Source organism: Paenibacillus melissococcoides, assembly GCA_944800085.1.
GTDB lineage: Bacteria > Bacillota > Bacilli > Paenibacillales > Paenibacillaceae > Paenibacillus_B > Paenibacillus_B melissococcoides.
Genome location: CALYLO010000008.1, coordinates 230,687 through 288,357 on the forward strand (window position 1 = coordinate 230,687; position 57,671 = coordinate 288,357).

Annotated in this window: 53 protein-coding genes and 1 pseudogene (2 of these 54 running past the window's edge); 31 read left to right on the top strand and 23 right to left on the bottom strand. The window is 56.6% G+C overall.

Annotation, left to right across the window (positions count from 1 at the left end):
* The 4 genes in view from OCY70_RS25955 to OCY70_RS25965 are tightly spaced (each overlapping or abutting the next) and all read right to left on the bottom strand, a layout consistent with a single transcriptional unit that may run on beyond the window.
* On the bottom strand, positions 1–224 hold the 5' end (the start) of the coding sequence (locus OCY70_RS25955) for a Ger(x)C family spore germination C-terminal domain-containing protein (RefSeq protein ID WP_373871494.1). The gene continues 226 nt to the left of window position 1, outside the view; 224 of the gene's 450 nt are visible here — the first part of the coding sequence; it begins with the start codon at positions 222–224; its stop codon lies off the left edge, out of view.
* Complete coding sequence (locus OCY70_RS36615) at positions 161–379, bottom strand: hypothetical protein (protein WP_449290013.1); 219 nt, start codon at positions 377–379, stop codon at positions 161–163. The genes OCY70_RS25955 and OCY70_RS36615 overlap by 64 nt, the downstream gene beginning before the upstream one ends.
* The gene (locus tag OCY70_RS25960; RefSeq protein ID WP_261945293.1) at positions 294–824 is read right to left on the bottom strand and encodes a spore germination protein; all 531 of its coding nucleotides are present in this window, start codon (positions 822–824) and stop codon (positions 294–296) included. The genes OCY70_RS36615 and OCY70_RS25960 overlap by 86 nt, the downstream gene beginning before the upstream one ends.
* Positions 772–1,008 (bottom strand): hypothetical protein, encoded by a 237-nt coding sequence (locus OCY70_RS25965; RefSeq protein ID WP_213429544.1) that lies wholly within the window; start codon positions 1,006–1,008, stop codon positions 772–774. Before OCY70_RS25965 ends, OCY70_RS25960 begins: the two co-directional genes overlap by 53 nt.
* A 208-nt stretch (positions 1,009–1,216) precedes the next feature.
* Here OCY70_RS25965 and OCY70_RS25970 point away from each other — a divergent pair, with 208 nt between their 5' ends.
* The gene (locus OCY70_RS25970; protein ID WP_213429545.1) at positions 1,217–1,603 is read left to right on the top strand and encodes a DUF3221 domain-containing protein; all 387 of its coding nucleotides are present in this window, start codon (positions 1,217–1,219) and stop codon (positions 1,601–1,603) included.
* Between the two features lie 109 nt (positions 1,604–1,712).
* Here OCY70_RS25970 and OCY70_RS25975 read toward each other — a convergent pair whose 3' ends face one another.
* Both OCY70_RS25975 and OCY70_RS35860 read right to left on the bottom strand, forming a co-directional pair.
* Positions 1,713–2,285: a thymidine kinase gene (locus OCY70_RS25975; protein WP_213429546.1), complete on the bottom strand. Its 573-nt coding sequence runs from the start codon at positions 2,283–2,285 to the stop codon at positions 1,713–1,715.
* A 91-nt stretch (positions 2,286–2,376) separates the two neighbouring features.
* Entirely contained in the window at positions 2,377–3,651 is a 1,275-nt protein-coding gene (locus tag OCY70_RS35860; protein WP_213429547.1) for an NUDIX hydrolase N-terminal domain-containing protein, read from the bottom strand.
* 125 nt (positions 3,652–3,776) lie between these two features.
* Between OCY70_RS35860 and OCY70_RS25990 the strand changes: the two genes are divergently transcribed.
* Entirely contained in the window at positions 3,777–5,018 is a 1,242-nt protein-coding gene (locus OCY70_RS25990; protein ID WP_249725393.1) for an acyl-CoA dehydrogenase, read from the top strand.
* 439 nt (positions 5,019–5,457) lie between these two features.
* On the opposite strand, the gene OCY70_RS25995 is transcribed toward OCY70_RS25990, so the two are convergent.
* Together OCY70_RS25995 and OCY70_RS26000 are read right to left on the bottom strand one after the other, a co-directional pair.
* On the bottom strand, positions 5,458–5,646 hold the full coding sequence (locus OCY70_RS25995; RefSeq protein ID WP_213429548.1) for a hypothetical protein: 189 nt from the start codon (positions 5,644–5,646) through the stop codon (positions 5,458–5,460).
* A 178-nt stretch (positions 5,647–5,824) separates the two neighbouring features.
* Positions 5,825–6,748 carry an aldo/keto reductase gene (locus tag OCY70_RS26000; protein ID WP_213429549.1) on the bottom strand — a complete coding sequence of 308 codons (924 nt, stop codon included), beginning with the start codon at positions 6,746–6,748 and terminating at the stop codon, positions 5,825–5,827.
* 211 nt (positions 6,749–6,959) lie between these two features.
* Here OCY70_RS26000 and OCY70_RS26005 point away from each other — a divergent pair, with 211 nt between their 5' ends.
* A complete protein-coding gene (locus tag OCY70_RS26005; protein WP_213429550.1) occupies positions 6,960–7,289 on the top strand; it encodes a thioredoxin family protein in 330 nt (109 codons plus the stop codon).
* A 141-nt stretch (positions 7,290–7,430) separates the two neighbouring features.
* Positions 7,431–8,003, top strand: a complete 573-nt coding sequence (locus OCY70_RS26010; RefSeq protein WP_213429551.1) for a class I SAM-dependent methyltransferase — start codon at positions 7,431–7,433, stop codon at positions 8,001–8,003.
* A 116-nt stretch (positions 8,004–8,119) separates the two neighbouring features.
* Here the strand turns inward: OCY70_RS26010 and maa are convergent, their stop codons facing one another.
* On the bottom strand, positions 8,120–8,683 hold the full coding sequence (maa, locus tag OCY70_RS26015; RefSeq protein WP_213429552.1) for a maltose O-acetyltransferase: 564 nt from the start codon (positions 8,681–8,683) through the stop codon (positions 8,120–8,122).
* 437 nt (positions 8,684–9,120) lie between these two features.
* On the opposite strand from maa, the gene OCY70_RS26020 reads away from it, so the two are divergent.
* The 3 genes from OCY70_RS26020 to OCY70_RS26030 all read left to right on the top strand — a co-directional run bounded on the left by OCY70_RS26020 (position 9,121) and on the right by OCY70_RS26030 (position 14,530).
* Positions 9,121–9,786 carry a tetratricopeptide repeat protein gene (locus tag OCY70_RS26020; protein WP_213429553.1) on the top strand — a complete coding sequence of 222 codons (666 nt, stop codon included), beginning with the start codon at positions 9,121–9,123 and terminating at the stop codon, positions 9,784–9,786.
* Between the two features lie 324 nt (positions 9,787–10,110).
* Positions 10,111–12,888, top strand: a complete 2,778-nt coding sequence (locus tag OCY70_RS26025) for an endo-beta-N-acetylglucosaminidase (RefSeq protein WP_213429554.1) — start codon at positions 10,111–10,113, stop codon at positions 12,886–12,888.
* 580 nt (positions 12,889–13,468) lie between these two features.
* Complete coding sequence (locus OCY70_RS26030) at positions 13,469–14,530, top strand: copper amine oxidase N-terminal domain-containing protein (protein ID WP_213429555.1); 1,062 nt, start codon at positions 13,469–13,471, stop codon at positions 14,528–14,530.
* 74 nt (positions 14,531–14,604) lie between these two features.
* On the opposite strand, the gene serS is transcribed toward OCY70_RS26030, so the two are convergent.
* The 3 genes from serS to OCY70_RS26045 all read right to left on the bottom strand — a co-directional run bounded on the left by serS (position 14,605) and on the right by OCY70_RS26045 (position 17,160).
* Entirely contained in the window at positions 14,605–15,879 is a 1,275-nt protein-coding gene (gene serS, locus OCY70_RS26035) for a serine--tRNA ligase (protein ID WP_213429556.1), read from the bottom strand.
* A gap of 301 nt (positions 15,880–16,180) precedes the next feature.
* Positions 16,181–16,654 (bottom strand): MarR family winged helix-turn-helix transcriptional regulator, encoded by a 474-nt coding sequence (locus tag OCY70_RS26040; RefSeq protein ID WP_213429557.1) that lies wholly within the window; start codon positions 16,652–16,654, stop codon positions 16,181–16,183.
* A 26-nt stretch (positions 16,655–16,680) separates the two neighbouring features.
* The gene (locus tag OCY70_RS26045) at positions 16,681–17,160 is read right to left on the bottom strand and encodes a glutathione peroxidase (protein ID WP_213429558.1); all 480 of its coding nucleotides are present in this window, start codon (positions 17,158–17,160) and stop codon (positions 16,681–16,683) included.
* A 185-nt stretch (positions 17,161–17,345) separates the two neighbouring features.
* Between OCY70_RS26045 and OCY70_RS26050 the strand changes: the two genes are divergently transcribed.
* From OCY70_RS26050 to OCY70_RS26070, 5 genes are all read left to right on the top strand, one after another.
* The gene (locus tag OCY70_RS26050; protein ID WP_213429559.1) at positions 17,346–17,726 is read left to right on the top strand and encodes a c-type cytochrome; all 381 of its coding nucleotides are present in this window, start codon (positions 17,346–17,348) and stop codon (positions 17,724–17,726) included.
* A 198-nt stretch (positions 17,727–17,924) separates the two neighbouring features.
* The gene (locus OCY70_RS26055) at positions 17,925–18,728 is read left to right on the top strand and encodes a gluconate 2-dehydrogenase subunit 3 family protein (RefSeq protein WP_249725395.1); all 804 of its coding nucleotides are present in this window, start codon (positions 17,925–17,927) and stop codon (positions 18,726–18,728) included.
* Between the two features lie 21 nt (positions 18,729–18,749).
* Positions 18,750–20,471 (top strand): GMC family oxidoreductase, encoded by a 1,722-nt coding sequence (locus tag OCY70_RS26060; RefSeq protein ID WP_213429561.1) that lies wholly within the window; start codon positions 18,750–18,752, stop codon positions 20,469–20,471.
* Between the two features lie 49 nt (positions 20,472–20,520).
* Complete coding sequence (gene tatC / locus OCY70_RS26065; protein ID WP_213429562.1) at positions 20,521–21,252, top strand: twin-arginine translocase subunit TatC; 732 nt, start codon at positions 20,521–20,523, stop codon at positions 21,250–21,252.
* 33 nt (positions 21,253–21,285) lie between these two features.
* On the top strand, positions 21,286–21,486 hold the full coding sequence (locus OCY70_RS26070; protein ID WP_133379962.1) for a twin-arginine translocase TatA/TatE family subunit: 201 nt from the start codon (positions 21,286–21,288) through the stop codon (positions 21,484–21,486).
* Between the two features lie 56 nt (positions 21,487–21,542).
* Here OCY70_RS26070 and OCY70_RS26075 read toward each other — a convergent pair whose 3' ends face one another.
* Complete coding sequence (locus OCY70_RS26075; protein ID WP_213429563.1) at positions 21,543–22,283, bottom strand: stalk domain-containing protein; 741 nt, start codon at positions 22,281–22,283, stop codon at positions 21,543–21,545.
* A 386-nt stretch (positions 22,284–22,669) separates the two neighbouring features.
* Entirely contained in the window at positions 22,670–23,422 is a 753-nt protein-coding gene (locus OCY70_RS26080) for a TraX family protein (protein WP_249725397.1), read from the bottom strand.
* A 174-nt stretch (positions 23,423–23,596) separates the two neighbouring features.
* On the opposite strand from OCY70_RS26080, the gene OCY70_RS26085 reads away from it, so the two are divergent.
* The 6 genes from OCY70_RS26085 to OCY70_RS26110 all read left to right on the top strand — a co-directional run bounded on the left by OCY70_RS26085 (position 23,597) and on the right by OCY70_RS26110 (position 31,328).
* Positions 23,597–24,385, top strand: a complete 789-nt coding sequence (locus OCY70_RS26085; protein ID WP_213429564.1) for an SDR family oxidoreductase — start codon at positions 23,597–23,599, stop codon at positions 24,383–24,385.
* Between the two features lie 142 nt (positions 24,386–24,527).
* A complete protein-coding gene (locus OCY70_RS26090) occupies positions 24,528–26,660 on the top strand; it encodes a DNA topoisomerase III (protein WP_213429565.1) in 2,133 nt (710 codons plus the stop codon).
* Between the two features lie 37 nt (positions 26,661–26,697).
* Positions 26,698–27,687 carry a D-2-hydroxyacid dehydrogenase gene (locus tag OCY70_RS26095; RefSeq protein WP_213429566.1) on the top strand — a complete coding sequence of 330 codons (990 nt, stop codon included), beginning with the start codon at positions 26,698–26,700 and terminating at the stop codon, positions 27,685–27,687.
* 375 nt (positions 27,688–28,062) lie between these two features.
* Entirely contained in the window at positions 28,063–28,920 is an 858-nt protein-coding gene (locus tag OCY70_RS26100) for a polysaccharide deacetylase family protein (protein ID WP_249725400.1), read from the top strand.
* A 23-nt stretch (positions 28,921–28,943) separates the two neighbouring features.
* Positions 28,944–29,678, top strand: a complete 735-nt coding sequence (locus OCY70_RS26105; protein ID WP_213429567.1) for a YkyA family protein — start codon at positions 28,944–28,946, stop codon at positions 29,676–29,678.
* 459 nt (positions 29,679–30,137) lie between these two features.
* Positions 30,138–31,328 (top strand): IS4 family transposase, encoded by a 1,191-nt coding sequence (locus OCY70_RS26110; RefSeq protein ID WP_261945266.1) that lies wholly within the window; start codon positions 30,138–30,140, stop codon positions 31,326–31,328.
* Positions 31,329–31,719: 391 nt separating this feature from the next.
* Here OCY70_RS26110 and OCY70_RS26115 read toward each other — a convergent pair whose 3' ends face one another.
* Complete coding sequence (locus OCY70_RS26115) at positions 31,720–31,929, bottom strand: hypothetical protein (RefSeq protein WP_168182654.1); 210 nt, start codon at positions 31,927–31,929, stop codon at positions 31,720–31,722.
* A 381-nt stretch (positions 31,930–32,310) separates the two neighbouring features.
* On the opposite strand from OCY70_RS26115, the gene OCY70_RS26120 reads away from it, so the two are divergent.
* Together OCY70_RS26120 and OCY70_RS26125 are read left to right on the top strand one after the other, a co-directional pair.
* On the top strand, positions 32,311–33,294 hold the full coding sequence (locus tag OCY70_RS26120) for an ROK family protein (protein ID WP_213429539.1): 984 nt from the start codon (positions 32,311–32,313) through the stop codon (positions 33,292–33,294).
* Between the two features lie 96 nt (positions 33,295–33,390).
* Positions 33,391–34,044: a bifunctional 4-hydroxy-2-oxoglutarate aldolase/2-dehydro-3-deoxy-phosphogluconate aldolase gene (locus OCY70_RS26125; protein ID WP_213429538.1), complete on the top strand. Its 654-nt coding sequence runs from the start codon at positions 33,391–33,393 to the stop codon at positions 34,042–34,044.
* Positions 34,045–34,263: 219 nt separating this feature from the next.
* Here the strand turns inward: OCY70_RS26125 and OCY70_RS26130 are convergent, their stop codons facing one another.
* Entirely contained in the window at positions 34,264–34,629 is a 366-nt protein-coding gene (locus tag OCY70_RS26130; protein ID WP_213429537.1) for a FlxA-like family protein, read from the bottom strand.
* Between the two features lie 435 nt (positions 34,630–35,064).
* Here OCY70_RS26130 and OCY70_RS26135 point away from each other — a divergent pair, with 435 nt between their 5' ends.
* Together OCY70_RS26135 and OCY70_RS26140 are read left to right on the top strand one after the other, a co-directional pair.
* Positions 35,065–36,036, top strand: a complete 972-nt coding sequence (locus tag OCY70_RS26135) for an alpha/beta hydrolase (RefSeq protein WP_213429536.1) — start codon at positions 35,065–35,067, stop codon at positions 36,034–36,036.
* Positions 36,037–36,329: 293 nt separating this feature from the next.
* A complete protein-coding gene (locus tag OCY70_RS26140; protein ID WP_213429535.1) occupies positions 36,330–37,532 on the top strand; it encodes a transglutaminase domain-containing protein in 1,203 nt (400 codons plus the stop codon).
* Between the two features lie 381 nt (positions 37,533–37,913).
* Here the strand turns inward: OCY70_RS26140 and pgtP are convergent, their stop codons facing one another.
* The gene (gene pgtP / locus OCY70_RS26145) at positions 37,914–39,278 is read right to left on the bottom strand and encodes a phosphoglycerate transporter PgtP (RefSeq protein ID WP_213429534.1); all 1,365 of its coding nucleotides are present in this window, start codon (positions 39,276–39,278) and stop codon (positions 37,914–37,916) included.
* Positions 39,279–39,690: 412 nt separating this feature from the next.
* Here pgtP and OCY70_RS26150 point away from each other — a divergent pair, with 412 nt between their 5' ends.
* From OCY70_RS26150 to OCY70_RS26165, 4 genes are all read left to right on the top strand, one after another.
* On the top strand, positions 39,691–40,638 hold the full coding sequence (locus OCY70_RS26150) for a substrate-binding domain-containing protein (RefSeq protein ID WP_249725391.1): 948 nt from the start codon (positions 39,691–39,693) through the stop codon (positions 40,636–40,638).
* Positions 40,635–42,107, top strand: a complete 1,473-nt coding sequence (locus OCY70_RS26155) for an ATP-binding protein (RefSeq protein ID WP_213429533.1) — start codon at positions 40,635–40,637, stop codon at positions 42,105–42,107. Before OCY70_RS26150 ends, OCY70_RS26155 begins: the two co-directional genes overlap by 4 nt.
* A complete protein-coding gene (locus tag OCY70_RS26160; RefSeq protein ID WP_213429532.1) occupies positions 42,064–42,744 on the top strand; it encodes a response regulator transcription factor in 681 nt (226 codons plus the stop codon). Before OCY70_RS26155 ends, OCY70_RS26160 begins: the two co-directional genes overlap by 44 nt.
* 216 nt (positions 42,745–42,960) lie before the next feature.
* Positions 42,961–43,689 (top strand): amino acid ABC transporter ATP-binding protein, encoded by a 729-nt coding sequence (locus tag OCY70_RS26165; RefSeq protein ID WP_213429531.1) that lies wholly within the window; start codon positions 42,961–42,963, stop codon positions 43,687–43,689.
* A gap of 226 nt (positions 43,690–43,915) precedes the next feature.
* Here the strand turns inward: OCY70_RS26165 and OCY70_RS26170 are convergent, their stop codons facing one another.
* Positions 43,916–45,160, bottom strand: a complete 1,245-nt coding sequence (locus OCY70_RS26170; protein ID WP_261944499.1) for an IS110 family transposase — start codon at positions 45,158–45,160, stop codon at positions 43,916–43,918.
* Between the two features lie 407 nt (positions 45,161–45,567).
* On the opposite strand from OCY70_RS26170, the gene OCY70_RS26175 reads away from it, so the two are divergent.
* The 5 genes from OCY70_RS26175 (at position 45,568) to OCY70_RS26195 (ending at position 50,083) form a co-directional block, all read left to right on the top strand.
* The gene (locus tag OCY70_RS26175) at positions 45,568–46,374 is read left to right on the top strand and encodes a transporter substrate-binding domain-containing protein (RefSeq protein WP_261945265.1); all 807 of its coding nucleotides are present in this window, start codon (positions 45,568–45,570) and stop codon (positions 46,372–46,374) included.
* A gap of 85 nt (positions 46,375–46,459) precedes the next feature.
* A complete protein-coding gene (locus OCY70_RS26180) occupies positions 46,460–47,131 on the top strand; it encodes an amino acid ABC transporter permease (protein ID WP_213429529.1) in 672 nt (223 codons plus the stop codon).
* Positions 47,131–47,781 (top strand): amino acid ABC transporter permease, encoded by a 651-nt coding sequence (locus OCY70_RS26185; RefSeq protein WP_213429528.1) that lies wholly within the window; start codon positions 47,131–47,133, stop codon positions 47,779–47,781. Before OCY70_RS26180 ends, OCY70_RS26185 begins: the two co-directional genes overlap by 1 nt.
* 95 nt (positions 47,782–47,876) lie before the next feature.
* The gene (locus OCY70_RS26190; RefSeq protein WP_213429527.1) at positions 47,877–49,130 is read left to right on the top strand and encodes an ATP-binding protein; all 1,254 of its coding nucleotides are present in this window, start codon (positions 47,877–47,879) and stop codon (positions 49,128–49,130) included.
* A 29-nt stretch (positions 49,131–49,159) separates the two neighbouring features.
* Positions 49,160–50,083: a response regulator gene (locus OCY70_RS26195; protein ID WP_213429526.1), complete on the top strand. Its 924-nt coding sequence runs from the start codon at positions 49,160–49,162 to the stop codon at positions 50,081–50,083.
* Between the two features lie 67 nt (positions 50,084–50,150).
* Here OCY70_RS26195 and OCY70_RS26200 read toward each other — a convergent pair whose 3' ends face one another.
* From OCY70_RS26200 to OCY70_RS26220, 5 genes and pseudogenes are all read right to left on the bottom strand, one after another.
* Positions 50,151–52,460, bottom strand: a complete 2,310-nt coding sequence (locus OCY70_RS26200; protein ID WP_261945264.1) for a beta-glucosidase — start codon at positions 52,458–52,460, stop codon at positions 50,151–50,153.
* Between the two features lie 34 nt (positions 52,461–52,494).
* A complete protein-coding gene (locus tag OCY70_RS26205; RefSeq protein WP_213429524.1) occupies positions 52,495–53,730 on the bottom strand; it encodes a PTS sugar transporter subunit IIC in 1,236 nt (411 codons plus the stop codon).
* A gap of 196 nt (positions 53,731–53,926) precedes the next feature.
* Entirely contained in the window at positions 53,927–56,506 is a 2,580-nt protein-coding gene (locus OCY70_RS26210; protein ID WP_306433958.1) for a GH39 family glycosyl hydrolase, read from the bottom strand.
* Between the two features lie 23 nt (positions 56,507–56,529).
* The gene (locus tag OCY70_RS26215) at positions 56,530–57,567 is read right to left on the bottom strand and encodes a cytochrome d ubiquinol oxidase subunit II (RefSeq protein ID WP_213429523.1); all 1,038 of its coding nucleotides are present in this window, start codon (positions 57,565–57,567) and stop codon (positions 56,530–56,532) included.
* Positions 57,564–57,671 (bottom strand): annotated as a pseudogene (locus tag OCY70_RS26220) (cytochrome ubiquinol oxidase subunit I); it runs 1,266 nt beyond the window's last position. Before OCY70_RS26220 ends, OCY70_RS26215 begins: the two are co-directional and overlap by 4 nt.

The window sequence follows — 57,671 nt, forward strand, 5'->3', positions numbered from 1 at the left end:
CCGCCGATTTCGAGATCGACGCGGATTTCGAGATCGCGCCCGTTCCGGTGATAGACGCTGACCGTCCTCTTGTTGGACATGGAACCGAGCATCACATGCTCTTTATTGCCGCCTTCCCCCTCGAGTTGGAACATCATCTCTCCATTCGGGGAGCAGCTTCTCAGCATGGACAGCAGGAGACCCTTCGGGGCGGGAATCTGCCCCACATATTGTTCCCCCGGAATAACGCGATGCCTGCCACTTCGATCGTCTCGGGGTGCGCCTTCATTACCGGTGCAACCGGATCGATCCCGTCATCGAACAGGTCCCGGATGAAGCTGTATATATTCGCTTCGGGAATCATAGCGCTTTCGATGACCGAATGCAGCAGCTTGTAGATATATTCCCCTGTCGTAGGGTAGTGGGGGTAACTGGTCTCCAGAAGTTCTTTTCTTTGCCGTCTCAAATACGGCGTCAATCTCCATGTCGTTAATCCGCTTCTTCAATTTCTCGACAAGCTCGGGATTGACAATATCTTCGATATACATAAGGACGACATCCGTTTTCGAGATTTCGCCGACGGACAGGCGGATCGCTTTGAGGTTGGAGCTGCGCACCCGTTGGCGGACGACAGCGACATTCTCTCTTAGATTCTCCACGAATCCGTCATGCCGCCCGGAGATTACCGTCTCGGTCTCCGATTGCTCTACGCTTCTGCCGACAGGGGGGGCGATATCAATCAAGTAGGTAAGGGTGTGATGGAACAAGGCCGCTTTTCCTTGCAAAATGCCATCAACGCACTCCTTGGACGTACGGGCTAGCGAATATTGAGGCCGGGAGAGTATATCCGACGCTTCTTGATCGGTAGCGCGGAGCGATCACCTCGCGAAGCAGTTCATCGTGACCGGCCAATCCCGCTAAATAGAAGACATGGAATTGACAATTCGGGAAGGAGCGTTCCTGGAAATCCATGCAATCCTGAAATTGCTTGCGCACATGCTCCATTTTCGGGCTGCTGGAATCGTTCATTATCATCTCTCCTCCTAACGGATCGTACAAGGAGAATTGTGTCCAATCGGGGAGTGAATTACTCTTCATAGCGGATCAGCGCCGCTGAAAGCACTCCAAATCATAATGGTTTGTGACAATATTGTTAATTAACGGAAAAATAAAAGGATATTAAACTTGTATATAGAAATATATTCCTGTACCAAAATATAGAAGGAGGATCACAAATATGATTACCAAGAAAAAGTTAGTGGTTGGAGTGCTCGCTCTCTCGTTAGGTTTAGGGTTTACGGCAGGAGTAACGCCGACTTTTGCGCATGCGGATGAATCTGCATCGATGAGGATTGCCGGCTCAGCCATTGAGGAACAGGAACTAGTGCCTTTCACCGGATATGTTATTTCCATTGGTGGCACGTATATGACGATTGCGAATGCGCCGACAAAAGAAGAAGCCCTGCAAGGGGAGTGGTGGGAGCTTGTCAATCAAGGCAAGATATTATTAGTTCCTTCTCCGGAAAATGAAGCCTATGCGGTAGGAGACAAAGTCAATGAAGCGATGACAATGTCGCTCCCGCCAATTGCGATTTCGCCTATCCTTGAAAAAATCACGGAGTAATCTTGTAAAGAAATTAAAAAGCTATCTCAAACCGCTAACCCAGCGCCGTACGGCGCTGGGTTTTTGGGAATGCAGATAGTTGGTTTCGCTTCCCGTCCTTAAGTATCCGTTACAAAGGGGGATGGAAATAACAGCGGCGGCATACCGGGTAGTACCGTTCATTGCCGCCAATCTGGATCTGCTCGCCGGAATAGACGGGCTTGCCGTCGTCGCCGATGCGAAGATTCATCGTCGCCTTCCGTTCGCAGAACCAGCAGATGGTTTTCATTTCCTCGATTTTATCCGCATACAGCAGCATATAACGGCTGCCCTCGAACAGCTCATTGCGGAAGTCATTCTTGAGACCGAAGCCCATGACCGGAATATCCAGCTCGTCGACGATGCGGGCCAACTGAAGGACCTGCTCCTTGGTCAGGAACTGGACTTCGTCGACGAGCACGCAGGAGACAGGGCCGCCGTGCAGGGAGACCTCCCGGAAAAGATTCGTATCGGCATGGACAAGCCGCGCGGGGCGCTTCAAGCCGATGCGGGACGACACATACCCGACGCCGTCCCGATCGTCCACTGCCGAGGTAAAGATAAGCACCGGCTTGTTCTGCTCCTCATGGTTATGGGCCACCTTGAGCACTTCGATCGATTTGCCGCTGTTCATCGCTCCGTAGCGGTAATATAGTTGAGCCATTGCTGCCACTCCATTCTGTACTTGTAGAGGATCTCGTGATGATACCCGGTCTGCCCGGGCACGTTCTATTCGCATCGTCATATAGGAGGAATCAATCGAATAAGGCGTGCTGCTCCGGCCGGCGATTGAATTGGAACAGCATGTGAAGCTGGGCTGCCGTGTTGCGCTGCACCGATAGAGCGGGCAGATCGTCTTCGGGGAAGAAGCGGACATCTTCCGTCTCGATCCCGCCGCTCGCCTTGCCGCCCGACAGCCGGCATTGAATGAAAATCTTGTAGACATGATAGGGCCCGGGAGGATGGCGGTGCAGCCGCTTATCGAGCACGGCCAGCAGACGGACCGCTTCCGCGTCATAGCCCGACTCTTCCTTAATCTCCTTCACGGCGACTTCGGCCGGCGAGAGGCCGACATCGGCCCAACCGCCCGGCAGCGCCCAGCATCCGTCCGATTTCTCCTTGACCAGCAGGATGCGGTTGCCCTGGAATACGACGCCGCGAATGTCGACCTTCGGGGTGGCATAGCCGCTGTCCCGGGCGAAGGCCAGCTCCACCGCCCGCTTCTCCGCCCCGGATTGCTCCGCCATCATGGCGACGCTGATGTCGCGCAGCTCTTCGTACCGCTCGCGGTCATAGATATCCTTGCCGTAAGCGAGGCCGGTCTGGGCGATCGCCTGAATGCGCAGCGTCCAGTCGAGCCAGCGGCGATCGGCGGATGAATCGCTTCCCTGGCTGCCGATAACGTCCAGCAGCTCCTGGGGCTGCCGCAATATTCCGTGCGGCTGGGTCTCGAATTGCCGCGTCTGCACCGTCCCGAACCATTGGGCCGCGAACGTGAGGACGCCGGCTCTGCGGCCGGCGGCGATATCGGCCTCGCTGTCGCCGACCCATACGATCTCGTTCGGAGCCAGGCCGATTGTCTGCAGAAGCTGATGGATGCCTTCCGGATGGGGCTTCGGCTGCTGCACGTCATCGCCGGTCACCGCCTCGTCGATATACGCGTCCAGTCCGAGCTGCCGGACCGATATCTCGTAGGATCGCCGGCTCTTGCCCGTCAGGACGCCAATGGATAAGCCCCGCGCCTTCAGCTCCCGCAGCAGGTTCATGACCGCCTCCGAGGAGAGGGCCCGGCTCGGATGCCAGCGGCGGTAGTGTTCATAATACGCTTCGATCGCTTGCGGAAGGAAGCCCTTATGACGGAGGTTGGCCGCCAAAATGCCCTCTTCCGTCGGACCGAACATGGAGATGATGTCATGGTCTGTCAGCGTTCGCTTGTCATAGGTCTGGAAGACCAGCCGAAATGCATGCAAAGACAATGGCAACGTATCCGCCAATGTGCCGTCGAAATCAAACAACACCGTACGAATCATAGTCTTGCCCTCCGTTTCCGCTCGGGAATGGTCAGATCCGGCTCCGCGCTTGCCGGTGCGAAGCCCGTCAAGGAGCTGTCTCGGTTCACTTGCTTCTATGATAAAGAATGGAGGCGGGCAAAGCAATGGCTCGAACCGAAGGCGGAAGCGCTCTGCCCGTCCCGCATCGCTGCGCCTGTCCTCTGCCGGGGTCCTATGATATATTGGAAAGAGCAGGGCGGGAGCGGACGAGTTCCCGTCCCGGATTGCATACCATCAAGACCGGAGAAGCAGGAGTGATGCCGATGTTTTTCAACTCAGATGAAATTGCGTATATCCGCGAGCGGTCGGCGGACATGGAGCGGTCAAGAAGCCTGGCGCCGGGCGTCCTCGATCTGCTGTTCAATAAGGGCTGGTTCAAGCTGTTCGTGCCGAAGCGTCTTGGAGGGAGCATGACGCCGCTGCCGGAGGCGGTTCGTCTCTTCGAAGAGGCTTCCTGGGTCGACGGGAATGTCGGCTGGACGATAACGATCGGTTCCGGGGGCGGCTTCTTCGTTCCGTTCTTGCCGCCTGCGTCCGCGGAGCGGTTGTTCTCGCCGCCGGGGGCGGTCGTGGCCGGCTCGGGCATGCCGACGGGAACAGCCCGCCGCGTCGAGGGAGGATATATCGTCACCGGTCAATGGAAATATTGCAGCGGCTCGAAGCATGCGAGCCTGTTCACGGCGAATGCGCTGATCGAGAATGATGGCCTCGCGGCGGAGCAAGAGATGCGATCGTTCGCTTTCCTGCCGGAGCAGGTGACGATTGAGGAGGATTGGGATGCCTTCGGCCTGCAGGCGACGGACAGCCATACGATGTCCGTGCAAGATCAATTCGTGCCGGAGGACATGACCTTCCTGCTGACGGAGCGCCAGACTGAGGACCGGGATCCGATCTACGATTATCCGTTCCTTCCGTTCGCGCAGGCATCGTTCGCCGGCGTCGCTATCGGGCTGGGGCGCCGCTTCCTCGACGAAGCGGAGCGAATGCTGGAAGCCCGGCGCGCCGCCTGGTCAACCTCCGAACGGGCCGCCTTCGTCGAGCGGCTGCTCGCGGCACAGCGCTCGACGCTGGCTGCCGCTGTCGAGCCGTTCTACGGGGAGCTGGAGTCCTCATGGGAGCGGGTCGCCCGAGGCGATGCGCTGGACGAAGATGAGCAGTCGCGCGTGACCGCGTCCTGCCGGCACGCGGCCCGGGCCACGCTCGAATGCGCCCAAGCGGTCTTCCCGTACATGGGGATGACGTCGGTCATGAAGAGCGCCCCATTGAACCGGGTCTGGCGCGATCTGCAGACGGCCTGCCACCATTCGCTGCTCGTCTCGTTCGAGGACAGGGCGGAGCGGGCGTAGCAGGCACGGCAAGCGTCAAGCCGTCTGGCCTGCCTGGAGGCTGGGTCGATCGCTGAACGCGAACAAGGGGCTGTCCTTTAAGTAGTTTTCGCTACCGTGGGACAGCCCCCTGATCTCAAAGCTCGACTTGCCGAAAAACTGCATAAATGCAGTTTTCCCTTATGCCGTTGGCTTCGTTACAGGAATTCCTGCAAAACCGCATGAATTCAACATATGAAAGAGATAGAAAGCAAAAAAACGGGGGGAATAATGTATTTTTCAGGAATTTAATGGAATATCGACTCGAAGGGCGTAAATTCCTGCGTTAACGCAGCATTTCACTGCATCATCCATCTTCCACCGCTATCTTCCGGCCTCTATATTCTCTGTTGTCCCGTCTTGCCCCGCCTCCGCGTGAACTGCCTTTGGGACAGCCTCTTGATCCATTTGCGGCACGCTGCTAGGATCCACCCGTGCGGCGCCGCTGGTTATTCGGCTTCTTCGTATTTTGGCTTTTTAACACTTTGGCTGCCGATGAGCCGGAAAAGCCGCCTTTTTGGTTCGCCTGCTGCTGCTTCTTCTTGGCCAGCATTTCTCTCATCGCATCCGCCAGATTAATTTTCTTCGGCTCATTTTGCTGTTCCGCCATTCCTTACACCTTCCTTCGCTTCTGCCGGCGTATCTTCTCCCGCGGAGCCGGTTCAACAGGCTCCTTACCGATAAGACTATCACGGGTTCCGGAGTATGGACAACTCCGTATATCAAGACATATTGTTTGTCATGCAGGAATGCCAATCCCGGCGCAGACGCAGATGCCGGCTTGTCCGTTAATGATCCGCCCAGATCTGCGGATGATCGTCCGCGGCATGCCGCGCTGCAAGGGCGTTGCGCTCCACCTGCTCCTCGTTCTTGCAGCCGGGGATGACGCAGGTGACCGCCGGATGGCGGAGACACCAGGACAGGGCCCACTCGGCCATGTCCATGCCGTCGGGCACTTCGTTCCGCCGAATCTCCTCCACCTGCTTCAGCCGCTCGTCGAGCTCTTCGCGGCCATGGCGATGGCGCACATCATTGCCGGCGAACTCGGTTCCCGGCTTGTACTTGCCGCTCAGGAAGCCGCTCGCGAGCGGAACCCGCGCCAGCACGCCGAGATCCTGCTCGAGGCAAGCAGGGAACACCTCTTCCTCGGGCCCGCGTTCCAGCCTGTTGTAGACGAGCTGAATCGCTCCCGCTCCGACTTGCGTCGCCGAAGCCGTCTGATGCATGCTGTTGCTCTTGTTCAGCGACAGGCCGATATGCCGGATCGTTCCTGCCTGCACCTGCTTGTCGAGCATCGTCCACAGGTCATCGTTGTCGAACGCCCGATCATTGCCCGAATGGAATTGGTACAGATCGATATAATCCGTCTTCAGCGCCCGCAGCGACGCTTCCAGCTGCCCGCGCACCTCATCCGTCCCATACCGGTCCGTGCGGTTCAGATGGGAATGGAATTGATGCCCGAACTTGGTGGCGACGACCCAATCTTCCCGCTTGTCCCTCCGCAGGTAATCGCCGATGAAGGCTTCCGACAGGTGGTCTCCGTAGCATTCGGCGGTATCGATCAGGTTGATGCCGAGCTGCTTCGCCTTATGTAAAATCCGATCCACTTCCTGCTGCGTATAGTCGTGGCCCCACTCCCCGCCGAACTGCCATGTCCCGATGCCGATAACCGATACTTTCAAACCGGTCCGTCCCAATCTGCGGTATTGCATGCCTCTTCACACCTTCCTTTTTCGCAATGGTCTTGTACCCATCATATCACAGCGGCGAGGACAATTCGAAGCGGCAGCGTTCGGGTTGCAGCGGGGCGCTTAATCAGTTCTGCCCTGCGGGGCGTGCTCGGCACCGCCGCAGCCTAACCCAAGAAATTTGGCATGAATTGATACGGGGCGGGGTATATAATAGTGGGGAGGAGGTGTTCTCGTGCCGGTTGTGGAACTAACCGATGCCACATTTGAAGAGCATATACGGAAGCATCCGATCGTGCTGGTTGAATTTTGGGCCCCGTGGTGCAAGCCCTGTCAAGCCATGGCCCCCGTACTGGAGCAGTTGGCCGCCGAAGCCGAAGGGCGGGCAAGCATTGCCGCGTGCAATGCGGATGTGAACTTCGTCGCCGCCGTCCGTTATCAGCTTCAAGGCATCCCATGGCTCGTCGTGTTCAAGGAGGGCAGGGAGGTCGCGCGGAAGGCAGGCACCCAGCCGGTATCCGTACTGCTGGGCATGATAGAGAGCGCTCATGAAGCCGATTATTAATGCGGAAGGTCCGGTCATAATCGGGACTTCTCTCTGTTGTTGGTTTTGCGTTTCTTGGTTAAGATGAATGCAGATGTGAATTGCAGCGGGCTTCCTCGGGGAGACGCCGCGCATGAGGTTGATTGTCAAGGAGGAGAAGAAATGTCAGAACGTCGCTTCAACCCGGAGAACATGGCGAGGCTGGACAGTCCGGAACGCCGTCAATCGCTCCCCCCTGAGCGCCTAGTCGCATTATTGAACATCGAGGACGGAGACACGGTCATCGATATCGGCGCAGGCACAGGATACTTCACCCTGCCTGCAGCGAAGCTGACCCGGGGCAAGGTGATTGCGCTGGATGCCGAGCCGCAAATGCTGGAGGAACTCCAAAAGCGGGCCCGCGAAGCAGGGATCGGCCATATTCAGAGCCAGCTCGGGGAGATTGAACGCATGCCGCTGCCGGATGGGGCGGCCGATCATGTCATCGCCTCGCTCGTGCTCCATGAGGTGGAGCCGCCAGAGCAGGGCTTGAAGGAGATCCGCCGCATTCTGAAGCCGGGCGGCCGGGTGCTGATCGCCGAGTGGGACGTGAAGAAGCCGAAGGAAGGCCCGCCGCCCGCTCACCGGATAGTGTCCGATGATCTGCTGCATGCGATGCTGCAGCTCGGCTTCAAGGAGATCAGCGTCTCTTTTCCTTCTGAACAATATTACGTCATGACCGGGATGAAGGCTTAGCTTCGGAACCAGGGGCCATCATCGCGTGCCAGAACGCTCGAAATCAGCCGGATGCGAAGCCGCGAGGCCCGCATCCGGCTGTTCTGCTTGCTGAACCGCTGTCTGGTCCGGCGGTGCTATTGGACGTCGATCGTCTTGATGATGCGCGCCGGGTTACCGCCGACGACGACATTGTCAGGGACATCCTTTGTGACGACGGCTCCCGAAGCGACCACGACATTGTTGCCGATCGTCACGCCCGGATTGATGACGGCCCGGCCGCCAATCCAGACCCGATCGCCGATCGTCACCGGCTTGCCGAACTCTGCCCCGGAGCTGCGCTCGATAGGATCCAGCGGGTGGGTTGCGGTATAGATGTGAACGCCCGGAGCCAGGAAGCAGTCGTCGCCGATGCGAATCTCGCAGACATCGAGCATGACACAGTCGAAGTTGGCGTAGAATCGGCTTCCGACATGAATGTTGTAGCCGTAGTCGCAATTGAACGACGGCTCGATATAGACCCCTTCCCCCAAGCTCCCGAAGAGCGATTGCAGCAGACTTGTCCGCTCCTTATGGTCCGTCTCCACGGTCTGATTGTACAGCCGGGTCAATCGTCTGGCCCGCTCGCGGTCGCGCACCAGCTCTTCATCTCCGGCACGGTACAGCTCGCCCCGGATCATCTTTTCCTTTTCCGAACTCATAGGTGTCTCCTCTTTGTAGTCGTAGTATAAGTCACAAGCTCCCCTTATTATGAATCCATCGCCGCACCGGTTGCAAGCGGTTAGTCAGCGTCTCACCGTTCCGTTCCGAAAAAACTAGCCCGGCAAGTCCGCCAATCGTTCCGGGCATTGCTCCATTAAAACATGGCCGCCCCTTCGATCGCTTCTGCCTTCGCATGGGACAGCTTCCGCCGGTATTGCTTGAACACCCGCTTCGGAATAGTCTATCCCCGGTACCGTAAATCAGCAGGGAAGGAGCCGTAATCTTCCCGCCACGGGAGAATCAATCGCGATCTCCTTCCACCGCAAGCCGCAGCCGAATTCACGGCATCGGACAAGCCGGGAAGCAGGGATGGACAGGTATGTGCGGCCCAGTCTATGGTATACTCGGATCATTATTAGTAGAGGTGGATGTGAACGTGAGCAAATTTTTGGCCTTTGGCATGTTATTTTGGCTATTGGGCAATCCGATTGCAGCCATCATCGTGCTGCTGCTGATTCTATATGTGCTCGATCGGCGCTTTGTCGGGCTCTCGCCGAGCTTGTTCAAGCCGCTGAAGCGAAGGAACCGGATCGGGAAGCTGAAGCAGCAGATCGGCGCCAACCCGCATGATGTGTCCGCGAAGATGGAGCTGGCCCGGCTGCTGATCGAGCGCAGAGCCTGCCGGGAAGCGAGACAATGGCTGGAGCCGCTGCAGGAGACGATGGAGCACTCGGCCGAATTCTGGGATGATCTCGGAACCTGCTGGCTGCATACCGGCGATCCGGAACGGGGAGAAGCCGCGATCAGGAAGGCATTGGAGCTGAACCCCCGGGTCAAATACGGCCAGCCGCATCTGCGGCTCGCTTCCTTGTATGCGGAGACGGACAAGAACCGGGCGATTGAGGCTTTGCAAGCTTATCAGGAGGTTCATTCGTCATCCTGCGAATCGTATTACCGGCTCGGCAAGCTGTACGAGCAGCTTGGCCGGAAGGAGGAAGCCCGGGAAGCGTGGCACCAGGCTGTCGCGATTTATCGCTCGCTGCCGCGTTACAAGAAGCGGGAGGAACGGAAGTGGATGCTGAAGAGCATGTTCAAGCGATAGGGGACATGCATCCTGGCATTCCGTCGCAAGCGTCAAGCGTTGCAAGTGTAGTAAGCGTCGCTGCGGCTTGGCGCTGCCGCTGCAAACCGGTGCGCCGTACCATTAAGAGGTTAATCCGGAAATCCCAGTAGTGGAATAATTAAAGGTTCGGGAGATTAATTAAAGGCGATTGTCCAATTGGGGATAATTGCCCTTTTTTTTGCGGCGCAAACGTTTACAATGGACTTGTCGTTGTGTGGAAGCGTTATCTTTTTCGCTCCGGCTCAAGCGGCCGTGGCGAAAAAATCATTAGTATACATAATGGACCATTTGGAGGGATTTTTTATGAAACGCCTAATACCAACCGTTCTGTCCCGCAGCAATATGAAGCGTAAATTTGCCGTATTGCTGAGCACGGCGATGATCGCCGGAGCGCTCACCGGATGGGCCGGACAAGCCTATGCCGCGCAGCCGCATTCATCCTACTGGTATCCGGACACGCTGCTGGAATGGTCGCCGCAGACAGACAAGGATGCGCCATTCAACCGCGGCTCGGTGAAGCTGAATACCGAACGGGTGCAGGGCTACAAGGTGAATCCGAATGCCAAGACGGAGCCGAAGGTCATGGCGCTCGCGTCCATGTACAAAAGCACGAGCGGCGCGCCGTCGCAAGGGAACGATCAGTTCCATGGCTATGCGTTCAGCTACTGGCAGTATGTGGACAAGCTCATTATGTGGGGCGGTTCGGCAGGGGAGGGACTGATTGTTCCTCCGAGCGCGGACGTCATCGATGCAGGGCATAAGAACGGCGTTCCGGTATATGGAACCGTTTTCCTGCCGCAGAAGGAGCATGGCGGCAAGATCGAATGGCTGCGCGATCTGGTGCAGCAGAAGGAGGACGGATCGTTCCCGGTGGCGGATAAGCTGATTGAAGTCGCCACGTATTACGGCTTCGACGGGTGGTTCATCAACCAGGAGACGCAGGGGGCGACGCCGGAAGATGCGCAGCTTATGCAGCAGTTTTTGAAATATCTCCAAAAAAAGAAGCCGTCCCATATGGAAATCATCTGGTACGATTCGATGATTAAGGAAGGGCCTGTCAAATGGCAGGGCGCCTTGACGGACAAGAACGTCATGTTCTTCCAGGACGGGGAAGAGCGGGTCGCGGATCAGATGTTCATCGATTTCCGCTGGCAATTCAAAAAGGAAGGCCAATATGATTACGTCACGCCATTCCAGAACTCGCCCAAGCTGGCCGACAGCTTGAAGCGCGATCCGTATGAGCTCTATGCGGGCATGGATCTGGAAGGCGGCGGGGGGTACCAGGGCAAATACAACTTCCCGGTATTGTTCCCGGAAGACGGCACGGCCGTAACTTCGCTCGGCCTGTATCGTCCGGACTGGGCGTTCAATACGACGAAGACGAATCAGGATTTCATGGAGAAGGAGCAGAAGCTCTGGGTCGGGGAGAACATGGACCCGTCGAATACGAAGGCGCAGGGCAACGCATGGCGCGGCATTGCTCATGATATCGTGGACAAGACGGTGATTACGAAGGCGGATTTTATTACGCATTTCAATACGGGGAACGGGAAGCAATTCAGCGTGAACGGGAAAAAGATGCGCGACCGCGAATGGTTCAACCGGAGCCTTCAGGATATTTTGCCGACCTGGCGCTGGATGGTAGACGAGCAGGGCCAGAAGCTGAAGCCTAGCTTCGATTTCGGCACTTCCTTCTACGGCGGCAGCTCGTTGAGACTGTTCGGGACGGTCGCTCCGGGGGCTTCAACGAACGTAAAGCTGTTCAAGACCGACATCGCGGCGACGTCCGCCTTGCAAATGTCGCTCATCTATCAATCCAATGACCGCGAAGCGGCGGGCATCAACATCGGCGTAGCCTTGGAGGGAGCGCCGGACGAGTACAAGATCGTAAAGCCGGCTTCCGCCGAAGAAGCCGGGGTTCATGGCGATTGGACGCGTGCCGTCTACGACTTGAGCCCATATGCCGGCCAGAAGATCGTCGGCGTCTCGGTTCAAGTGGAAGGCAAGGCGAGAGACAATCTGTACGCGGTCAACATCGGCCGGCTCCAGATTGGCGATCGGAACGACAAGGCGGCGGCTGTGGGGCAAGTCTCCGATCTGAAGCTGATTGAGAACGATGTGCGCGACGGCATTTATGCCGATGCGCGCTTGACCTGGACCCCGCTCGGCGACGATGCGATGCTCTACGAAGTATACCGCGTCCTGCCGGACGGCTCCCGCGAGTTCGTCGGAGCGACAGGCAACAACTACTACTATGTGTCCGAGATGAAGCGCAGCGGCATGGAGGAGGAGACGAAGCTGGCGGTCGTGCCGGTGAACCGCCACTACGACCAAGGCCGCGCGGCGGCGATATCGTTCGCATGGCCGGCCTATCCGGCGCCGAAGGCGGACTTCGAGGCCGACAAGACCTTCGTGGCGCCGGGAGAAGCCGTGCAGTTGACGGACAAATCGTCCGAGGTTACGGCAGAATGGGAGTGGAGCTTCCCGGGCGGCACGCCGGCTTCCAGCACGGAACGCCATCCGCAGGTGAGCTATGCGGAAGAAGGAACGTATGAGATTACACTGAAGGCCAAAAACGCGGCCGGCGAAGACGTAATGACGAAGTCTAAGCTCATTACGGTATCCAAAGAGGCGGCATTCCGCTCGGAGGATCTGGCGATCGGGGCGAAGACGGAGGCGTCCAGCTTCGTTAATGACAGCGAAGCGCCGCAGTTTGCGGTCGACGGAGATATGAGCACGAAGTGGTGCGCTGTCGGCAGCGGCGAGCATTGGCTGAAGGTCGATCTGGGGCAGGCGCATGAGATTACCCAGTTCGTCGTTCACCATGCCGAAGCAGGGGGCGAATCTCCTGCCTTCAACACGCGCGAATTCAAGATCCAACTGAGCATGGACGGGGAGAACTGGAGCGATGCGGTTACCGTGACCGACAACGACAAGGCGACGAGCAAGCACGCCATCGCGAAGACCGAGGCACGCTATGTCCGTCTGCTCGTGCAGAAGCCGACGCAGGGCGGAGATACGGCCGCGCGCATCTATGGCTTGGAAGTGCTAGGTTTGAAGAACAAGCCCGCAGCGGAGTAAGCGATAAGAGGTTACTATGGGGAAAGCAGGCAGGCCGGAGCAGATCCGGCCTGCTTTGATGTCATTTTTATATGAGTTTATGATAGCAATCACAGGAATACTCTAATTTTCATAGCTAGTCAGCGGGATTAATGAAAGCTTCCCATAGGATGGAAGTTCATTGAATAGAACTTTCACTTACGATTGGCCTAATGAACAAGTAACATAAAGCTTATTTCTCGTAATGCCCAGGAGCAAAACTGAAAAAGTGCAGGATTTATCTGGCTGCAACGTAAATTCAACAAGAATTCCTGGTAAACTACATCATTTTCCTCCATACACGAAGGAATAATCGTGATCCTCCGACAATTGATGCAGATTTGCAGGACTCCCCCTGCACGCCACTACCACCTCAAGAAATACTGTAGTTTTGCAGCTTTTTTCCGCGCTCCGGAGTGTCATTCCCCCCTGATCCTCGACATTTTCCTCAATTCTTCGCCGATTGCAGCATCTGGAAGAAGGGTTCAGTCGAATCGATAGCGAATCCCTTTAATAGAAGCACGACCAGGACCTACATCGAATGCGAGAGGAGCAGGAAACGATGCGCAAATGGATGCTTGCCGGATTATGTCTGGTCATCGGATTGGGATTCCAGTTACTGTCGGGGCCGGGTAACGCGGAAGCGGCCAGCAAGACGGCGGCCGGGGGGAAGGCCGACGTCTACCTGAACGGATTTCAGCTAACGGAATGGAGATGGGAGCGCAATTACATCATGGTTCCGTTGTTTGCTTTTGACGATTACAGTTACTTCGGCAACTCGAACGAGCAGGAGATTACGTACAAATGGGATGCCGAATCCAAGACGGTATGGGTCTTTTCCAAGGGCAAGACGAATGCCGTGAAGCTGATCGCGGATAAGACGGTCGCTTGGGTGAACGGCAAGAAAGTGGAGCTTGCGGCCCCGGTCAAAATCATGGACGGCCACACGTATGTGCCGCTCCGCTTCGTGAGCGAGGCGCTCGGCGGCGAGGTGGAATGGAACAACAGCAAGCGGACGGCGATTATCCGGACGCCGGAACGGGTGGGGCGGGATGAGGTGCTGCGCACCGGAGGGCTGGAGGAGGCGCGGAAGGAGGCCTTGCTCCTCCCCTCCGTCTTCCCGAATCGGGAGCTGCCGTATCGGGCCGAAGGCTTCGAGGTCAAGATCGAGTTCCCGGAAGGAGAGGCTTTGCGCTACTACTCTACGGTGAAGGACGTCAAAAGCTACATCGCCGTAAATGAGGACGGCTTGGCGGAGGTCTTATGGCAGGGACGGACGACGGCCAATCCGGACACCTATCTGGAGGAGAGCGGGACCCGGCCCGAAGGGGAGGAGGCGCTGATCTATTTTCAGCATACGTTCCCGGTTCAGGACACCGTGAAATACGGCAAGATTGACAAGGATGGCAAGGCGACCGAACTGGGTACCTTCGAAGTCAAGCGCTCGCTGCGGACCTCCGCGGACGCGGTGACGGCCATTGCCGGCGAGAAGCGGAAGGATGCGGCCCCCGCCCAAGGCAGCGATAAGACCGCCAGCAAAACGACCGGCACATCCGCCAGCAAGACCGCAACTAAGGCCGACAGCAACAGCGAGAACAAGAGTGCGGGCAAGGGCGGAAGCTAGGATTCAACCCCACAACCCGACTAGCAAAAAAGCGGCAGCCTCCCGTTCGGGGGCTGCCGCTGTGCATGGCGCGCTTATTGGATGCGATCCATTCCGCGCATATATGGACGCAGGGCTTCCGGGATCCGCACCGCACCGTCCGCCTGCTGATGATTCTCCAGCAGCGGAATCAGAATGCGCGGGCTGGCGACGGCCGTGTTGTTGAGGGTATGGCAGTACTGGAGCGCGCCATCCTCGTCCCGGTAGCGGATCTGCAGCCGCCGCGCCTGGAAGTCGAGCAGATTCGAGGCCGAGTGGGTCTCGCCGTAAGCGGAGCGCCCGGGCATCCACGTCTCGATATCGTACTGCTTATAGGTCTTCTGCGACATGTCGCCGGTGCAGACGTCCATGACGCGGTACGGAAGCTCCAAGGCCTGAAGGATATCCTCGGCGTGGGCGACCATCTCCTCCAGCATCCGGTTCGATTCCGCCGGATCGCTGCGCGTCAGGACGACCTGCTCCACCTTGGCGAACTGGTGGACCCGGTACAGTCCGCGCACATCCCGGCCGGCCGAGCCAACCTCGCGGCGGAAGCAGGACGAGGCCCCGGCCAGCCGGATCGGCTCGCTGACGTCCACGATCTCGCCGCTGTAATAGGCGGCGAGGCTGACCTCCGACGTGCCGACGAGCCAGCGGCCGTCCTCGGGCAGCGCGTACGTCTGCTCCTCGCCAAGCGGGAAGAAGCCGGTGCCGACGAGCGCTTCCTCCCGCACGAGGAGCGGAACGTCCAGCAGCGTGAAGCCGCGGTCGGCGAGCAGATCGAGCGCCATCTGCTGCACCGCCCGATGAAGCAGCACGCCGGCCGCCCGCAAGTAATAGCTGCGCGAGCCCGCGACCTTCACCCCCCGCTCCGTATCGATCAGGCCGAGCCGCTCGCCGAGCTCGACATGGTCAAGCGGGTCGAAGTCGAAGCGGGGCGGATCGCCGACGCGCCGCACCTCCACATTGTCGGCGTCCGAAGCGCCGACCGGTGAATCCGCCGCCGGCAGATTCGGAACGAGCAGCATGCAGCGGCGGTACTCCCGCTCCGCCTCGCCCAGCTCCCGTTCCAGACGCTCCAGCGTCTCGTTCATCTCCCGCACGCTCGCCTTCAGCGTCTCGGCTTCGTCACGCCGCCCATCGCGCAGACAGGCCGCGATGCGGGCCGATGCCTCATTACGGGCTTGGCGGAGCGCATCCGCCTCCTGGAGTGCCGCCCTTCTCGCTTCATCCCATCGAAGCAGTTCATTCACGTCGAACTCCATTCCTTTGACCCGGGCGGCCTCTTGAACCAAATCCGGGTGGCTGCGAATCCATTTGATATCCAGCATACGTCACATCTCCTTCGTTCTACCGAAAATAAACAGAAAGCGCCCCTCATCCGATTGGGACGAGGAGCGCTAGCTCGCGGTGCCACCCAACTTGATTCCCGTTCGCGCTCAAGCGCAGGCGACGGAGAATCCCCTTGGTTCCGCGATAACGGGCGGCCCCGGTTCACTTAGAGACAGAGGCCGGCACCAAAAGCCGCCCATATCCGGTCGAGAACGCCTCCGAGTTGGATGCTCTTCATTGGCGTGATGGCTGTATCATGATTGATATTATTATAGAATATTCTATCCAAAAGTCAAACCGTCATTCGCCCCGCTGCGGAGGATGCTGCGACAAATGCTCCAGCAGCGCGCGGATGTCGTGCAGCAGGCGTCCCGGATCCAGCCGGGCGCCATCAGCCAGCTCCGCCAATTGGGCAGGGATGCAGGCTGCTTCCTTTTTCAAGGAATGGCCCTTGCCGGTCAGCGAGAGGATGACCTTGCGTTCGTCCTCTGCGGCGCGAGCCCGGCGAATCAGCCCTTGCTGCTCCATGCGCTTCAGCATCGGCGTCAGCGTTCCGGAGTCCAAATATAAGCGGAGACCCAATTCCTTCACGGTCATGCCGTCATGTTCCCACAGCGCCAGGAGGGCGAGATATTGCGGGTAGGTGAGCTCCAGCCGCTCCAGCAGCGGCCGGTACAGCTTCGTCAATTCCCGGGAAGCCGCATAGATGGCGAAGCAGAGCTGATTATCCAGCTTCAGCCGCTCATCCGGCGGCAGGGGATGGGATGTCGTCATCGCAACCACTCCTAACTTCGGCCCCGCTAGAGCAAAGCCGCGATCTCGTCTTCCAGCTTGGCCGGGTTCGTCTGCGGAGCATACCGGCCCACGACGCGCCCGTCTTGGCCGACGAGGAATTTGGTGAAGTTCCACTTGATCTCGGTGCTGCCTAACAGCCCTTTTTTCTCATGTGTGAGATGGGCAAACAACGGATCGGCCTCAGGCCCCTTCACATCCACCTTCGCGAACATCGGGAAGGTAACGCCGTAATTAACCTGACAGAACTCCATCGTCTCCTCCGTCTTCTCGAACTCTTGATTGCCGAACTGCGCGCACGGAAATCCAAGCACGGCGAAGCCGCGATCCTTGAACTTGTCATACAAGGCTTGCAGCTCCTTGAATTGCGGCGTAAATCCGCACTTGCTCGCGGTGTTGACGATAAGGAGCACTTGCCCCTCGTAATCCCGCAAGGGCGTTAATTCGCCATTCGGCTTCTTCACCGTAAAATCGTATACCGTTGTCATTACCCATCCGCTCCTTTACTTAAGAAAAGTAACGTCTCAACTTACTACCCTGTTTATAGCATGTTTAAAAATAGCGGTCAATTAAATTGTGTACAATTTAATTCGGTGAAACGCGAGATACATGAACAGACAACGAGTGGGAATGCTAACGGTATTCCCGGCATGAATAAGAGGTGGATGAAGCTATGTTCAAAAAAATGACCATGATGATCGCTGCTTTGGTTCTTGCGATCGGACTGGGCGCATGCGCTTCTTCGAATGAACAGGAAGCAGGCACGAATCAGGGGCAGGACCAAGGACAGAATCAAGGCCAACCCCCAGCGGAGACGACCCCTGCTACTAACGTAGATGCGGCGGCGGTCTATAAGCAGAACTGCCTGGTCTGCCATGGCGCCAATCTGGAGGGACAAGTCGGGCCGAACCTCCAAAAGGTGGGGGCGACTCACACCCCGGAAGAAATCTCGACCATCATCCATCAGGGCGGCAACGGGATGAATGCGTTCGAGGGAGTATTGAGCGAGGATGAGATTAGCGCGTTGGTAGAGTGGCTCTCCGCCAAAAAATAAGCGGATGCCGCCGTCCGGGCCATGCGGCATGAAGGAGTGGAGATGCAGGTTCTCTCCGCTCCTTTTTCATGCCGTCATAACCGGTTGGGCGGCAGCCGGCAAGCCGTGACGGATATGCATATTGTTCCCGCGAACGGAAATAGTAAGCGTACATTAAGGAAACCTGTCAAATTCAAACAACTTATAATAAAAGGGAGGATGAACGTGGCGGAAAAACGCAGCACCCGGAACAACAGACCGCAGGGGCAGGCCCGCGACCAATCGCGCCGCCAATTTCTGAAGGTGTCCGGGGCGGCGCTGGGCGGTGCCGTAGTCGGGGGTGTGGTAGGAGCGGTGATCGATCGTTCCTTCCGGCCGGGCGCCGGGACGCAGCCTGCTCCGAATCAGCCGGCGCCACAGCAGGCTCCGGATCATAACCAGGCACTGATGTATTTCAATCAGCGGCAATTCCGGCTTACGGAAGCCGCCGTGGAACGCATATTCCCCGCAGACGATATCGGACCGGGCGCGGCCGAGCTTGGGGTTGCTTATTATATCGATCACCAGCTTGCAGGCCAGTGGGGCATTAACGCCCGCGAATATATGCAAGGGCCGTTTTTCAAGGGCGAGCCGACGCAAGGCGGATTCCCGAGCATCAAGCATCATGAACTGTTCACGCTCGGATTGGACGCGTTGGAGAAGTACAGCACGAAGCATTACGGCAAGACCTTCACCGAGCTGGAAGAGAGTCAGCAGGATGATGTGCTCAAGGCGTTCGAGTCCGGGAAGGACGCTCTCCTTGATAACGGAGAGACGACGGGGGCTTTCTTCAAAATGCTGCGCGCGCTGACGCTCGAAGGCGTCTATGCCGATCCGCTCTACGGCGGGAACAAAAATATGATGGGATGGAGAATGAGACGCTACCCGGGCAACCAGATGAGTTATTTCAATATTATCGACAAGCCCGATTTCGTTGAGATGGAACCGCAAAGCTTGCACAGCCATATGACCCAACATTCCTAACCGTGTAAGGAGAGCGATGCAATGGCAACGAAGTTACCGAAAGTGCCCGTCGTCATCGTCGGCATGGGTTGGGCGGGGGGCATCATCGCTTCCGAGCTGACCAAGGCCGGCATCAAGGTGCTTGGGCTGGAACGGGGCAAAAGCCGCAAAACCGAAGACTATTTCATGGTCCACGATGAGCTGCGCTACGCTCAGCGTTATGAACTGATGCAGGACTTGTCCAAGGAGACGGTCACGTTCCGCAACAAACAAAGCCAGCGGGCGCTGCCGATGCGAAGCTACGGCTCCTTCCTGATGGGAGATGGCCTGGGCGGCGCCGGAATCCATTGGAACGGCCAACATTTCCGGTTTTTGCCGTATGATTTCGAGATTTACACGAAGACGGTGGAACGCTACGGCAAGAAAAAGATTCCGGACGGCATGACCATTCAGGACTGGGGCATTACCTATGATGAGCTGGAGCCTTATTTCGACAAGTTCGAGAAAATGGCGGGCATCTCCGGGGAGCAGGAGCAGAATCCGATGGTCGGCCATCGCTCTAACCCGTTCCCGACGCCGCCCATGAAAAAGACGCCGGCGATCACGATGTTCGAGGAAGCCGCCAAAAAGCTGGGCTATCATCCGTACATGATGCCGTCTGCGAATCTGTCTCAAGCCTATACGAATCCGGACGGCATCGCCCGGGCAGCCTGCCAATATTGCGCCTTCTGCGAGCGCTTCGGATGCGAGTACGGAGCGAAGGCCGATCCGGTGGTGACGGTCATTCCGGTCGCCGAGAAGACGGGGAATCTGGAAATCCGGACGAACTCCAACGTGACCGAGATTTTACATAGCGGCAAGAAAGCAACGGGCGTCGTCTACGTGGATACCGTGACGCGCAAGGAGTTCATTCAGCCGGCCGATGTCGTTATTTTGGCCAGCTATGTCTTCAATAACGTGAAGCTGCTTCTGCTGTCGAATCTGGGGACGCCTTACGATCCGGAGACCGGGCAGGGAGTCATCGGCCGCAACTATGCGTACCAGGTGAACGGCGGGGCCGCGGTCGGCTTCTATGAGGACCGCGAGTTCAACACCTATGCGGGCGCCGGAGCGCTGGGCATCGAGGTGGACGATCTGAATGGCGACAACTTCGATCATAGCGATGTCAACTTCATTCATGGAGCGGGCATTCGCCTGTCTCAGACCGGACTTCGCCCGATCGCGAACAATTCGACGCCGGAAGGCGTTCCGTCCTGGGGGAAGGATTTCAAAAAAGCCTCGATCCACTATGCGTACCGGACCTTGTCGATCGCTCCGCAGGGGGCGAATATGCCGTGGCGGCATCATTATCTGGACCTGGATCCGACCTACAAGGATTCCTATGGTCTTCCTCAGATCCGGATTACCTACGATTTCGAGGATCAGGATCGCGAGCTGGTCAAGTTCATGGCGGCCAAATCCAAGGAGATTATGCAGGAGATGAAGCCGAGCAAAATCGGCTCGAACGGGCAGCTTGCCCCGTACAATATCGTGCCTTACCAATCGACGCACAATACGGGGGGCGTCATTATGGGAAGCGATCCATCCGCCTCCGCCGTCAATAATTACTTGCAAATGTGGGACGTGGATAATCTGTTCGTCGTCGGCGCGTCGGCCTTCCCTCATAACAGCGGGTACAACCCGACCGCCACCGTAGGCGCGCTTGCCTATCGCGCGGCAGAAGGCATTCTCAAATATATGAAGCAGGAAGGGCCGCTGGCGTAAATGCGGAACCTTTCCCATCCTCATCTTGTCCGGCAGGGGGCGAGAGCGAATGAATAATCAGGAAGAGCTGATTCTGCATTTGACGGAGCTGCGCAAACGGCTGATCGTGTTCACATCGTGGTTCCTTGCGATGCTGTGCGTCGGGCTCTGCTTATCGTCGCGGCTGCTGCTTCTGTTGAAATCGAGGCCAGCCCGGCTCGGGATTCAATGGAACGTGTTCGCGTTCACGGACGGGCTGTTCGTTTATATGAAATGCGCTCTGCTCTTCGCCGTGCTGTTGTCGCTGCCGGTCCTCTTTTATCAGCTATGGGCGTTCGTCCGGCCGGGATTGACGGAAGAAGAAGCGCGGGCGGCGCTGGCTTATGTGCCCGCCTCCTTCCTGATGTTCCTTTTGGGGGTTGCTTTCAGCTATTATGTGGTGTTTCCCATGATGCTGGAATTTCTGATGCAGATGAACCGCAGCATCGGGGCGGCGGAGATGTACGGCATCGACCGGTATTTCACGTTGATGTTCAATATCGTCTTCCCGCTCGGCATCGCCTTCGAGATGCCGGTCGTGGTCCTGTTCTTGACCCGGCTGGAGCTGATTACGCCGGATAGGCTGCGCCGCGTCCGGAAGCCCGCCTATCTCGGCTTGACGATTGCCGGGGCGTGCATTTCGCCGCCTGATGTCGTCTCCCATTTGTCGGTGACCATCCCGCTGATCGCGCTGTTCGAGCTGAGCATTTTTCTGTCCGCTGCCTATTCCCGCCGGCTGGAGGCCTCGTCTGCCAGTCCGTAGCCCTCACATCTTCCAGGAAGGAGGTGGCCCCCCATGCTGAACAATATCGGGATTTCCGGCCTGGTCATTATTTTGATGCTGGCGCTGATGCTCTTCGGCCCGGCGAAGCTCCCGCAGCTCGGGCGCGCGTTCGGCGACACGCTGCGGGAATTCCGCAATTCCACCCGCGGCCTGACCGACGACGGCAAGGAAGAAGAAGACCGGGAGACCATCGAGCTGAAAAAGCTGCCATAGGCATGACGCAAACGGCCGCAGCCTCCCTAAGCCAGGGATGCTGCGGCCGCGCCGTTCTATGGAACGGTCTTGAACCACAGGCCGCTTGTGCCGTCGGCTTTGCGGCCGTTCGCGATGAGCGGCTCCGCGTCGTCTTGACTGACCTGGAAGGCGGCCCATCCCGTATAGGTTCCGCCGACATATATCTTCGTCCGGAGCGGAGGATCCGGGGTGACGACCGCCACCGCAGGATAATCGGCTCCGTCGGAAGAGACCAGGGTGAAGTCGAACGCGTTGACGTCGACCGCCGCATCCGGGGTGGCATGAGAGTCGATGCTGACGGTCACTTTGGCCAATATGTATTCATAGCCTTTGCGCGGCGCTTTATTGAAGCGGTTCGCCGCGTACATTTGTTCCCATGCTTCCTTCCCTCTCACAATCTCCTCGACGGTAATGCTTCCTGTCGCCGTCTCAGCGGCTCCGGTGCCTGCAGCAAAGACAACCGTCTCGCCCAGCGAAGCCGGGTGCTGCCGGGAAGCCCTGCGCGATTCGGCTGCGGCGTCTTGCGGAGCCGGCATGGCGCGCGGAGACGAGTGGAGCGTGATCGTATGGCTTGTCTTGTCATAGCGTACGTCGGCCCCAAGCGCTTCCGAGACGGTGCGCAGCGGCACATAGACGGTTCCGTTGATGTCCCGGATATCCGCATCGATTTTCTTCCCGTCCACGATCAGCTTGTACGAGCCGGCGGCCAACGCTCCGGTTGCACAAGCAGTAAGAAGCAGGGCAGCCCCGATTGCGATTGAAAACCTGCTTTTCATATGCTCTCTCCTTGATAGTTATGTTTACATTCTATCGGTAGCAGGACTATTTTACCTTAGATTAGACTGATTATGCCTCCAAAAAACACAATCGTTACAATTGTTATATATATTAAGCTAAACACAAACGTTCATTGCGCTTGCAAGTGATGATTTTCCAGTAATTTTGTTCCGCATAAAAAAGGATTGAAATGAATACAAGATAGCTAAAGTTTTTGATATAGTTTCTATTTTTCAAATGCATCTCCTCCCTCAAACAATTCATGTTACTCCAATCTTCTCGCAAAGAAGCAAATATGCACGATCGATCGTTTGGCGAGTTATATAATTTTATGCTCACTGCCTTATATAGACACGCTAAATGTCTGATCGATAACGATGCCGTCCTATGCCGCGGCCAGCCAACTGATGGCATACAGCATCCATACATGCAGAGGATAAAACAAATAGAACAAGTATTTGGCCCACGGTTGGTCCGGGCCTCGTTGTCCGTTATAGGCCAGTATCAATAGGATCGCGAAGACCATCATCCACTGCGGATTGACCGCGAACAGGTAATGGGCCGTCCACATCTCCTCTCCGTGCAGATTGGCGTACGGGGCGAGCGAGAACACGAGAGAAGAGAGGATATACGCGGGAATCATCGCTTTGGTGCCCCGAAGCAGATGGAAGACGAGCGCCATCGATACCGCCAGCAAGCTGTACTCGACGAAGAACATGGCTCCCATAATGGTGCCGCAGATCAGGATGCCGCCCGTCGTCTGGCCTGACGATCTCGCCCAGTCCAACGCTGCCATCAGCACGAGCGCGGCGAAGAGCGAGAGGAAGATGTTGTTGTCGATCGTCCCGCCCGGCATCGCAAATGTCAGCAGCTCGCTGCCGCCCGCCATCGCCAGAGCGAAGACGAACATGCGCAGCATATAGCGCCGGATGTCGCGCGTATGGGCGTAGCCTTCCGCCGCGAAGAAGAAGAAGACCGGGGCGGCCAGCCGCCCGACGCTATGGAACCAGTCGGGAGAATCCGGGAAATAAAAATGAATATGATCGAGCAGCATGAGTGCGAGCGCGAGCAGCTTCAGCGTGAACGCGTTCAAATCGTCGAATCCCTCCTTGCGGAGCGCCGCGGCGGTCCGGGCCACGGTCGGTCCAGTTCCTTATCATAGCACAATTATCATAGCACAACCCGAGAGGAGGATTGCGAAGAAAGTGGTTGAATTTGGTATAATGTCGGTAAGAACATCGTAGGCTCATGTTGAATCTGCCGCGCCGTTCGGCAGACTTGCCGCATTTTACAGGAGAGGAGTCGGGTAAGTATGGATTTGCAACTGCAGGACAAGACGGCTATCGTGTTGGCCTCATCCAAAGGCTTGGGATTGGCGGCGGCCACCGCGCTGGCGGCGGAAGGGGCGAGCGTGACGCTGGTCGGGCGCCAGGAAGAGACGGTTCGCGCGGCGGCGGGGCAGATAGAGGCACGGACAGGAAGCCGGCCGCTCGCCGTCGTGGCGGATATTACCCGCCCGCAAGATATCGAACGCATCGTGGCCGTCACCGTGGAGCGGCACGCCACCGTCGACATTCTGGTCAACAATTGCGGCGGGCCGGCGCCGGGAACCTTCGACGAGATTGACGACGCGGCCTGGCAGCACGGCTTCGAGCTGACGCTGCTCAGCTATATCCGTTCCATTCGCGCCGTGCTTCCTTATATGCGCGCCCGGAAGTTCGGGCGCATCGTCAATGTGACCTCCTCCGCGCATAAGGAGCCGATCGAGAATCTCGTCGTCTCCTCCACGCTGCGGGTCGGCGTGCTCGGTCTCGCCAAGACGCTGGCTCCGGAGCTGGCGCGGGACAATATTTTAATCAATACGGTCGGTCCGGGCCGCTTCGCGACCGATCGCGTCATCCAGTTGGACGAGTTGGCCGCGGAGGCGCGGCAGGTGGAGGTTGGCGAGATCGCGGAGGAGCAGCGCCGCCGCATCCCTGTCGGCCGCTACGGCAGTCCCGAGGAGATGGGGGCGCTGATCGCGTTCCTCGCCTCGCCGGCGAACAGCTATATGACCGGCCAGGCGCTGCTGGCCGACGGAGGAGCCGTCCGCTCGCTCTAACGGAACGATACATCGCCATGCGGGCCCCGAGGGGAAATGTCCTTCGGGGCTGCGTTCGTTGGCGGGGGAGCAAGGGGACGGCAACGCGGTTGAACGCCATGCTATAATGGGTTCAGAGTATCGATAAGGAAGGAATGGACGCATGAAATCACTCGTTCTGGCAGAAAAGCCTTCGGTCGCGCGGGAGCTCGCGCGCGTGCTCGGATGCCGCAACTCGCATAAAACGTATTTTGAAGGTTCCGATTATGTCGTCACCTGGGCGCTTGGTCATCTCGTCGGGCTGGCGGAGCCGGAAGATTACGATAAGAAATACCAGACCTGGCGTCTGGAAGATCTGCCGATCATTCCCGATCGGATGAAATTGAAGGTGCTGCGGGAATCGTCCCACCAATTCAAGGCCGTGCAGCAGCTCTGCAAGCGTCAGGACCTGAAGGATCTGATTATCGCGACCGACGCGGCGCGCGAAGGGGAACTGCTCGCCCGCTGGATTATGCAGATGGTGAAGTGGAACAAGCCGTTCCGCCGTCTCTGGATCTCTTCCCAGACGGACAAGGCGATTCGGGAGGGCTTCCGCCAATTGAAGCCGGGCAAGGCGTTCGATCGGCTGTATGAATCGGCCCGCTGCCGCGCCGAGGCCGATTGGCTCATCGGCTTGAATGTGACGCGGGCGCTGACGGCCAAATTCGAGACCCCGCTGTCCGCCGGCCGGGTGCAGACGCCGACGCTGGCGATGCTGATGAAGCGCGAGGAGGAGATTCGGGAATTCCAATCGCAGGAATATGAGACGGTTCACGCCGACTTCGGCGGCTTCGAGGCCGCATGGCGCGCTCCCGGCGGGGATGCCCGCCTGTTCCGGCTGGAGGACGCCGCGGCGCTGGCCGAGAAGCTGAGAGGGCGCGAAGCGGCGATCTCCGGCTTGAAGAAGACGGAGAAGAGCGAGCCGCATCCGCTCGCTTATGATTTGACCGAGCTGCAGCGGGACGCGAACCGGCGCTACGGCTTCTCCGCGAAGCAGACGTCGAATGTGCTGCAGCGCTTGTACGAGCAGCACAAGCTGGTGACGTATCCGCGCACGGACAGCCGCTACCTGTCTTCCGATATGACGGGTACGCTGCCCGAACGGCTGGACGCGATGGCCGTCGGCCCGTACGCCGCGATCGCGAAGCCGCTCCTGCGCGGAAAGCTGCATGTGACGAAGCGCATCGTCGATGACGCGAAGGTGACGGACCACCACGCGATCATCCCGACGGATGAGCCGCTGCGGCTGGCCAATCTGTCGCCGGAGGAGCGCAAGCTCTATGATTTGATCGCGCGCCGCTTCCTGGCCTTGTTCCTGCCTCCGGTTCGTTACGAGCAGGTCGCGGTCACGATCGACATGGGCGGGGAGCTGCTGCACGCGAAAGGCAAGACAGTCATCGACAACGGCTGGAAAAAGGCGTATGAGAACGATTGGGATATGACGGATGACGAGGACGATGCCGATGAAGCGGGCCGGGCCGAGCAGCGCCTGCCGAGCCTCGCTCAAGGCCAGCGGCTGCAGGCGAAGCGCGTCTTCACCCGGCGCGGACGGACGAAGCCGCCCGCAAGGTATACCGAAGCCACGCTGCTGACCCAGATGGAGAAATACGGGCTCGGCACGCCGGCGACCCGGGCGGATATTATCGAGAAGCTGGTCTCCTCCGACACGATCGAACGACAGGGCTCTTCGCTCCAGCCGACCGGCAAGGGGAGCCAGCTCATCAAGCTCGTGTCCGAGCAGCTTCGGTCGCCGGCGCTGACGGCACAGTGGGAGCGCGAGCTGGAGCAGATTGCCCGCGGATCGGCCCATACGTCCGCCTTCATGGCGGACATTCGCAAGATGACGGAGCAGCTTGTGAGCGAAGTGAAGCGGAGCCAGGCGGAGTATAAGCCGCATAATCTGACGAACAGCCATTGCCCGGACTGCGGATCGCGGCTGATGGAGCGCAAGGGGAAGCGGGGCAAGTGGCTCATCTGCTCGAACAAGTCATGCGAGTACCGGCGCTCGGCGGAGAAAAATCTGTCGAACCGGCGCTGCCCGCAATGCCATAAAAAAATGGAATTTAAAATCGGCAAAGCCGGCAAATTCGTGCAGTGTCTTCCTTGCAACATTACGGAGAAGCTGGAGGAAGGCGGCGGCAGAATCAAGAAGCATGAAGAGCGGCGGCTGGTGAAGCAATTCGAGAAGCAGGAGCCGCTCGGCAACAATCTGGGCGAGCTGCTTAAGGCGGCGCTGGCGAAGCAGGACGGCGAATAACGAAGCGGAAGCGAAGAAGATAAGGGGGCAAGAAGCGATGCGGATCGTCATATTGGACGGCCACGCGCTCCATCCCGGCGATCTGAGCTGGGACGTGCTGCGAACGGCGGCCGCGGAAGCGTTGGGCATGCCTGCGGCAGAGGTGCAGGTGGAGGCGCATGCGCGGACGGACAGGGAGGAGATCGAAGCCCGGGCGCAAGGGGCGGATATCGTGCTCACGAATAAGACGCCGCTGTCCGCGGAGACGCTGCGGAAGCTGCCGTCGCTCCGCTATATCGGCGTGTTGGCGACCGGCTACGACATCGTCGATGTCGATGCGGCGAAGTCGCTGGGCATCACCGTGACGAACGTGCCGGGATACGGAGCGGACAATGTTGCGCAGTTCGTCTTCGCCCTGCTGCTGGCCTGGTGCCACCGTGTGGAAGCCCATGACCGTTCGGTGAAGCGGGGCGGCTGGTCCCGCCAGCCGGATTTCAGCTACTGGCTGTCGCCGCAGACGGAATTGGCCGGCAGGACGTTCGGCATCATCGGCTACGGGCAGATTGGACGCAAGGTGGCCGTGCTGGCCCGGGCCTTCGGGATGAAGGTCATCGCATCCACTCGCACCGTGCCGGAGGGCGAGACCGGCATTCGGTTCGTCAGCCGGGATGAGCTGCTGGCCGAGGCCGATGTCGTGTCGCTTCATTGCCCGCTGGCCGAAGAGACGCGAGGCATGGTCAACCGGGCCTTCATCGCGAAGATGAAGTGGACGGCGGTGCTCATCAATACATCCCGCGGCGGGCTGCTGCATGAGCAGGACGTGGCCGACGCGCTGCGGGAAGGGCGGCTCTGCGGCGTGCTGCTGGATGTGCTCGCGGAGGAGCCGCCGCAGGCATCGCATCCGCTGCTCATGCCTCATCAGCGGCTCATCGTCACGCCCCATATGGCCTGGGCCTCGCAAGCTGCCCGGCAGCGCCTGCTCGCGATTGCCGCTGATAATATTCAAGCTTATCTGTCAGGAGCGTCGCAGCATGTCGTCCACCGCTAGCGGATGGCGGCAAGATAACGGCGCAGATCAAGATTGGCCCGGGATTCGTTCCCGGGTCATTTTTTTGGCATGCATGAATATAAATAGTTGGGGCGGACCTGAATGCGGCAAGCGTCGAGGCTTCGTCCCAGAGGCGAATTCGCCGCGAACACGCATTGTTTCCTTTCCCGATCCAGCTGTTTCAGCAGGTGATTTTCCTCCGTTCTTCTATCCGCTCGAATCTCGATTCCTACCATATTTTTTCTGTGAAATGGTAACAACATTGTTTATATTAATCCCGCTTATTTTCCCTTTTTGTCATGTTTCTGTAATGTCAAAATGCTAGACTTGTATTATAGTAGTGTCGAAAGAAGGAGAAGGAAGTGGAGAAAGAGCATGAATGATCGAAACGTGATGTCGAGAAGCACACGGAAGCGGAAGAGCAAGAAAAGATGGATCGGACGGACCGTATTATTGCTGCTTGTTGTGGGCATTTGCTATGGCGCATACTCGGTCGCTAAGAGTTTGATAGGAACCGGCACGGCGTCCGCGACCGGCAGCGAACTGGTTGTCACGGAAGTCGCCGCCTTCGCATCGGCAGCGGTCGAGAAGGAAGTGCCGAAGGAGTATAACGGCATGACCCGCAAGGTCGCCTATCTTACATTCGATGACGGTCCAAGCAAGTATTCGAACGACATGCTGGATCTGTTGGACCAACACGGTATCAAAGCGACGTTCTTCATGCTTGGCGACAATATGAGAACCTATCCCGACGCGGTGAAGCGGATCGTGGAAGACGGCCATTATCCGGGGCTTCACAGCATGTCGCATGACTACAATAAGCTGTACAAGAGCGGCAGTTCGGACAATTTTATCAAGGAATTCCAGGAAGCGCAGGGCATCGTGAACGATATCACCGGCGTCACGCCGACGCTTATCCGCGCTCCTTACGGCAGCGCTCCGCAGATCGGGGAATCGTTCCGGGGCGATATCGCGCAGGCCGGATTCAAGATGTGGGACTGGACGCTCGACTCGCTCGACTGGCAATATGTCGGGCAGCCGAACCGGATCCTGGAGCAGGTCAAGGCAGGATTGACGGAGGACGTGGAGGTCATCCTGATGCACGATCGCCAGCAGACGCTGGAAGCATTGCCGTCGATCATCGAGTATATCCAGAGCAAAGGGTACGAGTTCGAGGTCTATGATCCGAACGCTCACTTTGTATGCAATTTCCACCATGACAAGCGTCTGTAGCAGGAACTAGGGAGGTACGAAGAGTGGCAGGATTGAGAACATGGGGCGCAGCGGCGGCGTTATTGTCCATCGCCGTAGCGATGTCGGGATGCGGCGCATCGCCGACGACGCAAATTTTCGACCGGTTCGAGAAGGCTTCATCGACGGAAGTGAACGTGCCGGCCGCGATGAGCTCGCTAAAAACCCTTGAAGATAAAGATGAGAAGCACTACATTTCGATTATTAATCAAGGCAAGCAGGACAACCGCAACGTGCAGACGCTGATCGACAATACGAATCAGGCGCTCGCCGAGCGCAAGCAGGTGCTGGAGCAGATGAAGGCCCAGTTGGACGAGGCGCGCGATCAGATTGGCGAGATGGACGGCATCATCGCGAATCTGAAGGAAGAGGAGCTGAAGAAGCCGGCGGAAGAAGCCTATCAAGCTTACGTGAAGCGGTATGACACGTTCAAGTCGCTCTTCGAGAGCTACGAGAAGTGGATTGAACACGAGCAGTCGCTGTACGAGCAGCTGAAGTCGGAGGATACGAAGCTGAAGTCCATTAATAAGGCGGTCGCGGAACGGAATGAAGCTTACCGCCAGGTCGAGGAATTGAAGAAGCAGTTCAACGATTACACGACGCAGTTCAATACGCTCAAATCGGATTTCTACGAGAAGGCGGGCTTGCAGGTGAAGAAGCCTGAGCAGCCGAAGGAAGATGACGACTCCGTAGATCCTGAATTGGAAATTCCGCCAATCGAGAACGACGGCAGCGAATGATCCAATGCATAGCCCTCATCGCTTTTTCTCCGTCCTGCAGGCGGCGGAATGGCGGCGGGGGCTTTTTTAGCCGTTGCGACAAACTGTTGCATGTGCCGATGCGGAGACGATAGGATCAAAAAAAGGGAGTGTCTCACAGGCACTGCAAAATGATGGAGATGACGAGGTAACAGAGAATGTGGATGCGGGAAAAACGGCGGCGCGAAAACCGGTGGAAGATGGATGAAGCAGTGAAATGCTGCGTGGATGCATCAATTTCTGCTCTTTAAGCCGCTATTTGATGAAATTCCTGCAAAAGTACCACTAGCGTTGCATCAATCTTTTTACGAAAATTTCTATCCCATAAGTCTCTATATTTGTAACTTATTGAACTATATTCATGGACAAAAATAAAGAAATCTCCTATTGTTGAGTTACCCTAACGTTATCCATAAAACGCCTCAACAAAGGAGATTTCTTATGGATAACGTACCGAATCATAACGTCATTTGTCAATGCCTAAAATGGTTACATGTCCATTCTACTCGACACGAGTCATTGGAGTACCGGGCCCAAAAGCTGTTTGTCGGCTCTTCGACACTCTTATTTGTAGAGGCACAGCTTCAGCAACGAGACTCATACAAAGTCATGTCAGAGCATGTAGCGGCTAATCCTGAATTTCAAGATCTTCTGGGTCTCAAGAGCATAAGCGCTTCTCAACTATCGCGGAAGCTGAAACGGCTGCCTATGGAGTATCTTCAGACGCTCTTTTTCTCGCTCATTGATCGAATCAAGCAACTTACAAAAGGGAAACGCGGCATTACGCCTGGTATTGGGAAACTCAAGCTAATCGATTCATCGGGAATTACACTACCTCCCATTCTCGCGAAATGGTCCTATTGTTCCAAAAGTAGCCATGGCGTGAAGATGCACACCTCCTTGGTCGTTGCGGACTCCAAAACGATGTATCCAGACAAGATCGTCGCTTCAACCAAAGATGTAGCCGATCATGAAGTCGTGTTGGAATTTACAGTGGATAAAGATGCGACCTACGTGATGGACCGAGGATACCAGGTATACGACCATTTTCAGAAATGGGTAGAGGATAAGATTAAATTTGTTTGCCGCGTCAAGCAAAAGAGCCGGTTAACGATCATCAGAAAAAGAGACCTCCCCAAAAGGCAGAATGGGTTTATCCTTGATGCTGATGTGACGATGCCGGAGCTGCCAGCGGTTCTGCGTTTGATTGAGTTTAAGGATGACCAAGGGCGTACCTATCGAATTGTAACGAATCGATTTGACTTATCCGCACATCAAATTGCCGAGATTTATCGAAATCGCTGGCATATTGAGTTGTTTTTTAAATGGGTCAAGCAGAATATTCGATTGGTAAAACCCCACGGTTATACGGCCGAAGCGATTTGGAACCAAATGTATATTGCTTTAATCGCGTATGCTCTCTGTTTGCTGATTAAATTAACACTGGACTGTAAAAAGTCGACATGGGACCTCCTCCAGTTGATTCGCATCTATGCGGAAAAACCATGGGAAAATTTGATCGCTGCACTCAACCGCAAGCCGACTCGAACATCTAGAGGTCGACCAAAGCGAAATGGGAGACGTCCGAAAAAGGCAACAAAGTCGATGAAACCGAGACTGATTGTGACGTAATGACAAACGAAAACGATTTTTACATATAATGGATAACGCGTAGGGTCTGTTTCCAGCTCGACTTTTTTAGACTTAGCGCGGACATCGCAAATGTAAATATATATCATATATTGATGTTAATTGAAATTAGATTATGAACTAACCGCTCGATGCAACGCTAGTGCAAAAGTACATGATGTTCATCGATTTTTGTCTTTTATCGATTGGATAGTCAGAAATTGATGCCGTTTTGCAGGATTCCATGTAACGGAGTACACGTCAAAAAGGAAAAGTGTAGTTTTGCAGTTTTTCGGCGAGTCGAGCTTTGAGAATCAGGGGGGGCTGTCTCACTGTAGTGAAATACTACTTTGGGGACACCCCCTTCGAACGAACTGGTTGGACGGGTTGCGTGTCACCCCCATGTCTTGTTCACGAATTCGGCAGCGATGAGAAAGACGATGTAGGAGACGATAGCGGATGCAATGTACGTGATGCCGATCTTCACACGCTGCTGGAAGAGACGGACGATTCCCAGGCTGACGAGCGGACACACGATAAGCAGAAAAAACAGCACCGTCACGAACATCTGCGGGCTTATGGAACTGATATCGACGTATGTCATGAATAATCACCTCTTGAACCGATGGTTGAGCGTTGCTCCTGACTATTGCACATCTATAACCAAATGTAGCCTTCCCTATGCAGTGATATACATCACAGTATCATTATAACGATTTGCCGTTCCCGAGTCTTCCATTATGATTGCAAGATTAAGGCGATTTTGAGGCGAAATTGGAGAAGAATGCTGCGGCGACGCTGTTGAAGGCAGCCGCAGAGGCCGTTTTGCGCCTTCGAACCGTGGCCCGCCGGATAGAATCTCTTTCTCTTTGTTTGCGGGAAATTTATAATTCGGTGATTTTTTCACGCAAAAGATCGGTCCCTCTCGTGCTATAATACGAATCAAACATAGCTATTCGACTAGAGGGAAGGGCAGGAAACCAGCATGTACTATATGGTAGGGATCGATGTCGGCGGCACGAATATCGTGTGCGGCCTGGTGAATGAGCGGTATGAATTGGTTGGAAAGCTGAAGCAGCCTACGGAAGCGGCGCTCGGCGTCGACCATGTTTTGAACAAGATCGCCAATATGATTGACGAACTGTTCGTTCAGTTCGAGGCGGATCGCAGCCGCCTCCTGGCTGTCGGCGCGGGAATTCCGGGGTTCATCGATCCGGAGCGCGGCGTGAGCCTTTTCGCCTCCAATCTGAAATGGCATAATGTAGACGTCTCCGGGCGGCTCAGCGCCAAGGCGGGCGTGCCGGTCTTCATCGACAACGATGTCCGCATGTACGTCTATGGGGAAGCGATGAGCGGAGCCGGCCGGGGGGCTGGCGTCGTGCACGGCGTCACCATCGGGACCGGACTGGCGGCGGCGACTGTCGTGCGAGGGGAGCTCTATTACGGAAGCGGATTCATGGCGGGAGAGCTGGGCCATGTCGCGATCCCGGGCGAGACGACCCCGTGCGGATGCGGGCTGACCGGCTGCCTGGAGACGGTGGTCTCGGCGACAGGCATCGTGCGCCAAGCGAAGCAAGCGCTGGAGGGAGGTCGCGATAGTCTGCTGAGCGGCGCATACGAGCGGGGAGAGCTGACCGCGGCCCATGTGTCGCAAGCCTATGACGAAGGGGATGCGCTGGCTATCGAGATTATGGAATATACCGGCCAGGTGCTCGGCACCGGACTGTCGTATTCCATCTCGCTGCTGAGCCCGGATGTCCTCGTCATCGGCGGCGGCGGCGCCATGGCCGGCGACCGGCTGCTGAAGCCGGTGCGGGAGACGCTGTCCCGCTCCGTCTATCACGGCTATCTGGAGCGGCTCACGATTCGCCAGGGCGAATTAATCGATGACGGAGGCGTCATCGGCAGCGCGGCGTTCGCCAAGAGCCGGGCCGACAAGCTGCGGCAGTCAGGCGAATTAAGCTGGTAAATCGAGTCGGAGCCTCGTCTCTGCGCGAAGCGAACACATAGCCCAGCGGCTATACCTGGGCTGAACTAGAACTAAAGCCGGGAAGGGGGCGGGAAGATGGAGTATCCGGACCGCAAGGAAGATCTAACGTCACCCATGCTGCAGGAACGGATTGTCGCCATATTCCGCGGCTTTACCGGAGAAGCTGCCGATCGGGCAGGGGAAGCGCTGGTGTCCGGCGGGATACGGTTCATGGAGGTCACGATGAATACCGAGGGCGCCCCGGATATCATCCGGCGATGGCGTGCCCGGTTCGAGGGCCGCGCCTTCATCGGCGCCGGCACGGTGCTGGATGCCGATATGGCCCGAACGGCCTTGACGGCGGGAGCGGAGTTCCTGATCTCGCCCAATCTGGACGAGGCCGTCATCGATTATGCCGCCGCGCGCGGCGTCGATGTCTGGCCGGGCGTGCTGACCCCGACCGAGATCGTTCGGGCGTGGAATGCCGGTGCCAAGGCGGTCAAGCTGTTCCCGCTCGGCACGCTTGGGCCGAATTATATCCGCGAGATTCGCGGACCGCTGGCCCATATTCCGATCATGGCGACAGGCGGCATCGATCTGTCGACGATGGAAGCTTATGCCGAGGCGGGCGCCTCCGCGTTCGGGCTCGGATCGAAGCTGATCCGGAGCGAGGACATCCGTTCCGGGAATTATGCCGCCTTGGCTGAACATGCAGCCCGCTTCGTCCGGTTGGCGAGAACGTTGGGATAGCGAAGCATGCGGGAGAACCGCTAATGCTGGCAGATGCAAGAGAGACGCTGCCGGAATGGGAAGCCGAGCCCCGCACAAGGGCGGTGAGGATGCAGCAGAGGAGAGTGCGCCCCTTTGGGCGTGCCGCGCCGGCCCAGGCAGCGGATGGTGAACCGCCAACCATGTGCCGCGCGGGCCCAAGGAGCAAGCGTTGCCGGGCGGGGAACATCCCGTCCCGGGCTACAGCTTCATATCAATAAACACAGAATTGCCTTGCGGCTTCTCGTCCGGTTGAATCAAGTCGCTAATCGAAGGCCCGATATCCCCTTCGGCCGCTTGGGACGGGTCTTGTTTTTTCTTCTCCATCTCCATTTTTTTCTTCAATAGCTGCTGAATTTGCATTTCAATGACCTGCATCTCCATCTTGAGCGCCTTTATTTTTTCGTCTTTTACCTTTTGCTCGTCGTCGCCCGTCGCGACGGCCGATATTTTCTCCGCAATGACGGCTTTTCGTCTGTTCAGCCTTTCAATTTGCCGGTCGATGCCGCTGGCCGCACTGCTGCCAGAACTGACCAGACCGCCTGCAGATACCGCAGATACATTCATTTTCAATCCTTCCTTTCTCCTTGCAAGGGATAGATGCGTGCCGCGGCCGCCTTCCCGACACCCCGGGCATCTCGCCACTATACTGAAGATATCGGTATTCTTTCGCAATTTTTGAACAGTTACGGCAAAATTTAGGATACTAAAGTTCGTGGAAACGAGCCGCAGCGAAAGGAGGTTGCCCGGAAGGGAGCGGCTGCTCCCGTTGATTGCTTGTCTTTATCGCATCTTGAGCCGTAATTCTAGGAAAAATTGGACCTATGGTATACAATAAAAGTAAATTGATTTCGGGAAAGATAGTCACTGCGGGGCTGCCGATACAAGAAGGTAGGCCACAACGAATCCTGCACATCGCGTCTCCCCAAGGCATGCCGCTCATGCGGCAACGGCTTGCGGCATCGATGGGATGGATGAACCGGAAAGTGAGGCGATAGAAATATGACAGAGCTGACTGATCTGTGGTCCTACAGCATGGGGGCGATGGCCGCGCTGAGCTGCCTCGCCGGAGGGACCTGGACGCTGGCGGTGAAGAGCCAGTCCCCGCGGCAATTGCCGGTGCAGAATGAGCCGGAGCGCCCGTTCGAGCGCATCTCCTTCGACGGTTGCGCCACGCTGCAGGGCTGGTTCGTCTGGGGCAAGGGGAACACTCCGGCGAAGCGTGCTCCGGTCATTATGATTTGTCACGGATGGGGCTCGAACCGCGAGCGCGTGCTTCGCTATGCGTATCCGCTGGCAGATGCTGGCTTCAATCTGCTGCTGTATGATGTCAGCAGCCATGGAGACAGCGGGGCGGTCAAGGCCCCTTCGCCGCTTCTGTTCCGCGACGATCTGCTCGCCGCGGTTCGATATGTGCGCACCCGTTCCGACGTCGAGCCGGATCGTATCGGGGTGCTCGGCCATTCGTTGGGCGGCTTCGGCGCCGTGATGGCTCTCGATTGCGGACTCGACGTGCAGGCGCTGGTGACGGATTCGATGCCTGCGCGCCCGTTGACCCTGGTCGCTGCGGAGCTGCGCAGGCGGCGGCTGCCGTCTTTTCCGCTGGCCACGGTGATTCCGCGCATCTGGCTGTACCGCGCCCAGATTCCCGTGTCGGTCTATGAAGAGCTCGATCTGGCCCGCTTGCTGGCTGACAACGAGGCCCGAACGGAAGCCCGGGTGCCTGTATTGATGGTGCACTCCCGGGGGGACGCCTTCATCCCGGCAGGGGAGCTGGAAGGGATTCTGGCCCGGCTGGCTTATCCGCAGCAGCACATCTTCGTCGACAGTCCGGGGCATAGCTGCTCGGAGCAGGATCCCCGCTTCTGGCAGGAGGTGCTTCCGTTCTTCCGCTGGCACCTCGGGCTGTCGGCCGAGATGCCTTGTTCTTATCCGGAGCCGGCGCCGGCGGCGCGGCAGACGTTATTGACTTGAATCCGATGAGGCGCAACCGGTTTTTTCGGCCGGCTGCGTATTTTTTTATAGGCAAATGCCGCATCGATTCGCTACGGCTCGTCTTTTTCCAAGAAGGAGGAAATGGGATGTCCAGGTGGAACAAGCCTGAACCCGCACTGTTGCTGGTGGACACTGTCGAGCAGAATAGAATCGTCAGAGGCCGGGAACGGCGAAGCGCATCCCATAACTAGACAGCATCTGCAAAATCCGTATGTTACGATACGTACCACCAAAGGCGGACAACACCGCCGGATGGAAAGGTGGGTTGCGGATTGGTTGATGCAGATGTGCGAGAGGGCGGGGGATACGATGAGGGAACGGCCATCCGGAAGCGGCCAAGACGGCGCTCCCCGTTCTCCGTATTGCGTATGCTGCTCTTGGGCTGCTTCATCGTCAGCGTGGTGGCTGGATTGGCCCTGTGGCCGACGGTGGAAGCCCGCCCCTTCGAAGTCGTGCTGAATGACGCAGCGGCGATGACGAAATGGTTCGAGGAACGGTTCACGCAGCGGGAGGGCATTTCCTCATTCCGTTATGAAGGCAGCACCGATACGTTGACGGCGCTGGTGACGGAAGCTTTGTCCGCCGCGCTTCATTCCGATCCATTTATCAGGTACAATGTAAGCAAGTATTCGTTCCAATGGAAAGGGAGCGCCGATTATGCGCTCGTCACCGTATATGTGGAATATAGAGAAACGCGGGAACAAACGCAGTTCGTCTTGAACCGGGCGCGCGAGATTGTGCAGGAGATTACGGCTCCGAATGATTCGCCGCATCAGAAGGTGAAAGCGATACACGACTATGTCGTAAGTCATCTCACCTATGACGAGGGAATGACCAAGTTCACGGCGTATGAAGCCCTGACGGAGGGCCAGACCGTCTGTCAAGGCTATGCGCTGCTGGTCCATGCCATGCTGAGAGAAGCGGACATTCCGGGCCAGATTATCGAAGGCGAGGCGGGGGGAACCCTGCATGCCTGGAATCTGGTGCAGCTCGACGGTTCCTGGTATCACTTGGACGCAACTTGGGACGACCCGCTGCCGAGCCGGGGCAAGCAGATCCGGTATACGTATTATTTGCGGACCGATGAAGAGATGCGGGGCGATCATATCTGGGAGGCGGGGCAGGCCCCGGCTGCCGATCGGGCCTACGCGCTGGCCGTTGACCGGATGAAGGCGGAGGGCGGCGCGCTAAGCGGCTTCGCCCGCGAACTGGAGAAGGTATGGAGCCCGGACGTGCTCCTGGCCGATCGCGCCGTTCATGACGCCCCCGCCTTGGCCGAGCGGTTCCAGACGGCCCGCGCTGCCGGCAGCGAACGGATGCAGATTCGGTATGAAGGCGATGAATTGCAGCTCCGATCGGATCTGCATGACATGGTAGCGATGCTCGGACTTCCCGCTCCGCTGGAATACCGCGTCTCGTCGCTGACGAACAGCGAGGATCGAATCGTGGAGATTACGATTCCGGCTTCGCCCTAACTTACGGTAGTCCTCTTCCTCTCTATAAGGCCCCGGGTCCGCTCAGGCGGAACCGGGGCCTGTTTATTTTTTGATGTATGTCAATCAGCGGCGTACCGTATATACGCAAGCCATTCGGCCCTGTCCCCAAAGATTATGAAATGGTATTGGGGTGTCTTGAAGGACTGAATCAAATTTCGATTTTGAACGCTTTGGTTGAGGTAAAATCAGTGATTTTGCTCATGATACATTCGCCTGGAAGGAAACCGGGAATGATGAGTTGATACCATACAGTTATGCTAAAACCATCCGGCTCCAATAACATTCTTGACCTAAGCATCGCTCACACGACAAGAAGCTCCTGTCGGGCATCTGCCCGGGAGGAGCTTCTCTGAACTGCACTTACGATTTCACCGCTTCCTGCTTGGCGCGCTCCATTTCCTTGGCCCCCATATGGGTTAGAATGCAGAAAATAATGCATAAGACTACGGCAGTCAGCAATACGTAGAAGCCGCCGTTCCAGCCCACCCGGTCTACCATGAAGCCGAAGAGCGTCGTTCCCAAGGAAGCGCCCAAAATATAGCTCATAAATCCGCGCAAACCAACCGCCGATCCAACGGCGAAGGGCGGCACGACCTCCAGCGTCTGGACGGAAGCGAGGAACTGCGGAATGTAAATCAGACATCCGATGATGGCCGCAAAGATGGTCGTGACCAGCAGCGACCCGCTCTGCCAGTACCCAATGATGCAGAAGAAAATCAGGGTCATGGCGATAATGGCCGGCGGCATGCGGTAGCCCTTGAAGAACCGGTCCGAGATGTAGCCGACCAGGAGCGTGGAAGGGATGGCCGCCCATTCGAAAAAGAGAAAGGCGACGCTCATTTCCGCTTTTGTGAAATGTTTCACGTTCAATAGATAGATTGGCAGCCAGCTAATAATGCCGAAGCGCACCATATAGACGAATACGTCTACGAACGAGACGAACCAGGCGTTTTTGTTGAACAGGACATAATTTTTGAAAATTTGCCAGACCGACATATCCTCCGGCGGCTTGGAAGCGGAGGAGGCCGATGCAGCCGGCTCGGATTCATCCGGGACGATCTCGTTCAGCGGCGGCAAGCCTTCGTTGACCGGAGAGCCCTTCGTCAGTGCCAGTACAATCAAGGCGAACACGATCGCGACCGCCGCCGGCACTTGATAGCTTGCCGCTTGCCAGTGCTCCTGGCCCAGCATGGCGAAGCCGACCCCGACGACAGGCGCCACGATGCCGCCGCCGACATTATGCGAGATGTTCCAGATCGCGCCGACGACGCCTCGCTGTCTGCGCGGGAACCAGTTCGCGATCGTGATGAAGCTGGGACCGACGCCCATTCCCTGGAATATGCCGTTTAAAATAACGAGTACGGCGAACATCCAGAATGCCGCAGAGAAGCCCATCATAATATTGACCAATGCGCACATGAGAAGACCGAGGGCCATATACCTTTTCGGATCGGCCTTATCGGCCAGACTGCTCATCAGGCCTTTGCTGATGCCGTAGGCAATGAGCATGCAGCTGCTCAGCAGCCCGACTTCCGTCGCGCTGAGGTGCAGATCGTTCTGGAGATGCGGCGTCGATAACGCAAAATTGTTCCGGACGATGTAATAGGCCATATAGCCGAAGAAAACACCAAGCAAGGATTGGAGCCGGAAGCGTTTATACGTTTTTTGGACTTGCTCCGGCGGCACCTTGGCAGCGCTTACTCTAGGCTTCAAAAATGAAATCATGCGATCAACCTCGATTCTTAGCTGTAGATAAACAAAATCAAAAACGATGATTGCGGGGACGATGCATTCCAACGGTTAGCGGAACCGGTTTCATTAGAGTGGTGACTCTATCGTGATGTCTATGGGCTGTCCACGGCGTTATCGTACCTCCCTGTCTTCCGTATGCATTCCTCGCTTTTCATTATCAGGCTTAGGCCTGCTGCGATACTATCAGCAAAGTTCTGATTTTTTGTAGGAGAAATCGAGGGTGCTGTCGGAAAAAATCCTACAGCGGCCGGGACGGGTAGGCATAAACTCTTAAAAAAAAGGGGAAAGGACATCGTTTATAGAGAGGCTATGCTTTTCGTGCTATACTGGGGGATGCAAAATACGTCCCCAAGATTGGTCCTGAGGGAGGGAGCCTATACGCACCATGAAGAATAGGAGGATCAGGCTGCCAAGGGCAAGAGGCATGCTGCTTCTGATGCTGCTTGCCGCGATGATATCGGGATGTACGGCCGGGCGCTCCGGCTATCAGATTGTGTTCGCCGAGACGGAACACGCGCCGCCCGATTCCCGAGACGATTCGCCGCCCCCGCTTCGCGTGGCGATTTCGAGCGTGCTGTCGCCGACGGATACGATCAATTATTATCGGGCGATTGCCGATTATGTGGGAGACAAGCTGAACCGGCCCGCGATCCTGATTCAACGCAAGAGCTACAATGAAATCACCATGTTAATGATGAATGGCGGGGCGGATATTGCTCTGTTGTCTTCAGGGGCTTATCTGACCTACAAGCAAAAGCAGGCCGAGGGGCTGGAAGCGATTGCGATGCAGGAGCGAATGGGAGTCCCGTATTATTATGGTTATCTGGTCGTCAATCGGGACAGCGGGATGACGGATATTAACGATTTGAAGGGGAAAAGCATCGCCATTACCGATCCGGCGAGCTACTCCAGTTATTTTTTCATCAGTGAGCGGCTGGCCGAATTCGGGGAAACGCCGGAGCATTTTTTCGGGCGCTATGTGTATACCTATAATCATGACAGCTCGCTTAAGGCCGTCATTGACAGGGTCGTGGATGCCGCGGCGGTGAACAGCCTGGTCTATGAGCAGGCCAAGCGCAAAAATCCGGAGCTGGCCGATTCCCTGCATATTATCGCCAAGTCGAAGCCGGCAGGCACCAGTCCGGTCGTCATCAGCAGCAGCTTGCCGGATGAAGAGAAGCAGATGCTAAAAGACATTTTTCTGTCCATGCATGAGCAGGAAGCGATGAAGCCGGCGCTGGAGGGGCTGTTCATTGATCGCTTCGTTCCCTTCGATCCGCGGCTGTATGAGACCGCTTACAGAGGAAAACCTTCTTCGCGAGGCCGCCTATGAGATGGATGGGCAGGCTTCGAATTAACCAGAAAATATTCGGCACCATCTTCGCCGCCCTCATCTTCCTCGCCTTGGTCCTCGGCTCGATCATCTGGGACTCGCTGACGAGCATGATGGCGGAGGAGCTGAAGAAGCGGGGCGCCAATATTGCGCAAAATATTGCGGCATTGAGCTCGGATTATATCCTTACGGACGATCAATTTTCGCTTCATCTGCTCATTTCGCAGGCCCAGAAGACGAACGAAGACGTTCGCTACATCCTGGTGATCAACAGCAATAACGGTCTGGTCGGGGACACCTTCTCCGGGCAACTGCCGTTAGGCATCCGGACCGCCCACCTGCCTGATGGTTCGAACCGCCAGCAAGCGGCCACGCTGCTGACGGATGAAGGCCGTATTCATGACATCCTGGTCCCTATCGAGGGGGGAGATGTCGGATTCGTTCGCGTCGGCATGGAGGAGACCCAGGCCCGAGCCTATATTTTTATGAAAATCGGGGAACTGATTGTCGCGGCCTTATTGGTGTGCGCGGTCACGGCGGGCATTACGTATTACGTGACCCGCTTCATTACGAAGCCGATCAATAATCTCGTCGCCGTGGCGACCGGGATATCGGCTGGCAATATGTCTTTGCGGGCGCAGGTGACGAGCGGCGACGAGGTGGGGAAGCTGGCGCAGGCGTTCAATGAAATGGCGGATAACCTGATTGACTCCAACATTGAAGTCGAGAAGCTGCTGACCGAGCTGCAGCACAAAGATCGGCTGCGGGATACGCTGATTTTGAAGCTGCTGTCCGCGCAGGAGGATGAGAGAAAGCGAATCTCGCGCGAGCTGCACGATGAGACGAGCCAAGCGCTCACGTCGCTGATGGTGACGATGCGCGTGCTGGCCGATGAAGCGAAGGATGCCGATCAGCGGGAGCTGCTGTATGCCAGCCGCGATATGGCGGCCGGAATTTTGCGGGAGATCCGGGATTTGGCGGTGGAATTGAGACCGCCGATTTTGGACGATATGGGATTGATCTCCGCGATCAAGAAATATGCCCAAAAATTCGAAGAGAAGCACAAAATTGCGGTGCTGCTGACCGTTCCCGAAGCGGATATCGCCATCGACAGCCATATCGCGGTCGCCTTGTACCGGATTTTGCAGGAAAGCTTGACCAATGTCGTGAAGCATGCGGCGGCGACCCGGATTGAGATCCGGATGGACGTCTCCGATTCTCGCGTTCAATTGACGATTCAGGACAATGGTCATGGCATCGAGCCGGAAGATTTCGCAAGGGCGCGCGAGCAGCAGCGGATCGGAATCTACGGCATGAAGGAAAGAGCCGAGCTGCTGGGCGGTTCCTTCCATGTGACAACGACGAGTGCCGGCGGGACCGAGCTTCGGGCGTCCATCCCGCTAACACTGGAACAAGGGGGCAGTGATGGAACAGACCATTCAGACCGTCAAGATCATGATCGTGGATGACCACGCGTTGCTCCGCGCAGGCTTGAAGCTGCTATTGCACAAGAAGCCATCCTTCCGGGTGGTTGGCGAAGCCGCCGATGGCGTGGAGGCCCTGCGGCTGTATGAGGAAGTCCAGCCGCATCTCTTGCTGCTCGACATCAGCATGCCGCGCCTGGACGGCATTCAGGTGCTTGCCGAAATCAAGCAGCGGCATGATCAGGCGAAAGTCATCGTTCTCACCATGCATGAAGATGAGGATTATATTACGTCGATTATGCGGGCGGGAGCATCCGGTTATATTCCGAAGGCGGCGGTGGATGAAGAATTGTACACGGCCATTGATTCGGTGATGAGCGGATACGTCTACCTGCGGCCGCAGGAAACGCGGATACTGTTGTCGTCGATGCTGAAAAAAACGCCGCAGGAAGCGGAGGCCGGCGATCCTTACCGGCTGCTGAGCCCGCGGGAAATCGAAGTGCTCCGTTTTCTGGCCAGAGGCTATACGCTGGCGGAGACCGCCCGGGAATTGATGGTCAGCATCAAGACGGTCGATACGCATAAGACGAGAATGATGAATAAGCTTAATGTTACGCGCAGAAGCCAGCTTGTCGAGTATGCCATGAAGCATCATCTTCTGCAGAGCGGACCGGAATCGTAGCGTTGCATGCAGGTTGGGAAAATCACCTTGAAAGCCGAGGCTTAAAGGTGATTTTTTTGTGCCCGGCCTGCGGGGAGCAGGTCCGCGATCCATCCGCCGCCCATTTCCCTGTAAATTTTATTATTTTAATTTTGTCGGATTCGGTAGTTTTCCGTTGTTTTCCTATTAACCTGTTTGTTATCACCGATTTCATTCCGGCGCAAAGGGGGGGAAGCAATGATTCAATTCCATCAAATCAACAAACATTACGGCAAATTCCACGTGTTGAAGGATATCAACTTATCGATTAAGCAGGGGGAAGTGGTCGTCGTCATCGGACCGAGCGGCTCCGGAAAGAGCACGATGGTGCGCTGCATCAACCGTTTAGAAACGGTTACGGACGGCGAGCTGATCGTGGATGGGGTCCGGGTCAATGACAAATCCACCGACATCAATCAATTGCGGCGGAATATCGGGATGGTGTTCCAGCATTTCAACCTGTACCCTCATATGACCGTGTTGGAAAACATTACGCTCGCTCCGATACAAGTAGCCGGCATGTCGAGACAGGAAGCCGAGCAGGCAGCGATGCTGAACCTGGAGAAGGTGGGCATTGCCGATAAAGCGAAGGCCTATCCGTCGCAGCTCTCGGGAGGGCAGCAGCAGCGCGTCGCGATAGCGCGGGGATTGGCGATGAAGCCGAAAATTATGCTGTTCGATGAGCCTACCTCGGCGCTCGATCCGGAGACGATCGGGGAAGTGCTCGATGTCATGAGAACGCTGGCCCGGGAAGGGATGACGATGGTCGTCGTCACCCATGAGATGGGCTTCGCGAGAGAAGTGGCGGACCGCATCGTCTTTATGGATCAAGGACGGATTATTGAAGAGGGGGAGCCGGCCGACTTTTTTACCAGCCCGCGGGAGGAGAGGGCGCAGGTGTTTCTCAGCCGGATATTAAACCACTAAGAAGTCAACCTTCTCGGTGCTCAAAACCAGCCTACATTGGAAGTTACGAATAAAAAAGTCCAGCGGTATGATGTCAAGTCCCTGATTGATGAGAATTGGAAAATTTCCTTGGCGTGCAGCAGGATCAATCCCAAAAAAGGCATCACCAAACTAGACCCAGTCGAAAATTAAGTAAAATACCATAATTTAACTGGGAATTAGAGAAGAAAATTCATGAGCCAAGGCATTATTGCTCTGTCGGCTTCACCTTCCTTCTGGGCGTATAGAGTTGGTCGTTGCGTAGCAGCACATCGACCAGACGCACAAGTTTTCTTGCCGTTAAGACGAGGGCACGTTTGTGTTGATGCTTAGGGACTTCATTGAATTTCTTCCGGTAGTACTCCCCGAATTCCGGGTCGCGGTTTTTTACCGAGTTGGCAGCTTCAACAAGGTAGTAGCGAAGGAATCGGTTGCCGGAACGAATGCGCTTTGTATCTTCCGCCTCGAAGGAGCCGGATTGGTGCTTGCGCCACGTCAGACCCGCATACTTGGCCAAGGCGGCTTGATCCGTGAAGCGGTCGATGTCGCCGATCTCGGCCAGGATGCCTGCGGCATAGACCCGATCAATGCCCGGAATGGAACGGAGGCACTGGCTGCTGGAAATGCCGTCTAAAATGCGCTCAATCGCCTTGTCGAGCTCTTTAAGCTGACTCTGGATGCTCCGGATCGACTGAATTGAGGTGCCCAGCACCAAATCAATGGAATCCTCGACAACCTTCGAGAGACGGTACGAGGCCCGAGCCGCCTTTTGAATACAGCGGGCGACGTGTTCGGGATCGGGGAAACGATTTCTCCCCTTGTCCTTGAGATAGTCAGCCAAACGGGCGACATCCATATTCGCCATCTCATCCAGACTGTACTTTTCCGAGAGCATTTCCATGATGGCATGGCCGAACACGGAACTGTCCACCTCCGCGCGAAAAGCATTGCACTTGTAGAACAGATTTTGCAAAAAGTATTGCTTCTCGCGGGTAAGGTTGTGTACGAGATGGAATCGCATGCGAGTGAGCCGCTGCAAGGCGATGTACTGTTCCTGCATCACGATAGTCGTCGTGAGTCTGCCAAAACGCAGGCGGTCTGCAATGATCCAGGCATCGATGCGATCGGTTTTGTCCAGGTCGGCATAAGCGTCTTTGAATTTGTTAATCAGCTTCGGATTAATGGTGAACACCTTGGCATTCAATTGTTGAAGGGCCTCATCTTCATGCAAGTACATGGCTGGATGCCAGCTGTAGACGGATGTGGCTTCAAGCCCGATATGAACCTCAGAGCAGGCTGTCTTGACCGCAGCAGAAATGATGCGATCCCGCAAGTAAGAGGCGCCGTGCAGATTGTTGGTGGTCTTGAAGGTCTCCAGGGTGTCGCCATCCGATTTCATCAAACAGGCTTCCAGTTCTTCGGAACTGACGTCAATACCGACAAAAAGCTTCAAGAGAATTCCTCCTTTCTATAAGGGATTCAGGGAACGGACTCTCCGGACTGTCTCCGGCGCACTCGCCGATCAATCACCCTCGCATATGAGAACACGCTTCGGTTCATGAGCTGCCCCGACGCTGCTACAGTCGGGCATGAGTTGCCGAAGGGAACAGCCAGCGGGTAAGAAGTGCAAGCGAGTACCGGAGAAACAGACTTAAAAAGTAGATTGGACTACAGGAGGGAGACGAATTTCCCCGAATGGAACCCTAAGTTCCATTGTCCAGAGACATTCCGGAAAGTCCAGTCCCCATATTAATTTTCAATGTGCAAGCTGGAAATTTTGAAGGCATTCTATGTTCCTATAAAGGACTGGAAAAAGACTCAAAACTGCCTTCAGGAAATACTATACGAGGAGTGTTCTTAATGAAACGTTGGTTTAAAGTGATTGGGGCCGCCGTAGCCGCCGCATTGATTGTAAGCGCTTTATCCGCATGCTCCCAAACGTCTGCCGGAGGCGAAGGGACGATTGAACAGATTAAAAAGAGAGGCAAGATCATTGCCGGGGTGAAGTACGATCTGAATCTGTTCGGGCTGAAGGACCCGGGCACCGGGGAAGTGCAGTGTCTCGATATCGACATCGCGAAGCAGATCGCGAAAAAGGTGCTCGGGGACGAAAACGCGATCGAGCTCATGGAAGTGACGTCCAAAACGCGCATCCCGATGCTGAAGAACGGCGACATCGACTTCATTATCGCGACGATGACGATTACGGATGAGCGGAAGAAGGAAATCGATTTCTCGGACGTTTATTTTACGGCGGGCCAATCGCTGCTCGTTCCCGTAGACAGCCCGATCAACTCCATCAAGGATCTGACCAAGGAATCGAAAGTGTTGACCGCCAAAGGATCGACATCGGCCAAAAACATTCGCGAATCGGCGCCGGATGCGCAGATCCTGGAATTCGAGAACTATGCCGAGGCGTTCACGGCATTGAAAGCGGGCCAAGGCCATGCGTTGACGACCGACAATGCCTTGCTGTACGGAATGGCGCAGCAGGACAAAAACTTCCGCGTCCTGGATGAGACCTTCACGGATGAGCCTTATGGCATCGGAATCCGGAAAGGCGATGAAGAATTCGTCAAGCTGGTCAATGAGACCTTGAAGGAACTGAAGGACAGCGGCGAATACGACCGGATTTATGAGAAATGGATCGGCAAAAAACCGAACTAGAGCGAGACCATTGAAGGGGGAGCAGGCGCTCGCCCCTTTTTAGAACACAGGGATACGAAGCAGTTCTACCTGGGAGGAGGAAATTATGTTTATTCAATTCACTGTCCTTACCGAGCATCTCGATCGCTACTTCATCGGCTTGGGGGGGACTCTTGCAGCCAGCGTCATTTCACTGATCGCGAGCTTTATCCTCGGCGGCGTCATTGCCGTGTTCCGCATTACCCCCATCAAGCCGCTGCAATGGTTCGGCACCGCGTATGTCGAGTTTCTTCGCAATATCCCGTTAATGCTGCTCGCCATTTTTGTTCTTGTTGGCCTGCCCCTGTTGACGGGCGCCCTTCTGGTGCCGTTTGCGGCTGGAATCGCCGCCTTGACGGTGTATACCTCGGCGTTTATTGCGGAGGTGATTCGGGCCGGCATCCAGGCGGTTCCCGCCGGACAGATGGAAGCGGCACGATCCTCCGGGCTGACCTATATTCAAGCGATGCGGCATGTCATCCTGCCGCAGGCGATCAAATTAGTCATTCCGCCATTGGGCAATCAATTTTTGAACCTGGTAAAAAATTCTTCGATCTTGACCGTGCTGGCGGCACCGGACTTGATGTACCACGCCGACCTGATTAATTCCGACACCTTCGACACGTTCAGCACGTATATTTTTGCCGCGGCGTTTTACTTGCTTTTGACGATTCCGCTGAGCTTCGGCATTCGTTTCCTGGAACAGAAGTATCAGAGCGGCAAAGGAGTTGAGGCCTAATGGACTTTATCGGAGCGCTGTCCCCCGTCAATATTCAATTTTTGCTGCAGGGCTTTCTCATTACGATCGAGGTGGCTCTGATCTCGATTGCACTCAGCTTTGTCATCAGCATTCTCGTCGGAACGGCCCGGTACGCCAAGGTGCCGGTGCTGGGCAAATTATGCGCGTTCCTCGTCGAGACGATTCGCAACCTGCCGCTGCTGCTGATTATCTTTTTTACCTATTTCGCCCTGCCCCAGCTCGGCATTAAGCTTGATAAATTTACCGCCGCGGTCATTGCGCTTGTTATTTTCGAGTCCGCCATGATCTCCGAGATCGTGCGGGGCGGACTGAATTCCGTCGAGAAGGGCCTGATTGAAGCAGGGCGTTCTTCCGGTCTGACGCAGGTGCAGACGCTGAGGCATATCGTGCTCCCGATCGCGCTGCGCCGCATGGTTCCGCCCATGGTGAGCCAATTCATCTCTCTGCTGAAGGACACGTCGCTGGCGGTCGTCATTGCGCTGCCGGAGCTAATGAACCATGTCAATATCATTAACGGCCAGAATGTCAATTACGTGATTCCGATGTTCCTGTTTGCGGCGCTGCTGTACTTCGTGGTCAATTACGTGCTGTCGATCGCATCCCGCAAGCTCGAAAGCAAGCATTCCTGAAAATGGATATTTTGCGAGACAAAACGGGTTCTTTTCCGGTACGATAAGAGGGAGGACGTTGAGGGCATCGGGAGGAAAGGGGCGATACAATCAGCGTGCAAGACCACAGGCTGCTTATTTGGAGCATCATTCTCTTATCGACGGGATTGCTGGGGGAGATGAAGATTACCCCATTCGGCGGCGATTTTCGCTTCTCGCTCGGAATTATGGCCTATTTTTTCGGACTGCTATGGTTCTCCGTGCCTGTGCTTGCGACCGGCATCGCCGTGGGCGCTTTCGTCGTTGTCTTCCGCATCATGCTAGGAATACTGCTGCATGGCATCCCGCTAGACGAAGGATTTATGCAGCATATGCCCGTATTTTTTTATTATGTCACCTTCGCGGCGATTATCTCTCTGCTCAGATTGAAAGCCAACGTAGAATATCATGTCAAAGTCGCCATATTCGGCGCGTTAGCGGATATCGTATCCAATGGGGCGGAATTGCTCATTCGGTTCGCTGCCGGCACGCCGCCCAATATGACGGTTCATGAGGCGCTGCTGGTCGTTCTCGTTGGCTTGCTGCGAAGCTTTTTTGCCGTAGGCCTATGCAATATGCTGGCGATTCGGCAAGTTCGGGCATTGGGAGAACAGCGGCAGAAGGAATTGGAGCGGTTAATGCTCATTAATTCGGATCTGTTCGAAGAGGCGTTTTATCTTCGCAAATCGATGTCCCATATCGAAGAAATTACGCGGGAAAGCTACCGGTTGTACCGATCGCTCAAAACCGAATCTCACCCGGGCGCGGCACAGGCGCTTCATATCGCGGAGCATGTGCATGAGGTGAAAAAGGATTCGGAGCGGATTTTATCCGGCTTATTCAAAATTATCCAGCAGGAACGGATGCTGTCCAAGCGCATCTCGATTGCCGGACTATGCGCCATGGTGACGCGGGCCAATGCGAATTACGGCATGCTGCTCGGAAAGAGCGTAGACATCGATGCCACATGCGACATCAATCTGTCCACCACTGAAATTTATCCGCTTCTCTCCGTACTGAACAACATCGTATCGAATGCCGTAGAAGCGCTGCCGCCTCAAGGGCGCATCCAAGTGCACGTCGATATCCGCGGCCAATCCATTTTGTTCTCCGTCACGGATGACGGCCCGGGGATATCCGCCGATGAGCTCGATTTGATCTTTCATCCCGGATACACGACCAAATTCGATGCGGAAGGCAACTCCTCCACCGGGATCGGACTGTCGCACGCCGCCGATATCGTGCGCTTGCTTAATGGTGACATCCGCGTCCGCAGCGCGCCCGGGAACACATGCTTCGAGGTCCGGATTCCTGTGGAGCGGTTGACTTGAAGAGGTTGAACGAAGGGAGGCTGTGAGCGTTGTTGAAATTTTATCTGGTTGAAGACGACCCTGCCGTTCGCAAAATGTTGTCGCGCATCGTGGACGAAAGCGGCCTGGGGGAGGTCGTGGGCGAAGCGGGGGACGGGTCTCATGCTTCCGCCGCCGCTGTCCGGGAAGCGGACATTGTCATCCTCGACTTGCTGATGCCGGGGCGCGACGGGATTGAGACCGTCAAAGCGCTTCGCGAGGAGAAGTACGGCGGTCGATTCATTATGATCTCCCAGGTGGAGAATAAAGAAATGATCGGCGAGGCTTACCAGCAAGGCGTCGATACCTTTATCCAGAAACCGATCAACCGCCTGGAGGTGCTGGCGGTGCTGCGGCGCGTCTCCGATCATCTGCTGCTGGAGAAGTCGATGCAGACGATCCGCAATTCGCTTCGCACGCTGGAAAGGGCCGGAACCGCGGATGCCGCGCCAGGCATTCCTCTCTACAAAGACAAACCAATCGAACAACAGGCCCGGTCCTTGCTGCTGCAATTGGGGGTTGCCGGCGAAGCGGGCGCTCCCGATCTGATTCGGATTATGACATGGTTGAAGGAACAGGAGCAAGGTCACAGCGTCCTGCCGGATCTGCCCCCGCTGAAGGCCATCTACGAACAGGTGGCGCTGCGCAGCCGCCAGGAGGCCGGAGCCGATTCCCATCTGCAAAAGGACGTGCGCGCGATCGAGCAGCGGATACGCCGCTTAGCCTTGCAAGCGCTTACCAATTTAGCGTCGCTAGGCTTAAGCGACTATGGCAACCCGACCTTCGAATATTTCGCATCGCGTTTATTCGACTTTCAGGAAGTGCGCCTGCGCATGCGGGAGCTGGAGGATCAGAGCAAGTCATCCGCCGCCAAAATAAACCTGAGGAAATTTTTGTACGTGTTTTATATCGAATCCTCGTCCCCCGGCCTGTGAACAGGCCGCGCCAACACAGCAAGGCAGCTCCATCCCGGGCATGGGCCCGGAAGGAGCTGCGCCGCAGTTAACGATTCAGTGCTTCCTCGTCCGCAGGCTGGGAGCTTGCCACGCGCTCCAGCATCTCCTCGACGACGAGATGAGGCGATTTATGCTGCAGCCATTGCTGGCCGAACATTTGAATAATTTTAATCAACGGGAAATCATTCCAAAATCCGACGAATTCCTCGTTCAAAGTGACAGGCTCTTCCACATGCCGGTTCATATCCGCCAGGTATTCCTCCAGCACCGCCCGCGAATGAGGGGAACGCAGCCAATCGCTCAGCAGGCTGAAGCGGTGAAATTCCACGGCTTGCATGCCGAAGTCGCAATGCAGCCGGCAGCGGAGCCGGATATCGCGCGAGGAGCTTCCCGCCAGGATATTGAAATACCCGGTATCGGCCACCCAGCATTGCTCCTTGGTGTTATAATAGGAAAAGTCCCTCCGGTCCAACGTAAAATGAACTTTTGCCGTTTCTCCCGGCTTCAGGCCGACTTTTGCGAAAGCCTTCAGTTCTTTGTCCGGACGCACCCACTGGCATTCCTCGTCATTCACATACAACTGGATGATCTCCTTGCCGCTTCGGGTGCCTGTATTGCGAATGACGCAGGTGACATGCACTTCGTCTCCCGCCTGAACCGCCTCGAGCGAAGCATATTCGAATGTCGTATAGGACAGGCCATGGCCGAACGGGAACTGAGGCTCCAACTGCTTCCGATCATAGTATCGGTATCCGGTGAACAGCCCCTCCCTATAATACAGCTTCCCGTTCTCGCCGCGCGGATAGAGATACGCGGGGGTGTCCGACAGCTTGCCCGGGAATGTCTCCGACAGCTTGCCCGAAGGATTGACCAGCCCGAACAGAATCTCGGCGATGGCTCTGCCTCCGCCTTGACCGGACAGCCAGCCCTGAATCACGCAAGGCACTTGATCAATCCAATGGCGCATGACGAGGGCGGTTCCGCTGCTGAGAACGACGATACAATTCGGTTGGGCTTCGGCTACCGCTTGAATCAGCTTACTCTGATGGCCTGGCAGGTCGATCGAGGCGATGTCGAGCCCCTCCGACTCAGAGGATTCGGGTTGTCCGGCGAAGATAATCGCCACATCCGAACGTGCAGCCAGTTCCGCGCTCTCCTTGATCAAGGCTTCATCGATCTGATCGATCGGGGCAGCTTGGGCATAGCCTTCCGCATAGCGAAGCTCAAGGCGCCCGCCGGCGATGTCTTGGAGCTCGTCCCAAGGGATATCGACGCGCGTCGGCGTCACTTTGGCGCTTCCCGCTCCCTGAATTCTCGGCTGCTTCGCGAACCGCCCGATGACGGCGGCGGATGACAGGCGCTCAGGCTGAAGCGGGAGCAGCCCGTTGTCATTTTTCAACAGAACCATGCTCTCGGCGTCCGCACGGCGGGCCAATTCATGCCGTTCCTCGGCGGATTGGATCTCTACCGCCCGGTGCTCTTTCGTCCGGCGAACCAACTCCACAATTCTTCTCACGCATGCATCCAATTCCCGTTCTTCTAATTCCCCGGATTGCACCGCTTGGACGATCGCTTTCGTATGATAATGAGCGGGACCCGGCATCTCCAGATCGAGACCTGCCTTGATGCCTTTGATGCGATTGTCTACGGCGGTCCAATCGGAGAGGACGACGCCGTCATACCCCCATTCTTCCCGCAGAATCCGCTTCAGCAAGAATTCGTTCTCACTGGTGTAATCGCCATTGAGCAGGTTGTAAGAGCACATGATCGTCCACGGCTCCGCTTTTTTCACAATTCGTTCGAACGCGCTCAAATAGATTTCGCGCAGCGTGCGCTCATCCACCTCCGAGCTGGTGATCATCTTTTCGTACTCCTGATTATTGCAGGCGAAGTGCTTGACGGAGGCAGCCACGCCCTGGCTTTGGAGCCCGTCCACGAAGGCGGCCCCCAGTTCTCCGGTCAGGCATGGATCCTCCGAATAATACTCGAAGTTGCGTCCGCCCAGCGGCGTTCGCTTCATATTGATGCCCGGCCCGAGCAAGATATCGGCATCGAGCTCCCGGCTTTCCTTCCCAAGCGCGATGCCGAGCTCGCGCAGCAGCTCCACGTTCCACGACGAGCCGATCGCCGAGCCTGTCGGGTAGCACGTAGCCGGCACATTGTCCCCCAAGATTCCGAGCTCTTCCGTGCTGGCCGTCTTCCGGATTCCGTTCGTGCCGTCATACATGGCGAGCGAAGGAATATTCAGCCGATCGATGCTTTTGGTCATCCACATGTTCAATCCCGCGCAGATCGACGCCTTTTCTTCCAGCGTTAACTGCGTCAGAATCATGTCCGTTTCAAATGCTGTTTTCATTGCCAGACCTCCTGTATTATGCTATCGTAGTTTTTTATCGTTGCGTTTGTTGTTCTTTTTTGCATTCCTGCATGTCGTACGCTTTGAAGAAAGGGAACCAGACAGCGAACATGATGAGCAGGACCGCCGCCAATAAGATCAAGCCCCCGATTCCCGACACGATGTACGTTGAGATGCCAAGCGGGGTATACCACATCTGGAACAGCTGGCTTGGAATGGCGGCAAGCCCAAGATCCAGCGCGACATAGACGATAATCGGAACAATCAATCCGTTGATCCACATCGGGATCATCAAGATCGGATTGAACGCGATCGGGGCGCCATAGATGACCGGCTCGTTGATATTGAACAGCGAGGGCACCAGCGTCGTCTTGCCGATTGCGCTCAGCCGCTTCGATTTGGCGAAGAGGAACCAGATGACCAGCGGCAGCGTGGCGCCCATGCCGCCTACCCCGACCCAGCCGGAGAAGAAGGTCTCGAAGGTATTGATATTCGTTGGCTCCAAGCCCTGGGCGACAGCGGCGGCGTTGGCTTCGATGGCCGGCAGCCAGATCGCGTAAAATATCGGCATCAGCACCCAGGGGCTGACTCCGAAGGAATACAGGAACACGCCGATGAAATTGAACAGCACGAACCCGATTAAGCTTTGACTAATCTGATTCAACGGTTCGAACACATTCAAGATCAGGACGAAGATATCGAACTGCAGCGGATACGTCAGAATCCATCCGGCCAACAAGATCAGGGCAATCGGCACGAGAAAGTCGAACCAATCGACGATGAACTCCGGAAGACTCGTATCTTTTTTGAAAAAAGAAAACCGGTGAAAGGCGCTAAAGATAACGGCGACAAGCACGCCGACGATGAGCGAAGTGAACATGCCGCTCGGTCCGAACCGCTCCAGCATGAAGCTGATCGTTCCATCTTCCCCGAATTCCGGCTTCAGCAGCATCAGGTAGAAGGATAGTCCGGTACAACCCGCGATCAGCTTGATTTTATGGCGTTCTTTCTGCTCCATCACTTTATAAGGGGTGAGAAAAGCGATGAATAGCCCCAGCAGGCCGAAGCTGAAGGTTGAGACCGGCGACAAATCCGGCATTCCCGGGATAAAATCATTGAGAATGGACAGCAGCGTAATCAAAGAGCCGATAAACACCATCGGCAGAGCAATCATGATCGAGTCCTGGATCGAGGCAACCCATACATTTTTCGTGAATGTATCTAATCTGGGGGCAAAACGTTCATTCATCCACTTCATAAACCGATCCATAGGCCGTTCCTCCTTATGTTGATTCATTCGTGCACATCCCCAGTGTAGATGAAAATGAATGCGCTTTCTTGGCCTTTATTGCCGACCCGGGGGGCGTTTTTTGTTCTTCTGGCCGCCGCGAACCGGAACGGGAAGCGGAGGATGCGGCCCGAGACAGCAAAAAACACCCTCTCGTTGCAAAAGGGTGTCTTCCACTTCAATATTGGCGCTGCAAGGTCACAAGCTGCACGCCATGCGGCGGAATCACGAAGCGGCGGTCGAAGGAAGAGATGCCTTCGAGGAACTCCACCGTGACGGCCGGCCCCGTTCTCCGCCGTAAATAATCGATTTCCTCCTCGCTCGGCGCGCCGGGAGCGCCCATGCGCACCCACTCGTCGAACAGCGAGCCATGATCGCGGTCGAGCCGGTACGTTGTCGCCTTATAGTCCCCCGACAGCCCGCCGAGATGAAGCGCGACTTCCAGATCCCCTTTTTCCTCAAATACCGTATATCTGTCCCGCTCCGTCAGCCCGGACCAATCGCCGCTCGCGAACAAGGGATCGACATGAACGTAATGGTATAACAGAATCGAATAGTCGCCGCCCGCTGCCGTAATGGCATACCCGTCGCCCTGCCGGAGAAGGTTCCCCCTCAGCTTGGCAAGAAGCTCGAACGCGTAGTAGGCGGGCTTCCTTAATCCATTGCTGTTGATTAAGCCGAAGCCGCCGTGCAAGATGGCGGGAACGGCCTGGCTCTCCTCGAACACGTCCGTGAACGACCAGAAGCCGAGCGAGTGAAGATTCCCATGAGACTGGAGCGCATGCCGCAAAATGAACGGAGCCATGAACATGGTGTCGTGAATATAATTCCGGTCGTAGAGCGAGAAGTTCCACTCCGTCACATGCAGTTCCGGCATCACGGGGAGCTGTGCGGCCTGGAGCTTGCCGCGGACCCGCTCGATCGTCCTGCCGTAAAAATCAGGCGGCATAATGGTCGTCAGGCGGGCTTCATATTTGGTGAACGGGTACTCGGAATAGACGTGGAACGAGAAGAAATCAAGCGGCGCTTGGGAGATCCGGCAATAGTCGAAAAAATCTTCCGCCCATGTATCGTTCCATATCGATCCGTATCCGAGCGCGGGACCGCCCGTTCTCAGATCGGGATCCACCGATTTGACCGCCTCCGCCGTAGCCTGGTAAAAGCGAAAGTACTCCTCCCGCGTTCCCGCCCAGCAGATGCCTTCCAGGTCCGGCTCGTTCCACACCTCAAAATACCACTGCTTCACTTCCTCCAGCCCGTACCGGTTCACGCAATGGCGCACAAACTGGCGCACCAGCTCCGTCCATTTGTCCATGTCGCGGGGCGGCGAGATGTTGCCCTTCCACCAAAAAATGGTCTCGTCGGAGCGGCGCAGCAGCGAAGGCATGAAGCCCAGCTCGACAAACGGCCTTGTTCCGGCGCTCAGCAGAAAGTCATACAGCCGATCCACATAAGACCAGTTGTAGACGGGCGCGCCGTCTTCCGTCTCGTTGTAGATCATCATCTCGTCGCTGAAAATTCCGTGAAAGCGAATGTGGCGGAACCTCAGCCTGGACTGCATCTCCCGGAACTGCTCCTGCCAATCGGCGCGGAGTCCCTCGATCGCCCGCCCGGCCGTGGTGAGCATCCTCCAGTTGGGATCGTAGGGATGAACCGGATCATCCGCGTGAACATCAATGGAGATGCTGTCGCTGGCCAGCGGCCGGCTGAGCGGCAGCTCATGGCCGCGCCCCAGATAAGCGTACAAGGAATCCATCGCCTGGATCGTGTCGATATCGTAATAAGCGCCATTGATCGGGCCCGTGCTTATATTCCAGCGGCTGCTTTTTTTAAGCGTGTCCCGCTCCTGCTTCTCCCGGTAGCCTGTCGGGGTCGCGCCATACTTTTCCTTGAAATAGGTGTTGAAGGCTTTTACATTGGCGAAGCCGCATTCCGAAGCGATCTGCGTCACGGTTTTGTTGGTGCCCGCGAGCAGTTCGGCGGATTTCTCCAAGCGGATGAGCGTCAAGTATTTTTGGAACGGGATGCCGATCTTGTCTTTGAAAAAATGGGAAAAATAGTGCAGGCTTAAATGCTCCTGCCGCGCGATATCCTGAAGCGTGATTTTTTGGCTGTAATGCTTATCTATATATTGAAGCACCCGGTTCAATCGTCTGAGTTCGTACTCGTTGCCTGGTTCGGCTCCCGGTTCGCCGTCAGGAAGCGACGCATGCGGGAAGGAACGCGCAAGATGCCCGATCAGCATATGCAGCAGCCCTACGGCGCACGAGCGGTAGCCGGGCGGCTTCTTGTTCAGCTCCCACGCCATTCGCGCCAGGTAATGGCGGAGCTTGTCATGCTCAGGCTTGCCGTCGGCCCCGCGGTCAAGCGAACTGCAATGAATATGCATGGGCCGCTCAAGCAGCTCGGGACTGAACTGCAGGGTTAGCAATACGTTGTCCTGGCCCGTCTTTTCGATTTTGTGCGCGGACAAGCTGTTGATGAACAGGAAATCGCCGGGATGATATTCATGATTGTCCCGGCCGACATAGATCCGCACGCTCCCCTGCAGGACGCAGATCATCTCCACCTCTTTGTGCCAATGGAAATGAACATGATCGACGCTGTTGACGAACATGCGGAACGGCATGTCATCCTGGTGTTCGATGAACTCGTACAAGTATTTCATGGTATTCCTCCTCGCAAGCGCGGCATCGTTCGATTCGCACTTGATCCGAACGGACGGCTGCGCCCATTGCTCCTTCATCCGCACTTTCACTGTAGCACGAGCTCCCGCTCCTGTCATTCCGTCTCGTTCTCGAAGTAGCGCCGGTCCTTCAAAAACAGCTTCCAGAACAAATAAAAGACCGGGACGAGGAGCAGGGCGCTGACGATATAGCTGATGAGCAGCGAGCGGAAGATCGCCGGATTCGTGATGCTCGCTTCAATCGTCAGCTCCGGGTAAATAATGTACGGCAAATGAGCTCTCCCGTACGCGTAGCTGGCGAAGGCGTACTGCAAAATGACGAGCGCGACGGCGGCCCGGGAATGCCCCTTCCAGCCGTCCCGGCGCGGGACGAACAGACAGGCATAACCGATGGCGAAGGCGGCCGCGGACAGCGCGAAGCCGAGCCATTGCTGGCGGAAGCCCTCGACGATCCAGGCAGCTTCCGGCTGGACGGTAAGCGTGACGGCGATCGCGGTCAGCAGGCTGAAGGGCCCGAAGATGACGGCCCAGCGCCGGTAGATGCGGTAGGTCGCGGCATCGCGCGCCTCGCGGGAGTAATCGGCCAGGAACAGGGCCGAGAAGAACAGCTCCGTCGCGTAGCCGAAGGCGAGATGGGCATACAGCGTCGGGCTGGCCAGCAGCTTCCCGAAGTCGAGCGTCATGCCGCCGTCCGGGTGCTCTATGATGAAGCCGCCGAGCGTCACGGGGAGCACCGAGACGAGCAGCCCGGGGATGAGCAGCCCGGTCACGCCCGAGATGATGCTGATCGTCCGCCCGTACCGGTGGACGGAATAGCCATACACGAGGAAGGCGCTGCGGAGCGTGAGCAGCACGAGCACGAGACAGACGGGGACGAGCAGCACGGAAGCGAGCCCGAGCGTCGCCCCGGGGAAAAAGCCGACGAGCGCGACAACGAACAGGACCAGGAACGTGTTGGTGACTTTCCACGAAGGAGACAAATACCGGTTGGCCAGCTCGGCGGCCCGGCCGTCCTCGCTGCGGCGGCCATAGATCATCGACCAAAAGCCGGCTCCGAAATCGACGGAGCCGAGCAGACTGTAGACGAACAGGAACACCCACAATATCGAAATCGCGATCGTGGCATCGGTCATGTAAAGGCCTCCTCCGTATGCGGACGGTCATGGTCCGGCGTCGGCTCCTGCAGCTCCGCGGAGACGGGATGCCGCCGGAAGTAGAAGCGAAGCACGAGCGCCGT

Coding starts and splice junctions, on each gene's coding strand:
- OCY70_RS25965 (WP_213429544.1), bottom strand. CDS start 1,008: ATGAACGATTCCAGCAGCCCGAAAATGGAGCATGTGCGCAAGCAATTT.
- OCY70_RS25970 (WP_213429545.1), top strand. CDS start 1,217: ATGATTACCAAGAAAAAGTTAGTGGTTGGAGTGCTCGCTCTCTCGTTA.
- OCY70_RS25975 (WP_213429546.1), bottom strand. CDS start 2,285: ATGGCTCAACTATATTACCGCTACGGAGCGATGAACAGCGGCAAATCG.
- OCY70_RS35860 (WP_213429547.1), bottom strand. CDS start 3,651: ATGATTCGTACGGTGTTGTTTGATTTCGACGGCACATTGGCGGATACG.
- OCY70_RS25990 (WP_249725393.1), top strand. CDS start 3,777: ATGGCTCGAACCGAAGGCGGAAGCGCTCTGCCCGTCCCGCATCGCTGC.
- OCY70_RS25995 (WP_213429548.1), bottom strand. CDS start 5,646: ATGGCGGAACAGCAAAATGAGCCGAAGAAAATTAATCTGGCGGATGCG.
- OCY70_RS26000 (WP_213429549.1), bottom strand. CDS start 6,748: ATGCAATACCGCAGATTGGGACGGACCGGTTTGAAAGTATCGGTTATC.
- OCY70_RS26010 (WP_213429551.1), top strand. CDS start 7,431: ATGTCAGAACGTCGCTTCAACCCGGAGAACATGGCGAGGCTGGACAGT.
- maa (WP_213429552.1), bottom strand. CDS start 8,683: ATGAGTTCGGAAAAGGAAAAGATGATCCGGGGCGAGCTGTACCGTGCC.
- OCY70_RS26025 (WP_213429554.1), top strand. CDS start 10,111: ATGAAACGCCTAATACCAACCGTTCTGTCCCGCAGCAATATGAAGCGT.
- OCY70_RS26030 (WP_213429555.1), top strand. CDS start 13,469: ATGCGCAAATGGATGCTTGCCGGATTATGTCTGGTCATCGGATTGGGA.
- serS (WP_213429556.1), bottom strand. CDS start 15,879: ATGCTGGATATCAAATGGATTCGCAGCCACCCGGATTTGGTTCAAGAG.
- OCY70_RS26040 (WP_213429557.1), bottom strand. CDS start 16,654: ATGACGACATCCCATCCCCTGCCGCCGGATGAGCGGCTGAAGCTGGAT.
- OCY70_RS26045 (WP_213429558.1), bottom strand. CDS start 17,160: ATGACAACGGTATACGATTTTACGGTGAAGAAGCCGAATGGCGAATTA.
- OCY70_RS26050 (WP_213429559.1), top strand. CDS start 17,346: ATGTTCAAAAAAATGACCATGATGATCGCTGCTTTGGTTCTTGCGATC.
- OCY70_RS26055 (WP_249725395.1), top strand. CDS start 17,925: ATGAACGTGGCGGAAAAACGCAGCACCCGGAACAACAGACCGCAGGGG.
- OCY70_RS26060 (WP_213429561.1), top strand. CDS start 18,750: ATGGCAACGAAGTTACCGAAAGTGCCCGTCGTCATCGTCGGCATGGGT.
- tatC (WP_213429562.1), top strand. CDS start 20,521: ATGAATAATCAGGAAGAGCTGATTCTGCATTTGACGGAGCTGCGCAAA.
- OCY70_RS26070 (WP_133379962.1), top strand. CDS start 21,286: ATGCTGAACAATATCGGGATTTCCGGCCTGGTCATTATTTTGATGCTG.
- OCY70_RS26075 (WP_213429563.1), bottom strand. CDS start 22,283: ATGAAAAGCAGGTTTTCAATCGCAATCGGGGCTGCCCTGCTTCTTACT.
- OCY70_RS26085 (WP_213429564.1), top strand. CDS start 23,597: ATGGATTTGCAACTGCAGGACAAGACGGCTATCGTGTTGGCCTCATCC.
- OCY70_RS26090 (WP_213429565.1), top strand. CDS start 24,528: ATGAAATCACTCGTTCTGGCAGAAAAGCCTTCGGTCGCGCGGGAGCTC.
- OCY70_RS26095 (WP_213429566.1), top strand. CDS start 26,698: ATGCGGATCGTCATATTGGACGGCCACGCGCTCCATCCCGGCGATCTG.
- OCY70_RS26100 (WP_249725400.1), top strand. CDS start 28,063: ATGAATGATCGAAACGTGATGTCGAGAAGCACACGGAAGCGGAAGAGC.
- OCY70_RS26110 (WP_261945266.1), top strand. CDS start 30,138: ATGGATAACGTACCGAATCATAACGTCATTTGTCAATGCCTAAAATGG.
- OCY70_RS26115 (WP_168182654.1), bottom strand. CDS start 31,929: ATGACATACGTCGATATCAGTTCCATAAGCCCGCAGATGTTCGTGACG.
- OCY70_RS26120 (WP_213429539.1), top strand. CDS start 32,311: ATGTACTATATGGTAGGGATCGATGTCGGCGGCACGAATATCGTGTGC.
- OCY70_RS26125 (WP_213429538.1), top strand. CDS start 33,391: ATGGAGTATCCGGACCGCAAGGAAGATCTAACGTCACCCATGCTGCAG.
- OCY70_RS26130 (WP_213429537.1), bottom strand. CDS start 34,629: ATGAATGTATCTGCGGTATCTGCAGGCGGTCTGGTCAGTTCTGGCAGC.
- OCY70_RS26135 (WP_213429536.1), top strand. CDS start 35,065: ATGACAGAGCTGACTGATCTGTGGTCCTACAGCATGGGGGCGATGGCC.
- pgtP (WP_213429534.1), bottom strand. CDS start 39,278: ATGATTTCATTTTTGAAGCCTAGAGTAAGCGCTGCCAAGGTGCCGCCG.
- OCY70_RS26150 (WP_249725391.1), top strand. CDS start 39,691: ATGAAGAATAGGAGGATCAGGCTGCCAAGGGCAAGAGGCATGCTGCTT.
- OCY70_RS26155 (WP_213429533.1), top strand. CDS start 40,635: ATGAGATGGATGGGCAGGCTTCGAATTAACCAGAAAATATTCGGCACC.
- OCY70_RS26160 (WP_213429532.1), top strand. CDS start 42,064: ATGGAACAGACCATTCAGACCGTCAAGATCATGATCGTGGATGACCAC.
- OCY70_RS26165 (WP_213429531.1), top strand. CDS start 42,961: ATGATTCAATTCCATCAAATCAACAAACATTACGGCAAATTCCACGTG.
- OCY70_RS26175 (WP_261945265.1), top strand. CDS start 45,568: ATGAAACGTTGGTTTAAAGTGATTGGGGCCGCCGTAGCCGCCGCATTG.
- OCY70_RS26180 (WP_213429529.1), top strand. CDS start 46,460: ATGTTTATTCAATTCACTGTCCTTACCGAGCATCTCGATCGCTACTTC.
- OCY70_RS26185 (WP_213429528.1), top strand. CDS start 47,131: ATGGACTTTATCGGAGCGCTGTCCCCCGTCAATATTCAATTTTTGCTG.
- OCY70_RS26200 (WP_261945264.1), bottom strand. CDS start 52,460: ATGAAAACAGCATTTGAAACGGACATGATTCTGACGCAGTTAACGCTG.
- OCY70_RS26205 (WP_213429524.1), bottom strand. CDS start 53,730: ATGGATCGGTTTATGAAGTGGATGAATGAACGTTTTGCCCCCAGATTA.
- OCY70_RS26215 (WP_213429523.1), bottom strand. CDS start 57,567: ATGACCGATGCCACGATCGCGATTTCGATATTGTGGGTGTTCCTGTTC.